This is a genomic window from Streptomyces sp. NPDC055140, assembly GCF_053607285.1.
The window spans coordinates 127,338-184,825 of sequence record NZ_JBSGTG010000015.1; the positions used below are offsets into that span (position 1 = coordinate 127,338).

Annotated in this window: 49 protein-coding genes, 1 tRNA gene and 1 riboswitch (1 of these 51 only partly in view); of the genes, 33 read left to right on the forward strand and 17 right to left on the reverse strand. The window is 71.1% G+C overall.

Annotated features, from left to right (window positions below; genetic code table 11):
- The first annotated feature begins 273 nt into the window (after positions 1-273).
- Positions 274-1,173, forward strand: a complete 900-nt coding sequence (locus ACWFR4_RS26785) for a cellulose-binding protein (RefSeq protein WP_453654927.1) — start codon at positions 274-276, stop codon at positions 1,171-1,173.
- A 296-nt stretch (positions 1,174-1,469) separates the two neighbouring features.
- Here ACWFR4_RS26785 and ACWFR4_RS26790 read toward each other — a convergent pair whose 3' ends face one another.
- The 3 genes from ACWFR4_RS26790 to ACWFR4_RS26800 form a co-directional block, all read right to left on the reverse strand.
- Complete coding sequence (locus tag ACWFR4_RS26790; RefSeq protein WP_453654929.1) at positions 1,470-3,095, reverse strand: sodium/solute symporter; 1,626 nt, start codon at positions 3,093-3,095, stop codon at positions 1,470-1,472.
- On the reverse strand, positions 3,092-3,655 hold the full coding sequence (locus ACWFR4_RS26795; RefSeq protein WP_453468355.1) for a DUF485 domain-containing protein: 564 nt from the start codon (positions 3,653-3,655) through the stop codon (positions 3,092-3,094). Before ACWFR4_RS26795 ends, ACWFR4_RS26790 begins: the two co-directional genes overlap by 4 nt.
- Positions 3,656-3,770: 115 nt before the next feature.
- Entirely contained in the window at positions 3,771-5,375 is a 1,605-nt protein-coding gene (locus ACWFR4_RS26800) for an MFS transporter (protein WP_453654930.1), read from the reverse strand.
- A gap of 343 nt (positions 5,376-5,718) precedes the next feature.
- Here ACWFR4_RS26800 and ACWFR4_RS26805 point away from each other — a divergent pair, with 343 nt between their 5' ends.
- From ACWFR4_RS26805 to ACWFR4_RS26820, 4 genes are all read left to right on the forward strand, one after another.
- On the forward strand, positions 5,719-6,507 hold the full coding sequence (locus ACWFR4_RS26805) for an ABC transporter ATP-binding protein (RefSeq protein ID WP_453468353.1): 789 nt from the start codon (positions 5,719-5,721) through the stop codon (positions 6,505-6,507).
- A complete protein-coding gene (locus tag ACWFR4_RS26810) occupies positions 6,504-9,083 on the forward strand; it encodes an ABC transporter permease (protein ID WP_453654931.1) in 2,580 nt (859 codons plus the stop codon). The genes ACWFR4_RS26805 and ACWFR4_RS26810 overlap by 4 nt, the downstream gene beginning before the upstream one ends.
- A 215-nt stretch (positions 9,084-9,298) precedes the next feature.
- Positions 9,299-12,829: a transcription-repair coupling factor gene (gene mfd / locus ACWFR4_RS26815; RefSeq protein WP_453654933.1), complete on the forward strand. Its 3,531-nt coding sequence runs from the start codon at positions 9,299-9,301 to the stop codon at positions 12,827-12,829.
- A 144-nt stretch (positions 12,830-12,973) separates the two neighbouring features.
- Positions 12,974-13,687 (forward strand): HNH endonuclease family protein, encoded by a 714-nt coding sequence (locus ACWFR4_RS26820; RefSeq protein ID WP_453654935.1) that lies wholly within the window; start codon positions 12,974-12,976, stop codon positions 13,685-13,687.
- Between the two features lie 18 nt (positions 13,688-13,705).
- Here the strand turns inward: ACWFR4_RS26820 and ACWFR4_RS26825 are convergent, their stop codons facing one another.
- Both ACWFR4_RS26825 and ACWFR4_RS26830 read right to left on the reverse strand, forming a co-directional pair.
- Positions 13,706-14,470, reverse strand: a complete 765-nt coding sequence (locus tag ACWFR4_RS26825) for a hypothetical protein (protein ID WP_453654936.1) — start codon at positions 14,468-14,470, stop codon at positions 13,706-13,708.
- Between the two features lie 57 nt (positions 14,471-14,527).
- Positions 14,528-15,022, reverse strand: a complete 495-nt coding sequence (locus ACWFR4_RS26830) for a hypothetical protein (RefSeq protein ID WP_453654938.1) — start codon at positions 15,020-15,022, stop codon at positions 14,528-14,530.
- A gap of 199 nt (positions 15,023-15,221) precedes the next feature.
- On the opposite strand from ACWFR4_RS26830, the gene ACWFR4_RS26835 reads away from it, so the two are divergent.
- The 14 genes from ACWFR4_RS26835 to ACWFR4_RS26900 all read left to right on the forward strand — a co-directional run bounded on the left by ACWFR4_RS26835 (position 15,222) and on the right by ACWFR4_RS26900 (position 32,149).
- Entirely contained in the window at positions 15,222-17,315 is a 2,094-nt protein-coding gene (locus tag ACWFR4_RS26835) for an N-6 DNA methylase (RefSeq protein ID WP_453458555.1), read from the forward strand.
- Between the two features lie 112 nt (positions 17,316-17,427).
- Positions 17,428-18,081 (forward strand): hypothetical protein, encoded by a 654-nt coding sequence (locus ACWFR4_RS26840; protein WP_453654940.1) that lies wholly within the window; start codon positions 17,428-17,430, stop codon positions 18,079-18,081.
- 50 nt (positions 18,082-18,131) lie between these two features.
- Positions 18,132-19,616 (forward strand): serine/threonine-protein kinase, encoded by a 1,485-nt coding sequence (locus ACWFR4_RS26845; RefSeq protein ID WP_276314692.1) that lies wholly within the window; start codon positions 18,132-18,134, stop codon positions 19,614-19,616.
- A gap of 147 nt (positions 19,617-19,763) precedes the next feature.
- Positions 19,764-20,444: a SurA N-terminal domain-containing protein gene (locus ACWFR4_RS26850; protein ID WP_453458550.1), complete on the forward strand. Its 681-nt coding sequence runs from the start codon at positions 19,764-19,766 to the stop codon at positions 20,442-20,444.
- A 48-nt stretch (positions 20,445-20,492) separates the two neighbouring features.
- Positions 20,493-21,485 (forward strand): nucleoside triphosphate pyrophosphohydrolase, encoded by a 993-nt coding sequence (locus tag ACWFR4_RS26855; protein ID WP_453458548.1) that lies wholly within the window; start codon positions 20,493-20,495, stop codon positions 21,483-21,485.
- A 71-nt stretch (positions 21,486-21,556) separates the two neighbouring features.
- Positions 21,557-22,834: a cytochrome P450 family protein gene (locus tag ACWFR4_RS26860; protein WP_453458545.1), complete on the forward strand. Its 1,278-nt coding sequence runs from the start codon at positions 21,557-21,559 to the stop codon at positions 22,832-22,834.
- Between the two features lie 139 nt (positions 22,835-22,973).
- A complete protein-coding gene (locus ACWFR4_RS26865; protein WP_453654942.1) occupies positions 22,974-23,960 on the forward strand; it encodes a transglycosylase family protein in 987 nt (328 codons plus the stop codon).
- 169 nt (positions 23,961-24,129) lie between these two features.
- Positions 24,130-24,301, forward strand: a riboswitch (cyclic di-AMP (ydaO/yuaA leader).
- 4 nt (positions 24,302-24,305) lie between these two features.
- On the forward strand, positions 24,306-24,986 hold the full coding sequence (locus ACWFR4_RS26870; protein ID WP_453654944.1) for a transglycosylase family protein: 681 nt from the start codon (positions 24,306-24,308) through the stop codon (positions 24,984-24,986).
- Between the two features lie 314 nt (positions 24,987-25,300).
- On the forward strand, positions 25,301-26,587 hold the full coding sequence (eno, locus tag ACWFR4_RS26875; RefSeq protein WP_453654946.1) for a phosphopyruvate hydratase: 1,287 nt from the start codon (positions 25,301-25,303) through the stop codon (positions 26,585-26,587).
- 103 nt (positions 26,588-26,690) lie between these two features.
- Complete coding sequence (locus tag ACWFR4_RS26880; RefSeq protein ID WP_453654948.1) at positions 26,691-27,179, forward strand: FtsB family cell division protein; 489 nt, start codon at positions 26,691-26,693, stop codon at positions 27,177-27,179.
- 82 nt (positions 27,180-27,261) lie between these two features.
- Positions 27,262-27,792 (forward strand): DUF501 domain-containing protein, encoded by a 531-nt coding sequence (locus ACWFR4_RS26885; RefSeq protein ID WP_266563371.1) that lies wholly within the window; start codon positions 27,262-27,264, stop codon positions 27,790-27,792.
- Positions 27,789-28,733 (forward strand): Ppx/GppA phosphatase family protein, encoded by a 945-nt coding sequence (locus ACWFR4_RS26890; RefSeq protein WP_453654950.1) that lies wholly within the window; start codon positions 27,789-27,791, stop codon positions 28,731-28,733. Before ACWFR4_RS26885 ends, ACWFR4_RS26890 begins: the two co-directional genes overlap by 4 nt.
- Positions 28,734-29,231: 498 nt before the next feature.
- Positions 29,232-30,623: an NAD(P)/FAD-dependent oxidoreductase gene (locus tag ACWFR4_RS26895; protein WP_453654952.1), complete on the forward strand. Its 1,392-nt coding sequence runs from the start codon at positions 29,232-29,234 to the stop codon at positions 30,621-30,623.
- Between the two features lie 227 nt (positions 30,624-30,850).
- A complete protein-coding gene (locus tag ACWFR4_RS26900) occupies positions 30,851-32,149 on the forward strand; it encodes a class I SAM-dependent methyltransferase (protein WP_453458530.1) in 1,299 nt (432 codons plus the stop codon).
- Between the two features lie 63 nt (positions 32,150-32,212).
- On the opposite strand, the gene ACWFR4_RS26905 is transcribed toward ACWFR4_RS26900, so the two are convergent.
- Together ACWFR4_RS26905 and ACWFR4_RS26910 are read right to left on the reverse strand one after the other, a co-directional pair.
- Complete coding sequence (locus ACWFR4_RS26905; RefSeq protein ID WP_453654954.1) at positions 32,213-34,744, reverse strand: ABC transporter permease; 2,532 nt, start codon at positions 34,742-34,744, stop codon at positions 32,213-32,215.
- A gap of 61 nt (positions 34,745-34,805) precedes the next feature.
- A complete protein-coding gene (locus ACWFR4_RS26910) occupies positions 34,806-35,576 on the reverse strand; it encodes an ABC transporter ATP-binding protein (protein WP_116512584.1) in 771 nt (256 codons plus the stop codon).
- A 391-nt stretch (positions 35,577-35,967) separates the two neighbouring features.
- Here ACWFR4_RS26910 and ACWFR4_RS26915 point away from each other — a divergent pair.
- The 4 genes from ACWFR4_RS26915 (at position 35,968) to ACWFR4_RS26930 (ending at position 39,888) form a co-directional block, all read left to right on the forward strand.
- Positions 35,968-36,051, forward strand: a tRNA-Leu gene (locus ACWFR4_RS26915).
- A gap of 232 nt (positions 36,052-36,283) precedes the next feature.
- Positions 36,284-37,510: a 4-hydroxybenzoate 3-monooxygenase gene (locus tag ACWFR4_RS26920; RefSeq protein WP_453458525.1), complete on the forward strand. Its 1,227-nt coding sequence runs from the start codon at positions 36,284-36,286 to the stop codon at positions 37,508-37,510.
- Between the two features lie 59 nt (positions 37,511-37,569).
- A complete protein-coding gene (locus ACWFR4_RS26925) occupies positions 37,570-38,934 on the forward strand; it encodes an MFS transporter (protein ID WP_453654956.1) in 1,365 nt (454 codons plus the stop codon).
- Between the two features lie 66 nt (positions 38,935-39,000).
- The gene (locus tag ACWFR4_RS26930) at positions 39,001-39,888 is read left to right on the forward strand and encodes a Bax inhibitor-1/YccA family protein (RefSeq protein ID WP_453654958.1); all 888 of its coding nucleotides are present in this window, start codon (positions 39,001-39,003) and stop codon (positions 39,886-39,888) included.
- 103 nt (positions 39,889-39,991) lie between these two features.
- On the opposite strand, the gene ACWFR4_RS26935 is transcribed toward ACWFR4_RS26930, so the two are convergent.
- The gene (locus ACWFR4_RS26935) at positions 39,992-40,222 is read right to left on the reverse strand and encodes a DUF4287 domain-containing protein (protein WP_199842040.1); all 231 of its coding nucleotides are present in this window, start codon (positions 40,220-40,222) and stop codon (positions 39,992-39,994) included.
- 102 nt (positions 40,223-40,324) lie between these two features.
- Here ACWFR4_RS26935 and ACWFR4_RS26940 point away from each other — a divergent pair, with 102 nt between their 5' ends.
- Entirely contained in the window at positions 40,325-40,636 is a 312-nt protein-coding gene (locus ACWFR4_RS26940; RefSeq protein WP_453458516.1) for a hypothetical protein, read from the forward strand.
- 52 nt (positions 40,637-40,688) lie between these two features.
- On the opposite strand, the gene ACWFR4_RS26945 is transcribed toward ACWFR4_RS26940, so the two are convergent.
- The 3 genes from ACWFR4_RS26945 to ACWFR4_RS26955 all read right to left on the reverse strand — a co-directional run bounded on the left by ACWFR4_RS26945 (position 40,689) and on the right by ACWFR4_RS26955 (position 44,237).
- The gene (locus tag ACWFR4_RS26945) at positions 40,689-41,507 is read right to left on the reverse strand and encodes a hypothetical protein (protein WP_383087125.1); all 819 of its coding nucleotides are present in this window, start codon (positions 41,505-41,507) and stop codon (positions 40,689-40,691) included.
- Between the two features lie 243 nt (positions 41,508-41,750).
- The gene (locus ACWFR4_RS26950; protein ID WP_453654960.1) at positions 41,751-42,971 is read right to left on the reverse strand and encodes an acetyl-CoA C-acetyltransferase; all 1,221 of its coding nucleotides are present in this window, start codon (positions 42,969-42,971) and stop codon (positions 41,751-41,753) included.
- Between the two features lie 237 nt (positions 42,972-43,208).
- On the reverse strand, positions 43,209-44,237 hold the full coding sequence (locus tag ACWFR4_RS26955; protein ID WP_453458511.1) for an SGNH/GDSL hydrolase family protein: 1,029 nt from the start codon (positions 44,235-44,237) through the stop codon (positions 43,209-43,211).
- A gap of 171 nt (positions 44,238-44,408) precedes the next feature.
- Between ACWFR4_RS26955 and ACWFR4_RS26960 the strand changes: the two genes are divergently transcribed.
- Complete coding sequence (locus ACWFR4_RS26960; RefSeq protein ID WP_453458508.1) at positions 44,409-45,800, forward strand: cystathionine beta-synthase; 1,392 nt, start codon at positions 44,409-44,411, stop codon at positions 45,798-45,800.
- Positions 45,801-46,093: 293 nt separating this feature from the next.
- Here ACWFR4_RS26960 and ACWFR4_RS26965 read toward each other — a convergent pair whose 3' ends face one another.
- Positions 46,094-46,927: a MurR/RpiR family transcriptional regulator gene (locus ACWFR4_RS26965; protein WP_453458505.1), complete on the reverse strand. Its 834-nt coding sequence runs from the start codon at positions 46,925-46,927 to the stop codon at positions 46,094-46,096.
- A complete protein-coding gene (locus ACWFR4_RS26970) occupies positions 46,924-48,507 on the reverse strand; it encodes an aromatic amino acid ammonia-lyase (RefSeq protein WP_453458502.1) in 1,584 nt (527 codons plus the stop codon). The genes ACWFR4_RS26965 and ACWFR4_RS26970 overlap by 4 nt, the downstream gene beginning before the upstream one ends.
- A gap of 154 nt (positions 48,508-48,661) precedes the next feature.
- On the opposite strand from ACWFR4_RS26970, the gene ACWFR4_RS26975 reads away from it, so the two are divergent.
- The 7 genes from ACWFR4_RS26975 (at position 48,662) to ACWFR4_RS27005 (ending at position 54,608) form a co-directional block, all read left to right on the forward strand.
- Positions 48,662-49,768, forward strand: a complete 1,107-nt coding sequence (locus ACWFR4_RS26975) for an ABC transporter ATP-binding protein (RefSeq protein ID WP_453654962.1) — start codon at positions 48,662-48,664, stop codon at positions 49,766-49,768.
- Entirely contained in the window at positions 49,765-50,412 is a 648-nt protein-coding gene (locus tag ACWFR4_RS26980) for an ABC transporter permease (RefSeq protein WP_453458496.1), read from the forward strand. The genes ACWFR4_RS26975 and ACWFR4_RS26980 overlap by 4 nt, the downstream gene beginning before the upstream one ends.
- A 1-nt stretch (position 50,413) precedes the next feature.
- Positions 50,414-51,085, forward strand: coding sequence for an ABC transporter permease (locus tag ACWFR4_RS26985; protein WP_453458493.1), 672 nt, complete (start codon positions 50,414-50,416; stop codon positions 51,083-51,085).
- Between the two features lie 11 nt (positions 51,086-51,096).
- On the forward strand, positions 51,097-52,032 hold the full coding sequence (locus ACWFR4_RS26990) for an ABC transporter substrate-binding protein (protein ID WP_453458491.1): 936 nt from the start codon (positions 51,097-51,099) through the stop codon (positions 52,030-52,032).
- A gap of 14 nt (positions 52,033-52,046) precedes the next feature.
- Positions 52,047-53,447 carry a purine-cytosine permease family protein gene (locus ACWFR4_RS26995; protein ID WP_453458489.1) on the forward strand — a complete coding sequence of 467 codons (1,401 nt, stop codon included), beginning with the start codon at positions 52,047-52,049 and terminating at the stop codon, positions 53,445-53,447.
- Between the two features lie 72 nt (positions 53,448-53,519).
- The gene (locus ACWFR4_RS27000) at positions 53,520-53,942 is read left to right on the forward strand and encodes a hypothetical protein (protein WP_453458486.1); all 423 of its coding nucleotides are present in this window, start codon (positions 53,520-53,522) and stop codon (positions 53,940-53,942) included.
- A 90-nt stretch (positions 53,943-54,032) separates the two neighbouring features.
- Positions 54,033-54,608 (forward strand): hypothetical protein, encoded by a 576-nt coding sequence (locus tag ACWFR4_RS27005; protein ID WP_453654964.1) that lies wholly within the window; start codon positions 54,033-54,035, stop codon positions 54,606-54,608.
- 22 nt (positions 54,609-54,630) lie between these two features.
- Here ACWFR4_RS27005 and ACWFR4_RS27010 read toward each other — a convergent pair whose 3' ends face one another.
- From ACWFR4_RS27010 to ACWFR4_RS27025, 4 genes are read right to left on the reverse strand one after another with little or no spacing between them, the layout of a single operon-like run.
- Entirely contained in the window at positions 54,631-55,005 is a 375-nt protein-coding gene (locus ACWFR4_RS27010) for a hypothetical protein (protein WP_453458481.1), read from the reverse strand.
- Between the two features lie 40 nt (positions 55,006-55,045).
- Positions 55,046-55,519, reverse strand: coding sequence for a roadblock/LC7 domain-containing protein (locus ACWFR4_RS27015; protein ID WP_453458478.1), 474 nt, complete (start codon positions 55,517-55,519; stop codon positions 55,046-55,048).
- Between the two features lie 38 nt (positions 55,520-55,557).
- The gene (locus ACWFR4_RS27020; protein WP_453655012.1) at positions 55,558-56,295 is read right to left on the reverse strand and encodes a transcriptional regulator; all 738 of its coding nucleotides are present in this window, start codon (positions 56,293-56,295) and stop codon (positions 55,558-55,560) included.
- A gap of 59 nt (positions 56,296-56,354) precedes the next feature.
- Positions 56,355-56,753, reverse strand: a complete 399-nt coding sequence (locus tag ACWFR4_RS27025; RefSeq protein WP_100597931.1) for a hypothetical protein — start codon at positions 56,751-56,753, stop codon at positions 56,355-56,357.
- 388 nt (positions 56,754-57,141) lie between these two features.
- Between ACWFR4_RS27025 and hutU the strand changes: the two genes are divergently transcribed.
- Positions 57,142-57,488 carry the beginning of a urocanate hydratase gene (gene hutU / locus ACWFR4_RS27030; RefSeq protein WP_453654966.1) on the forward strand. 1,318 nt of this gene lie beyond the right edge of the window, so only the first 347 of its 1,665 coding nucleotides appear in the window; the start codon lies at positions 57,142-57,144; its stop codon lies beyond the right edge, outside the window.

Sequence of the window (57,488 nt, forward strand, 5' to 3'; positions counted from 1 at the left end):
GGGGCGGGCCTCGGCCCCCTCGTCCCCCCGTGAGGCGCCGGGCCCGCCCCCCCCCCCCCCCCCCCCGCCTCTCCTCTTTCTGTGGGCGTCTTCTGTGGGCGTCTTCGGTGGGCGGGGTGTGACCTCCCTCGCCCTCAAGGCTCTCGATTCCGACTTTCAGCAGTATTTGGCGCATCCTTGTCGAGTGGGTTGGGTGGAGTGTCTTGTTTTGAGCGCTTCGGCTCGATCAGGTGCCGGGTAGGAGAGCCGAAGAGGCGAAGAGGGGAATCAAGGATGAGCAGCGGTGCGTCGGTGTCGCCCCATGGCTTCGTCACGGGACGGGGCCGCGGCTACCGTCCCGGGCAGGTGGACGCGCTGGCCGCCGAGCTGTCCCAGGGCCGCGACGACGCCCGCGAGCGTGTCGCCCGGCTGACCGCCCAGGTCGAGGAGCTGGAGGCCGAGGCACAGCGGCTGCGGCTGGCCGTGACGCAGCTCGCCCCGCAGACGTACGAGTCCCTCGGCGACCGCGCCCGCGAGATCCTCGCCCTCGCCGAGGAGGAGGCGGACGGGGTACGGGCGGCTGCCGCCGATGACGTCCGGCGGATCACGCGGGACGCGGAGGCCCGAGCGCGGGAGACGCGTGAGGCGGCCCGCGCCGCGGCCGACGCCGTACTGGCCGAGGCGGAGCAGTGGGCCGACGAGCGGCTGGGCGCCGGCCGGGCCACGGCCGACGGGGCCCGCGCCGCCGCGCGTGACGAGGCGAAGGAGCGGCGCGAGGAAGCGCTCGCCGCGCTGGACGACGTGCGGGAGCGGACCGCGGCGACCCTCGCCGGGCAGGAGAAGGACCACGCCGAGCGGCGGGACGGGGCCGAGCGGGAGATCGCCGGGCAGGAGGCCGCGGCGGACACGCGCGAGGCGGAGCGCCTGGCGCTGGCCGAGGGGCGGCTCTCCGAGGCGCGGCGGGCGTTCGCCGAGGCGGAGGAGTCGGCCCGGCACGGCGAGGAGGACGCCGAGGCCCGCGCCGCGGAGCTCCTCGCGGAGGCGACCCTGCACGAGGAGGGCGTGGGCCGCGAGACGGAGCGGGTGCTGCGCGCGCACGGCGAGAAGTGGGACGAGGTCCGCGCCCACATGGAACACGTCCGCACCACCCTGGCCACGCTCACGGGCCGCAACCCGGCAGGCGGGACGCCGTAGGCGCTGGTGGCCAGGGGCCGCGCCCACGCTGACGGCACGCCGTAAGCGGCCGCGCCCTCGCCGGCGGGGAGCCGTGGAGGGGCCGCAGCTTCGTCGGCGGGAGGTCGTAATGGGGCCGCAGCCTCGTCGGCGGGACGTCGCGAAGGCGCCGCAGCCCGTCGACGGCACGCCGTAAAGGCGCCGCAGCCCGTCGACGGCACGCCGTAAAGGCGCCGCAGCCCGTCGACGGCACGCCGTGATGGGGTCGCAAACCCGCCGGCAGGACGCCGTAGCCGGGCGCGTGGACCGCGTCGGGTCTACCCGTCCTCCCCCTTCGGGGCCTGCCGCGTCGCGCCCGCCAGGATCCACGCCTCCACCGCCTCGTACTGGCGGCGTTGGCCGTCAGCCGTTCGGCGGCCGGAGGCCATCGTGCCGAGCCAGCCGAAGAGGAAGCCGAGCGGGATGGAGACGATGCCCGTCGTGGTGAAGGGGAACCAGTTGAAGTCCTGGCCGGGGAACGCCGAGGCCGGCGAGCCCGACACCAGGTTGGTGCCCGTCATCAGGACGATGCAGGACGCCGTGCCGCCGAGCAGCGTCCACAGCAGCCCCGTACGCGTGTAGCGGCGCCAGAACAGGGTGTAGACGAGCGCCGGTGCGAGCGCCGAGGCGCCCAGGCAGAACGACAGCGTGACCAGGGGCTGGAGGTTGCGGTGCTGGACGAGCGTGGCCAGGAGGATCGCGGGCCCGCCGACGGACAGTGCCGAGATGCGGGCGAGTGCCATTTCCCTGCGGCTGGTGAGCGGTGTCCTGCGGTGCGCGAAGACGTCGTGCGCAAGGGAGTTGGCGCAGGCCAGGATCATTCCGGCGACCGAGGCGAGCAGCGTGAGGAAGAGCGCCGTGGTGACCGTGGTGAACACCAGCGTCTCCGCCGTGGAGGCGTCCGCGCCGAACGCGGCCCGCGCCCCGAGCAGATACGCCGTGTCGCCCTGCGGGTCGGCCGCCGCCACGGCTGCCCGGCCCAGGAACGCCGTCGCGCCGAACCCGACGACCGTGATGATCAGCACGAAGAGGCCGACCGCCGACACCGCCCAGGACATCGAGCGGCGCACCTCACGCGCGCTGCGCGCCGTGTACATGCGCATGGTGACGTGGGGCAGACAGGCGCCGCCCAGGACGACGGTCAGCTCCGAACTGATCATGTCCAGGCGGGGGTTGGCGGTGCCGGTGAACTGGAGGCCCGAGTGCAGGAAGGCGTCTCCCACGCCGCTGGCCTGCGCGGCCTGCGAGGCGAGGGCGCCCGGGTTCCAGTCGAAGCGGTAGAGGATCAGCAGAGCGACGGCCACGCCGGAGCCGAGCAGCATCACGGTCTTCATGATCTGGATGAGGGCGGTGCCCTTCATGCCGCCGATCGCCGCGTAGCTGATCATCAGGGCGCCGAGTGCGATGACGCAGCCCGTCTTGAAGCCCTCGCTGGTGAACCCGAGGACGAACGCCAGCAGGTCGCCCGCGCCCGCCAGTTGGACGAGCATCAGCGGGAGCAGCGCCGCGAGGGTGGTGGCGCACGCGGCGATGCGTACGGAGCGTCCCGGCAGGCGGCGGGCGATCACGTCGCCCATGGTGAACCGGCCCGCGTTGCGCAGGGGTTCGGCCAGCAGGAACATCAGGAGCATCAGGGACAGGGACGTGCTCAGGGCGAGGACGATCCCGTCGTAGCCGGTGAGCGCGATGACGCCGCCGGTGCCGAGGACGGTCCCCGCGGAGATGTAGTCGCCGGCGATGGCGAGGCCGTTGCGCATCGGGGTGAGGGAGCCGAAGCCGGTGTAGAACTCGTCGAGGTTGTCGCGGTCGGGGCCGGTCATCACGCACAGGAGCAGCGTGACGGTGGCGACCGCGGTGAAGGCGACCAGGGACATGCCCTGGGCCGAGCTGCTGAAGTCCGTCATCGGAAGTTCCCCCCGGCCGTTCCGGGAGCCGGACGCCGGTCCAACTCGGCTTGTCTGCGCAGCCGGTGGGCGAGCGGGTCGACGCGGCGGCGGGCGGTGTACTCGTAGAGCCAGAGCGCGAGCGCGGTCACCGGGAGCTGGCACAGGCCGAGGAAGAGGCCGGTGGAGAAGCCGCCGGGGAGCGTGCCCGTCATGAGGGAGGGCGCGAACGCCGACAGGACGAGGAAGAGGGTGAAGTAGCCGAGCGCGGTGAGCGTGGCGACGCGCCGCTGCCAGCGGTAGGCGCTGCGCAGCAGTCGCAGGTCGCTGTGGTGGCCGAGCGCGGGGTGGCGCGGGAGCCGGTGCGTGGGCGCCGGTGGTGGGGGAGGGGGTGCCCAGGGATAGGTGAGAGCGGGGTCGGGCTGCTGTTGCGGGTGCGGCGGTTGTTGCGGGTACGGCGGCTGTGGCTGCTGGTACCCGTGCCGGTTCTGGCTTCCGTACTGGCTCCGGCCCGTGGGGAAGGGGCCCTGCCATGGCTCGTTCTGGTGGTCGGAATAGGAGCGGTGCGGTGTGTCGGACATCCCGGTTCTCCTTGCGCGGCTTGGGTCCGCCGGGGATTGCGGACGCAGGGAGCGAGGGGGGAGCCGGAACGTTACTCGTAGGTAGGCGCTTTCCGCGACGGTTCTTGCGAACTGTTCAGTCGGTTCGTTGTGAGAAGGGTGAGTGATGCTGATGCGCATCTTGTGAGCCGGCTGAGTTGCCAGCGGCCCCTGATGTCGCCTCACCCGAACGCTCGCCGCCCCTCTCACCGTCCTGGTCGAGCACCGGGAAACGTCGCGGCGCGAGGCACAGCAGGGCGATCAGCGCGAGCGCGGCCGCGCACGCGGCACCCACGTAGACCGAGTCGACGGCCGCCGCCACGGCCCGCCGCAACCGGTCCGGGTCGGCCACGGAGGCGGGGTCCTCCAGGGCCTTGGCCACCGAGTCGAGGGACCCCGCGCCGCCCAGGCGCCCGGCGAGCACGGTGTTGGCGACGGCGCCGAACAGCGCGGCGCCGACCGTCTGGCCTATCTGCCGGCAGAACAGGACGGACGCGGTCGTGGTGCCGCGCTCGGCCCACCCGACGGTCGACTGGACCCCGATGATCAGGGGCAGTTGGAAGAGGCCGAGTGCCGCGCCGAGCAGCAGCATGACCAGCGCGGGCTGCCAGGCGGCCCCGGGGTAGGGCAGCAGCGGGAACGCGAGCAGGATGAGGAGCGCGGCCGCGATGCCGACGACGGCCGTGTTGCGGAAGCCGATCCTGCGGTACACGTGCTGGCTCAGGGCCGCGGAGACGGGCCAGCTCAGCGTCATCACGGAGAGCACGAACCCGGCGGCCATGGGCGCGAGTCCGAGGACAGCCTGCGCGTAGGTGGGCACGAACACGGTCGGCGCGACCATCAGGAGGCCCAGCGCGCCGAGCGCGAGATTCACGGCGGCGATGGTGCGGCGGCGCCAGACCCAGCCGGGGATGATCGGCTCGGCGGCCCGCCGCTCGATGGCGACGACGGCGCCGATCAGCGCGGCTCCCGTACCGAACATGGCGATCGACGGAGCCGAGATCCAGTCCCAGGCGACGCCGCCCTGCACGAGCGCCGTCAGGAGCACCCCGCCGCACGCGAACACCGCGAGCGCGCCGGCCCAGTCGATGCGGGCGCGCGGCCCCTTCTCCCGTACGGGTTCGTGGAGATGGCGCACGACGAGCCAGAGGGCGATCGCGCCGACCGGCACGTTGATCAGGAAGATCCAGCGCCAGCCCGCGTACGAGGCGAGCAGTCCGCCGAGCGCCGGGCCCGCGACGGCCGAGGTCGCCCACACCGTCGACAGCCTGGCCTGGATGCGGGGGCGTTCCTTGAGGGGGTAGAGGTCGGCGGCGAGGGTCTGGATGGTGCCCTGGATGGCGCCGCCGCCCAGGCCCTGGACGACGCGGAAGGCGATGAGCGCGCCCATGTTCCAGGAGCCCGCGCACAGGACCGATCCGACGAGGAAGAGGATGCTGCCGCCGATGAGGACGGGCTTGCGGCCGAAGGTGTCGGACAGTTTCCCGTAGACCGGCAGCGTGACGGTGACGGCGAGCAGGTAGCCCGAGAAGAGCCAGGAGAAGACGGAGAAGCCGCCGAGGTCGCCCACGATCTGCGGGACCGCCGTGGAGACGATGGTGGAGTCGAGTGCCGCCAGTGCCATGGAGAGCATCAGCGCGGCGACGACCGCGCCCCGGCGCCGGTCCTTGCCCGTGCCCGTCTGCGTTGTCGCGCCGCCCACCGGATTCCTTCCCCCTGCATCTATCTCGCCCCCGACACCTTCTCACTTGACCCTGCCGCGGCGGGAGGGTGGAGCGTGACTGCGCAGGAAGGTGGAGCGAACCCCTAGAGGAGCTCCACCGTTGGGTGGACTCCCCCTAGGGGGACCTCCGTACTACGGACAGGGGCCGGTTCGTACCCGCGGAGGACGAGAGGGGTGGGGGGTTCTTCCTACCTTCAAGGGGTGGGGTTTTCCCCCGGGAAAGAGGGTGACCTGCACCAGGGTGCCCGGGCCCCCCTCGCCAGCAGACTGAAGCGCGTCGCACACACCTGACTTTCCGCATGACCGACATAGGAGACTTACCGTGACAACGGCTGTGACCATTCCCAGGACCGGGGGCACTGGAGGGCAAACGGCCGTCGCCGCGCGGGCGCGGCAGGTCGTCAAGGCCTACGGCACGGGCGAGACCCGGGTCGTCGCGCTCGACCACGTCGATGTGGACATCGCCCGCGGCCGGTTCACCGCGATCATGGGCCCCTCGGGGTCCGGCAAGTCCACGCTCATGCACTGCCTCGCCGGGCTCGACAACGTCACGTCCGGGCAGATCTACCTGGACGAGACCGAGATCACCGGCCTCAAGGACAAGAAGCTCACGCAGCTGCGCCGGGACCGGATCGGCTTCATCTTCCAGGCGTTCAACCTGCTGCCGACGCTGAACGCGCTCGAGAACATCACGCTTCCCATGGACATCGCGGGCCGCAAGGCGGACAAGCAGTGGCTGGACCGCGTCGTGCAGACCGTGGGCCTGGCCGAGCGCCTGAAGCACCGGCCCACCGAGCTCTCCGGCGGCCAGCAGCAGCGCGTCGCCGTGGCCCGCGCGCTCGCCGCCCGGCCGGAGATCATCTTCGGTGACGAGCCGACCGGAAACCTGGACTCCCGCGCCGGCGCCGAAGTGCTCGGCTTCCTGCGGCAGTCCGTCGACGAGCTCGGCCAGACCATCGTGATGGTCACCCACGACCCGGTCGCCGCCTCGTACGCGGACCGGGTGCTGTACCTCGCGGACGGCCGCATCGTCGACGAGATGCTCCGCCCCACCGCGGACGCCGTCCTCGACCGCATGAAGGACTTCGACGCGCGGGGGCGCACGTCATGAGTGCGAACACCGTGATGAAGACGTCCCTGCGCAACTTCTTCGCGCACAAGGGACGCATGGCCCTCTCCGCCGTCGCGGTCCTGCTGTCGGTGGCGTTCGTGTGCGGCACGCTCGTCTTCACCGACACGATGGACACGACGTTCGACAAGCTGTTCGCGGCGACGTCGTCCGACGTGACCGTCAGCCCGAAGGCCGCCAGGAGCGAGGGCAGCGACACCGGGCGCCCCGAGTCGATGCCGGCCTCCGCCCTCACGCAGGTCGAGCGGGCCGACGGCGTCAAGTCGGCCGAGGGCGCGGTCAGTTCGATGAACGTGACCGTCGTGAACGCGGACAACAAGAACATGGGCTCCGAGAACGGCGCCCCCACGATCGCGGGCAACTGGACGCACAACGACCTGCGTTCCATGGACATCACCTCAGGCCACGCCCCGCGCGGGCCCACCGAGGTCATGGTCGACTCCGACACGGCGAAGAAGCACCGCCTGAAGATGGGTGACGAGCTGCGCACCATCGCCGCCACCGGTGACTTCAGGGCGAAGATCGTCGGCATCGCCTCCTTCAAGGTGACCAACCCCGGTGCCGCCGTCGTCTACTTCGACACGGCCACCGCCCAGCGCGAACTCATCGGCCGGAGCGGCCGGTTCACCCAGATCAACGTCGCCGCCGCCACCGGCGTCAGCGACAGCGTCCTCAAGAAGAACGTCGCGGCGTCCCTCGGCGGCCCGTACAAGTTCCAGACGCAGAAGGAAGCCGCGGACGCCAACCGCAAGGACGTCGGCGAGTTCATGGACGTCATCAAGTACGCCATGCTCGGCTTCGCCGGGATCGCCTTCCTCGTCGGCATCTTCCTGATCATCAACACCTTCTCCATGCTGGTCGCCCAGCGGACCCGCGAGATCGGCCTGATGCGCGCCATCGGGTCGAGCCGCAAGCAGGTCAACCGCTCGGTCCTCGTCGAGGCGCTGCTGCTCGGCGTCTTCGGGTCGGTCATCGGCGTCGGCGCGGGCGTCGGTCTCGCGGTCGGCCTGATGAAGATGATGTCCGCGGCGGGCATGGACCTGTCCACCGACGACCTGACCGTCCGGTGGACGACCCCCGTGGTCGGGCTGCTCCTCGGCATCGTCGTCACCGTCTTCGCCGCCTACGTTCCGGCCCGCCGCGCGGGCAAGGTCTCGCCGATGGCGGCCCTCAGGGACGCCGGCACCCCCGCCGACGTCAAGGCGGGAGTCGTCCGTGCCCTGATCGGGCTCGTCCTCACGGGCGGCGGCGGCTTCGCGCTCTACACCGCCACGCAGGCCGCCGAGGCGAGCGAGGGCTCCCTGTGGCTCGGCGTCGGTATCGTCGCCACGCTCATCGGGTTCGTCGTCATCGGACCGCTGCTCGCGGGCGGTGTGGTGCGCGTCATCAGCGCCCTGCTCCTGCGGATGTTCGGCTCCGTCGGCCGCATGGCCGAGCGCAACGCGCTGCGCAACCCGCGCCGCACCGGCGCCACCGGCGCGGCCCTGATGATCGGCCTCGCGCTCGTCGCCTGCCTGTCCGTCGTCGGCTCCTCGATGGTCGCCTCGGCCACCAGCGAGCTCGACAAGTCCGTCGGCGCCGACTTCATCATCGAGGGACAGAACGGGCTGAAGCCGCAGGCCGCCGAGGCCCTGAAGAAGGCGGGTGAGTCGGGGTATGTCTCCCACGTCACGGAGGTCAAGTTCGTCAAGACGAAGCTCACCACGCCGGGCGGTGTGAAGGAGGACGAGGAGCTCGTCGCCGCGACGCCCACGTACGCCCAGGACCTGCGGCGCGAGACGACCGCCGGTGAGCTGTCGGCGGCGTACGGGAAGAACGCGATGTCGGTCGGCTCGGAGTTCGCCGAGAAGAACCACCTCAAGGTCGGCGACATCATGAACGTCGCCTTCGAGCACGGCCGTACCGCCGACCTGAAGATCGCGGCGATCACGTCGGACGACACCACGTTCGACAAGGGCGCGATGTACATCAACCTCACGACCGCGAAGCAGTACCTGCCCGCCGACCGGCTGCCGCTCAACGGGATGATGTTCGCCAAGGCGGACGCCGGCAAGGCCGGCCAGGCCTACAAGGCGCTGAAGTCGTCGGTCGCGTCCGACCCGACGGTCCACGTCAAGGACCAGACCGACTACAAGCAGACCCTGAAGGACCAGATCGGCCAGCTCCTCAACATGATCTACGGCCTCCTGGCCCTCGCGATCATCGTGGCGGTCCTGGGCGTCGTGAACACCCTGGCCCTCTCTGTGGTGGAGCGCACCCGTGAGATCGGCCTGATGCGGGCCATCGGCCTCTCGCGCCGGCAGCTGCGCCGCATGATCCGCCTGGAGTCGGTGGTCATCGCCCTCTTCGGCGCCCTCCTCGGCCTCGGCCTGGGCATGGGCTGGGGCGCGACCGCCCAGAAGCTCCTCGCCCTGGAGGGCCTGGACGTCCTGGAGATCCCCTGGCCGACGATCATCGGCGTCTTCATCGGCTCGGCCTTCGTGGGCCTGTTCGCCGCCCTGATCCCGGCGTTCCGGGCGGGCCGGATGAACGTACTGAACGCGATCGCCACGGAGTAACTCCGCGGGGCGATGCGAACGGGGGAACGGGCACGGCGGCCCCGGAGTGTCCTTCCCGGACACTCCGGGGCCGCCGTGGGTCCTGGGGACCATGCATGTGATCCGCGAATGATCCGCACGCGGGTGTCGGCGGCGCGTCGTAGTCTGGAAGACCCCCGGCCCGTACGACGTGTCGGGCGGTTCGCGTTGCCCACTCCCCGGGATGGAAGCCCTTCATGAGCCTGCACGGTCTGCTGGACGCCGTAGTACGAGACCCGGCGCTCGCCGAAGCGGTGAAGGCCGCCACCGACGGACACCGCCCCCACGTCGACCTCGTCGGCCCGCCCGCCGCGCGGCCCTTCGCGGTGGCTGCTCTCGCGCGGCGGACCGGGCGGACCGTGCTCGCCGTGACCGCCACCGGGCGGGAGGCCGAGGATCTGGCCGCGGCGCTGCGGTCGCTGCTGCCGCCGGACGGCATCGTCGAGTACCCCTCGTGGGAGACGCTCCCGCACGAGCGGCTCTCCCCGCGCTCCGACACCGTGGGCCGCCGCCTCGCCGTCCTGCGCCGCCTCGCGCACCCCCGCGCCGACGACCCGGAGACCGGCCCGGTCTCCGTCGTCGTCGCCCCCGTCAGGTCCGTGCTCCAGCCGCAGGTCAAGGGGCTCGGCGACCTGGAGCCCGTGGCGCTGAGCACCGGACAGAGCGCCGATCTGAACGAGATCGTCGAGGCGCTGGCCGCGGCCGCCTACTCCCGGGTCGAACTCGTCGAGAAGCGCGGCGAGTTCGCCGTGCGCGGCGGCATCCTCGACGTCTTCCCGCCGACCGAGGAACACCCCCTGCGCGTCGAGTTCTGGGGCGACGACGTCGAGGAGATCCGCTACTTCAAGGTCGCCGACCAGCGCTCCCTGGAGGTCGCCGAGCACGGCCTGTGGGCGGCGCCCTGCCGTGAGCTGCTGCTCACCGACCAGGTGCGCGAGCGCGCCGCCGCCCTCGCCCAGGAACACCCCGAGCTGGGCGAACTCCTGGGCAAGATCGCCGAGGGCATCGCGGTCGAGGGCATGGAGTCCCTCGCCCCGGTCCTCGTCGACGACATGGAGCTGCTGCTCGACGTGCTGCCCGGGGGCTCCATGGCCGTGGTGTGCGACCCGGAGCGGGTGCGCACGCGCGCGGCCGACCTGGTGGCCACGTCGCAGGAGTTCCTCCAGGCGTCGTGGGCGGCCACGGCCGGCGGCGGCGAGGCCCCCATCGACGTGAACGCGGCGTCCCTGCGGTCCATCGCCGACGTCCGCGACCGGGCGCGCGAGCTGGACATGATGTGGTGGTCCGTCTCCCCGTTCGCCGCCGACGAGGAGCTGGGCTCCGACACCCTCAAGCTCGGCATGCACGCCCCCGAGTCGTACCGCGGCGACACCGCGCGGGCGCTCGCCGACACCAAGGGCTGGCTGTCCGACGGCTGGCGCACCGTCTACGTCACCGAGGCGCACGGCCCCGCAGCCCGCACCGTCGAGGTGCTCGGCGGCGAAGGAGTCCCGGCTCGCCTCGACCAGGACCTCACCGAGCTCGCCCCGGCGGTCGTGCAGGTCTCCTGCGGCTCCATCGACTACGGCTTCGTGGATCCGGCCCTGAAGCTGGCGGTCCTCACCGAGACGGACCTGACCGGCCAGAAGGCGGCGGGCAAGGACGGCCAGCGCATGCCGGCCCGCCGCCGCAAGACGATCGACCCGCTCACCCTCGAGTCCGGCGACTACATCGTCCACGAGCAGCACGGCGTGGGCCGCTACATCGAGATGGTGCAGCGCACGGTCCAGGGCGCGACCCGCGAGTACCTCGTCGTCGAATACGCACCCGCCAAGCGCGGCCAGCCCGGCGACCGCCTCTACATCCCCACCGACCAGCTGGAGCAGATCACCAAGTACGTCGGCGGCGAGGCCCCGACGCTGCACCGGCTCGGCGGCGCGGACTGGACGAAGACGAAGGCCCGCGCGAAGAAGGCGGTCAAGGAGATCGCCGCGGACCTGATCAAGCTGTACTCGGCGCGCATGGCGGCGCCCGGCCACTCCTTCGGCCCGGACACGCCCTGGCAGCGCGAGCTGGAGGACGCCTTCCCGTACGTGGAGACGCCCGACCAGCTCACGACCATCGCCGAGGTCAAGGAGGACATGGAGAAGACGGTCCCGATGGACCGCCTGATCTGCGGCGACGTCGGCTACGGCAAAACAGAAATCGCTGTTCGCGCAGCCTTCAAGGCCGTCCAGGACGGCAAGCAGGTCGCGGTCCTCGTGCCCACGACCCTCCTCGTCCAGCAGCACTTCGGCACGTTCTCCGAGCGTTACTCCCAATTCCCCGTGAACGTACGGGCGCTGTCGCGCTTCCAGACGGAGACCGAGTCGAAGGCCACCCTGGAGGGCCTGCGCGACGGGGCGGTCGACCTCGTCATCGGCACGCACCGCCTGTTCTCCTCCGAGACGAAGTTCAAGGACCTCGGACTGGTCATCGTCGACGAGGAGCAGCGCTTCGGCGTCGAGCACAAGGAGCAGCTGAAGAAGCTCCGCGCGAACGTCGACGTCCTCACGATGTCCGCGACCCCCATCCCCCGTACGCTCGAAATGGCCGTCACCGGCATCCGCGAGATGTCGACGATCACCACGCCGCCGGAGGAGCGCCACCCGGTGCTCACCTTCGTGGGCCCGTACGAGGAGAAGCAGATCGGCGCCGCCGTCCGCCGTGAACTGCTGCGCGAGGGCCAGGTCTTCTACATCCACAACCGCGTCGAGTCCATCGACCGCGCGGCGGCCCGCCTGCGCGACATCATCCCCGAGGCGCGTATCGCGACGGCCCACGGCCAGATGTCCGAACAGGCCCTGGAGCAGGTGGTCGTGGACTTCTGGGAGAAGAAGTTCGACGTCCTCGTCTCGACGACGATCGTCGAGTCGGGCATCGACATCTCCAATGCGAATACGTTGATCGTCGAGCGCGGCGACAACTTCGGTCTCAGCCAGCTCCACCAGCTGCGCGGCCGCGTCGGCCGAGGCCGCGAGCGCGGTTACGCGTACTTCCTGTACCCGCCGGAGAAGCCGCTCACCGAGACCGCGCACGAGCGTCTCGCCACCATCGCCCAGCACACGGAGATGGGCGCGGGCATGTACGTGGCGATGAAGGACCTGGAGATCCGCGGAGCGGGCAACCTGCTCGGCGGCGAGCAGTCGGGCCACATCGCGGGCGTCGGCTTCGACCTCTACATCCGCATGGTCGGCGAGGCGGTGGCCGACTACCGGGCCGCCGTCGAGGGCGGCGTCGAGGAGGAGCCGCCCCTGGACGTCAAGATCGAGCTCCCGGTCGACGCCCACGTCCCGCACGACTACGCGCCGGGTGAGCGGCTCAGGCTGCAGGCCTACCGCGCCATCGCCTCCGTGAACACGGAAGCGGACGTCAGGGCGGTCCGCGAGGAGCTCACCGACCGCTACGGCAAGCTGCCCGAGCCGGTCGAGAACCTGCTGCTCGTCGCAGGCCTGCGCATGTTCGCGCGGGCGTGCGGCGTCGGCGAGATCGTCCTCCAGGGCAACAACATCCGCTTCGCCCCCGTGGAGCTGAGGGAGTCGCAGGAGCTGCGTCTCAAGCGCCTCTACCCGGGCACGGTCATCAAGGCGGCGGCGCACCAGGTGCTCGTCCCGCGCCCGAAGACCGCGAAGGTGGGCGGCAAGCCGCTGGTCGGACGCGAACTCCTGGGCTGGGTCGGCGAGTTCTTGACGTCGATCCTCGGTTCGTAGCGAGGGCGCGTTCAGCCGGCCGTGCCTGCCGGGTCTTCGGAGGCATGGCCGGTCTGCTTCCGCGCGCCCCGGTGCGCCCGGGTGACGGGTGCGTTCACCCGATACGGTGACACCGAAACCGGACTAGCAGGGGGGAGCGTCGTGATGCGAGGCGCTGGGCGGGCCGTCGCCGCCGTACTGGTGACCGTGGCCGCCGCCACCGGCTGCACCGTGGAGCAGCAGGGCGGGTCGGGGTCGGGGCCCGAGTACAAGGCGGGCAGTGCCCTCGACGCCGTGAACTCGCTGACCGTCAAGGGGCGGGCACCCAAGACCGGTTACGACCGGGGCCGCTTCGGCAGCGCCTGGGCCGACACCGATTCGAACGGCTGCGACACCCGGGACGACATACTCAAGCGGGACCTGACGGGGGTGAAGTTCCGCGACGGGCGCTGCATGGTCGTGTCGGGGACGCTCGCGTCCGACCCGTACACCGGCAAGGAGATCGCGTTCGCGCGCGGCCGCAGCCAGGTCGACATCGACCATCTGGTGGCCCTCTCCGACGCCTGGCAGAAGGGCGCCCAGAAGTGGGACCCGAGCAAGCGCATCGCCCTGGCCAACGACCCGCTCAACCTCCTCGCGGTCGACGCGGGCCCCAACCGCAGCAAGGGTGAGGGCGATACGGCGACCTGGCTGCCGCCCCGCAAGGGGTACCGGTGCACCTATGTCGCCGGGCAGGTCGCCGTGAAGAAGAAGTACGGGCTGTGGGTGACGGCCGGTGAGCGGGACGCCATGAAGCGGGTGCTGTCGACCTGCCCCGACCAGGCGCTGCCCACGGGCGGCAACCCGACGTCGGCGCCGGAGCGCTTCCACGCCAAGTGACCGCGTGCGCAGGACGGTTCAGCCGTCCAGCTTGTCGAGGTCGACGATGTCCTTGTCGGCCGGCGGCGCGGCCTTGACCGGCTTGTCGTAGTCCGAGAACGTGAGCGAGGCCGGCTCCTTGGCGGACTTGGTGACGAGCTTGAGCACGTACGGCTTGCCCTCGGTCGCGACGTAGAGCGTGAACTCGTCCTTGCCGTCGGTCTCGGTGACCGTGAACGCGGGCGCGCCGTCGACCGTCGTCGCCCTTCCCTTGCGGGCGAGGGTGTCATTGCTCTTGAACTCGGCGAGCATCGAGTCGAGGTCGCAGAAGTCCGCCATGTCCTTGGCGTCGGGGCTGTCCGCCTTCGACTTCATCCAGCGGCCCGCGAGCATCTTCACGACGGCGTCGGTGTCCGCCTTGGACTCGCCCTCGCTCTGGGCGCGCAGGAACGCCTCGTCGGACTTGAGGTACACGGTCGGGCCCGTCTTGATCAGGTCGACCTTGCCCTGCCCCTGCATGCCCATCGAGCCGGTGCACTCGCCCTTCTTGTCGAGGGCGACGTCGAGGGCGATCTGCCCGCCGTCCCCGTCGGCCGTGTTGCCCTTGATGGTGAGGGACCTGGCGCCGCGGGTGGCCTTCATCGCCTTGTTGGCGATCTGCGGTCCCGACAGGTCGGCGAAGGGGGCCTTGGGCTTGTCGCCCGGGCCCGCGGCGTCACCGGGGCCGCCGGGCCCGCAGGCGGTGAGCGAGAGGGTGGCCGTGACGGCGGTGAGGCAGAGGGCGGCAAGTGTGTTGCGGCGCATGGGAGTTCCCCGGGTGAGTGGTTGAGGTGGTGGAGGCGGAGCGGTGGTGTACGGCCGTCAGAAGTTGCCGTTGGTGATGATTTCGCCGTCGGCGTCGTACACCGTGACGAGGCCGTTCTTGCTGTCCTTCCAGTCCGCGAACGCGGAGGCGATCAGCTTGGAGGGGCCGGAGCCCTCGCCCATCAGTCCGCCGGTGAAGTCGGTGTAGACGTCGGCGCTGTCGAGGATGTCGTTCTGCCGGTCGGCGCCCTGGACCTTGAGGACGTGGGCGACGGCTTCCTTCTCCTTGGGCGTGCCGTTCTTCGTCACGAAGGCCTTGAACTGCTCGGCCTGCGAGGCCTTCGACGTGGCCTTGTCGCCGGAGTCGGACTTGGTGTCGGCGGCTTTGCCGGCCTTGTCGCCGGAGCCGCCCGCGTTCTTGTCCGCGGCGGCCGAAGTGCCGCCGTTGTTTCCCCTGTCGCCGTTGCCGCCGTCACCCGAGTTCGCCGATACGACACCGATCACGACGATCCCGACGACCGCACCCAGCGCGACCTTGGTCTTCATGCCCATGGCTGATCCCCCCCACAGAAGGCGGCCCTCCGATTCCGGCGACCGCTCGTTTCGATGAGTCAATAAGAGCAGAGCTTGTGAACCGAGTCAACACGGTTCACAAGGTCGAGTATGTACACGCTCGTGAATGGGGCGCTTATGCGTTCACGGGTATGCTCGGCGCCACAGTCATGTGGGGGAGCCGAGGGGAGCACGCCGGGTGCAGGACAACGCCACAGAAGTGACCGCGGCCGGGATCGCCCGGCTCGCGGGGGTCGGCCGCGCCGCCGTCAGCAACTGGCGCCGCCGCCACCCCGACTTCCCCAAGCCTGTCGGCGGGACCGAGACCAGCCCCTCGTTCGCCCTCACCGACGTCGAGAACTGGCTGCGCGAGCAGGGCAAGCTCGCCGAGGTCCCGCTGCGTGAACGCGTCTGGCAGCAGCTCGCCGGGCACCCCGCGGGTCCCGGCGTCGCGCTCCTGCACGCCGGCTGCGCCCTGCTCCTCGTGCACGACCGGCCCACCGACTGGCTCGAACTCGCCGCGGCCTCCGACGAGCACCTCGCCCAGCGCCTCCCGGCCGCCCTCGACGACGTCCTGACCCCGCGCTTCGGCCCCCGCGACGAGCGCGCGGTGCGCCTGCCCGACAACGGGCTCCTGCCCTCCGTCCCGCTGCTGCGCGGCGCCGCCGAACTCGCCGCGGAACTGGGCGCCCGCCAGACGTACGAGTTCCTGCTCGGCCGTCATCTCGACGCCAACCCGCGCCAGTACACGCTCACGCCCGCGGGCCCCGCCCAGCTCATGGCCGCCCTCGCCGGACCCGCCCGCACCGTTCTCGACCCGGCCTGCGGCACCGGCGCCCTGCTGCGCGCCGTGCGCGACCTCTCACCCGAGCCGGACCAGCGCCTCTACGGCCAGGACAGCGCCGCCGACCTCGCCGCCCTCACCGCGCTCCGTCTCGCGCTCGGCACCCCGGCCGCCGACGGCGCCACCGTGCGCACCGCGGCCGGCGACACCCTGCGTGCCGACGCGTTCCCCGACATCCGCGCCGACGCCGTGCTCGCCCACCCGCCGTTCAACGAACGCAACTGGGGTCACGACGAACTCGCCTACGACGCCCGCTGGGAGTACGGCTTCCCGGCCCGCACCGAGTCCGAACTCGCCTGGATCCAGCACGCGTTGGCCCGCCTGCGCGACGGCGGCACCGCCGTCCTGCTGATGCCGCCCGCCGCCGCCTCCCGCCGCTCGGGCCGCCGCATCCGTGCCGACCTGTTGCGCCGCGGCGCCCTGCGTGCCGTGATCGCCCTGCCCGCGGGCTCCGTCCCGCCCAACAACATCCCGCTGCACCTGTGGGTCCTGCGCAGGCCCGGCGCCGGCACACCGCCCGCGCCGGAACTCCTCCTCGTCGAGACGACCGGGGGCGGCCCGGCGGGCTCCGGCGACGGACGCGACAAGCTGCCGTGGGAGCAGGTCCAGCAAGCCGTCCTCGACGCCTGGCGGCCCTTCGACCGCGACGGCACGATCGAGGAACTGCCCGGCATCGCCCGCTCCGTGCCCGTGATCGAGCTGCTCGACGACGAGGTCGACCTAGCGCCCGCGCGCCGGCTGCCGCCCCCGGCCGCGGGCGGCGGCGCCGAGGAGCTCGCCGCGGTCCGCACCCGCCTCGGCGACACCCTGCGCCTCACCGCCGACCGCGCCCCCGACACCCCGCCCGCCGCGCAGAGCCCGGCCCGCTGGCCGCAGACGACGGTGGGTGAACTCGCCCGCGCGGGCGCACTGTTGCTGCGGACCGCCACGGCGATCGCGGCGGCATCGGGGCCCGCCACCGGCGGTTCCGCGCGCGTGCCCGTCCTCACCGACCACGACGTCCTCGCCGGAACCGCACCCTCCGGCTCGCCCCAGGGCGGCGACGAGGAGCCCGTACTCGTCGAAGCGGGTGACGTCGTCGTGCCGCTGGCGGGCGGCGGGGCGGTCGTCCGCGTCGTCGACGAGGCCACCGCGGGCGCCGCGCTCGGCCGCGGCCTGACGCTGCTGCGCCCCGACCGGGACGCGCTCGACCCCTGGTTCCTCGCCGGGTTCCTGCGCGGCACCGCCAACAACCGGCAGGCCAGCAGCTTCGCGTCCACGGCTACGCGCCTGGACGTGCGCCGCCTCCAACTCCCGCGCCTGCCGCTCGCCGACCAGCGCCGCTACGGCGAACGCTTCCGCGCCCTGGCCGGGTTCGAGGACGCCCTGCGCCAGGCCGCGCGCCTCGGCGAACAGCTCGTGCGGGGCCTGCACGACGGACTGACGGACGGCACACTCGGCCCCGAGTGACGCGTTCGACATCCGTACGGCAACGGTTCCGTACAACCCGGCGCGGGTTGTCGGAGTCGGCCTATACGCTCGACACACAAAGGACCCGTCAGCAGGAGCAGCAGGAGAAACCATGCACGGCCAGGGCTACATGCCACCGCCACAGCGCCCGTCGCATGGCGTGCAGATCGGTTTGCGCGTCCTGTTCGTGGCGCTCGCCGTGCTGAGCATCGGCTTCCTCGCGTGGGCGGCGCTGCTGCGCCTCGCGCTGACGACGCGCAGCAGGACGGACTGGATCATCTTCGCGTCCGTCGCCGCGCTCCAGACCGGCACGGTCTCGCTGCTCGCCACGGACCCGGGCGTCGACGAGTTCACGACGTGGCGGGGCGACGCGGGCATGACGATCCTCCTGATCACGCTCGCCGGAGTCGTCTCGTACTACCTCGTGGCCGACATCCGCCACGGCCGCAAGGGGCGCCTCGGGTTCTACGGCGGCTACGCAAGCGGGTACCAGCCGCTGCAGCAGCCGCACCAGCAACCCCCGCACCAGCAACCCGCGTACGGGTATCCGCAAGCGCAGCACTACGCGCAGCCCGCGCCGCAGCCCGCGCCGCCGTCGACGCCGCCCGTGCACGACCAGCTCACCCAGACCGCGGGCCCGGCCCCCACGCCCGTGCCCACCCCCGCCCCGCAGCCCCAGGCGCCGCCGCCCCACCGCATCGACCAGGTCCGCGCGGAGCTCGACGAACTCAGCGACTACCTGCGAAAGCAGGAAGGCGGACGGTGACCCACCCCCTGAACGCGTCCGGCGGACAACTCGTCGCCGGGCGCTACGAGCTGTCCACCCTCATCGGCCAGGGCGGCATGGGCCAGGTCTGGACGGCGTACGACCAGCGGCTCGACCGGCGCGTCGCCGTGAAGCTGCTGCGCCCCGACCGCGTCGCCGGCCAGGAGGCCGACGAGCTGCGCCGCCGCTTCGTGCGCGAGTGCCGCGTCACGGCCCAGGTCGACCACCCCGGCCTGGTCACCGTCCACGACGCGGGCACCCAGGGCGAGGACCTCTACCTCGTCATGCAGTACGTGGACGGGGCCGACCTCTCCGACCACCTCGCCGAGCACGACCCCTACCCGTGGCAGTGGGCGGTCTCCGTCGCGGCCCAGCTGTGCGCCGTCCTGTGCGCGGTGCACGCCGTGCCGATCGTGCACCGCGACCTCAAGCCGCGGAACGTGATGGTCAAGCAGGACGGCACCGTCACCGTCCTCGACCTCGGCGTCGCCTCTGTGCTCGACACCGACACCACCCGCCTCACCCACACCGGCTCCCCCATCGGCAGCCCCGCCTACATGGCGCCCGAACAGGCCATGGGCGGCGCGGTGGGCCCCTACACGGACCTGTACGCGCTCGGGGTGCTGCTGCACGAACTCCTCAGCGGAGACGTCCCGTTCGCGGGCTCCACCGCCCTCGGCGTCCTGCACCGCCACCTCTACGAGCCGCCCCTGCCGGTCCGTCGCCTGCGCCCCGAGGTCCCCGAACCCCTGGAAGCGCTCGTCCTGCGCCTGCTCGCCAAGGACCCGCAGCACCGGCCCGCCTCCGCGCAGGAGACGTACGAGGCCCTGCTCCCGCTGCTGCCCGCGCGCGGCGTACCGAGCGGCGGCCCCCTCGACCCGACCCGCCCCTTCCTGCGCCCGCACGCCCCCTGGCCGGACCGCGCCCGCACCCCCGCCCCGCAGCCCGCCGCGCCCACGCCCCACACCGACAAGCCGGACGTCGCGGGCGCCGTCGACGAGGTCAAGCGCCTCCTCGGCGAGGGCCGCATCACGCAGGCCGTCGACATCCTCGGCGCGATCCTGCCCGCCGCCGCGGCCCAGCACGGCGAGCACTCACCGGTCGTCCGGACCCTGCGCAAGCAGTACGCCGCGACGCTCATGGACGACGGTCAGTACCGCCGCGCCCTGCCCGAGCTGCGCCGCCTCGCCGACGAGCGCTCCGCCGAGGCGGGCCAGGCCGACCCGCAGTCCCTCCAGTTCCGCTACGAGGCCGCGCAGTGCCTGGAACAGCTCGGCGAACCGGCCGCCGCCCTCGCCGAATACCGGGCACTGCTCCCGTACTACGAGAACCAGTACGCGACGACGGACATCACGCTGCCCCTCGAAGTCCGGCGCCGCATCGGCCACTTGCTCCTCGCGCTCGGCGACCGGGCCGCCGCGCACGACACCCTCGTACGTCTGCTGCACGACGCGGAGCGCCTCCACGGGCCGGGACACCCGTTCCCGGCCGAAATCCGCCGCACCTTGCAGTGGCTGGGGCAGGTCCGGGGCTGAGCCGGGGCGGGCCGGGCGCGGCGGAGTGCCTCAACTCCCGACGAATCGTTGGGTCGAATAGGTGGCCGAGAGCACGGCCACTGCCTAACATCGATCACCGCCGGACTTTGTGCACCGACGCACAAACTCTTCGCAGGGAGGCCCACCTTGCATCGCCGCAACAGCCGCTGCACCGCGCTCGTCCTCTCCATCGCCGCCGTAGCCGCGGTCCCCCTCCTCACCGCCTGCGGCGACGACGCGCATCCCGGCGCCGCGGCCGTCGTGGGCAGCGACCGCATCACCGTCTCCCAGCTGGAGAACCGGGTCAACGAGGTGCGCGATGCCCAGCAGGCCGCCACCAAGGACGACCAGCAGTACGAGCAGGCCATCGCCAAGTCCGGCAGCCTCACCCGGAACACGCTGCACTCCATGGTCTTCGACCGGGTCCTGCACCGCGCGGCCGCCGACGCGGGCGTCAAGGTGAGCCGCAAGCAGGTCCAGGAGCGGGAAGCCGCGATGGCGCAGCAGGCCGGCGGCGTCCGGCAGATGCGGCTCGCCCTGCTCGAGCAGTACAACATCGCGCCCGAGCGCATCACGGACAGCGCCCGCACCGATCTTGAGGTCATGGGCCTCGCCCAGAAGGTCGGCGCGAACATGCAGTCCCAGTCCGAGAGCGACCAGGCCCCCTTCTGGAAGGCGCTCGACCAGGCCTCCAAGGAGCTGAACGTCGACCTGAACCCGCGCTACGGCACCTGGGACATCGCCAAGAGCCACGGCCGCGCCGACGCGAAGACGCCGTGGGTACGCGAGGTCACGTCCCCGAAGACGGGGGACGAGCAGACGGCGTAGGGCCTCTCGCCCTGGGGCGCGGCGGGCGGCCTGGGTTACGTTCGAGGCGTGAACGCCGAGAACGCACCCGCCGCCGCCCCGACCGGCCGCATCATCCTGCTCACCACCAGCCACCGCGTCGCACCCGGCCTGCTGTCCTGGTCGGCCTGGCAGCTCCTGCACGCCGCCGACGAGGTGCTGTGCGCCGACGCCGCGCACCCGCAGCTGCCATATCTGCGGGAGGCCGGCATCGAGGTGCGGGAGGCGGCGCCGACGGCCCACGAGCTCGTCGACGCCTGTGCCGGGGGCCGCACCGTCGTGATCGTCGCCACCGCCGAGGGCGACCGCCGCCTGACCGACGGCCTGGCCGCGCTCGCCGGCTCGGGCCGCGTCGCGATGCCCGACCTGGAACTGCTCCCGGCCTCCTACGACCTGCCGGGCGCCCGCCTCCTCGACCTGGTCCAGGTCATGGACCGCATCCGCCGCGAGTGCCCGTGGTCCTCGCAGCAGACCCACAAGGGCCTGGCGAAGTACGCGATCGAGGAGGCGTACGAACTCGTCGAGGCGATCGAGGACGGCGACCGGGACGAGCTGCGCGAGGAGCTCGGGGACGTGCTCCTCCAGGTCGTCTTCCACGCCCGGATCGCCGAGGAGGCCTCCGGTGAGGAAGGGGACGAGGCGTTCTCCGTGGACGACGTCGCCGGCGGCATCGTCGAGAAGCTCATCCACCGCCACCCGCACGTCTTCGGCGACGACACGGCGCTCACGCCGGAGGACGTGAAGGAGCACTGGCTGCGCACGAAGGCCGTGGAGAAGCAGCGCGAGTCCGTCACGGACGGGGTGCCGGTGGGACAGCCCGGCCTCGCGCTCGCGGCCAAGCTGGGGTCGAGGGTCCGCACGGCCGGCCTCGACGTATCCCTCCCGTCCGGCGAGGGCGTCGGCTACGAACTGCTCGCGCTGGCCCTGCGCGCCGAGGCCGACGGCGTCGACCCGGAAGCGGCGCTGCGGGCGGCGGCGCGGGCGTACCGGGACGCGATCCGCGCCGCGGAGGGACCGGCCTAGGGCCTTTCGTCCGAACCTGTCGGCGGTGGGGTCCGGCCGGAGGGGCGCCCCGCGCCGGATACCGTCGACGCGTGACCGACAAGCCCGCGCAGCGCACCGCTCCCGAACTCTTCACTTGGGAGTTCGCCACCGATCCGTACCCGGCCTACGCCTGGCTGCGCGAGCACTCGCCCGTTCACCGCACGACGCTCCCCAGCGGTGTCGAGGCCTGGCTGGTCACGCGGTACGCGGACGCGAAGCAGGCGCTGGCCGACCAGCGCCTGTCCAAGAACCCCGCACACCACGACGAGCCCGCCCACGCCAAGGGCAAGACCGGCATCCCGGGCGAGCGCAAGGCCGAGCTGATGACTCATCTGCTCAACATCGACCCGCCGGACCACACGCGCCTGCGCCGCCTCGTCTCGAAGGCGTTCACCCCGCGCCGGGTGGCCGAATTCGCCCCCCGCGTACAGGAGTTGACCGACCGGCTCATCGACGAGTTCGCCGCCAAGGGCGAGGCGGACCTCATCCACGACTTCGCCTTCCCGCTCCCCATCTACGCGATCTGCGACCTGCTGGGCGTCCCGCGCGAGGACCAGGACGACCTGCGGGACTGGGCGGGCATGATGATCCGCCACGGCAAGGGCCCGCGCGGCGGAGTCGCCCGCGCCGTGAAGAAGATCCGGAACTACCTCGTCGAGCTCATCCACCGCAAGCGGGACGAGCCCGGCGACGACCTGATCTCCGGCCTCATCCGCGCCTCCGACCACGGTGAGCACCTCACCGAGAACGAGGCTGCGGCGATGGCTTTCATCCTTCTGTTCGCCGGTTTCGAGACCACCATCAACCTCATCGGCAACGGCACATACGCCCTGCTCACCCACCCCGAGCAGCGCGAGCGGCTCCAGCGGTCGCTGGTCCCCGGCGCCGCCGAACCCGGGCTTCTGGAGACCGGCGTCGAGGAACTCCTGCGCTACGACGGCCCGGTGGAGCTCGCCACCTGGCGCTTCGCGACCGAGCCGCTGACCGTCGGCGGGCAGGACATCGCAGCCGGCGACCCCGTCCTCGTGGTGCTCGCCGCCGCCGACCGTGACCCGGCGCGCTTCGACGAGCCCGACACCCTCGACCTCTCCCGGCGTGACAATCAGCACCTCGGATACGGGCACGGCATCCACTACTGCCTCGGCGCCCCTCTCGCGCGCCTGGAAGGACAGACCGCCCTCGCCACGCTTCTGACGCGCCTTCCGGACCTGCGACTCGCGGGGGAACCTGCCGATTTGCGCTGGCGTGGCGGGCTCATCATGCGGGGATTGCGCACGCTTCCGGTCGAGTTCACGCCGCATCAGGAAGGCCCGGACAAAGCCCCGTAACTGACAGCCCGTCAAGACTGTGACTTTCACGTGATCTCGGCTGCATCGACTTGTGACAAGCGTTCGACTCCCGCTACGTTCACCAGTCATCGCGGCACCACCCGCCGCAGCATTCCCCGAGCCCCCGAAAGGCGCCTCCATGCTCACCGGGAACGGTCGTCACCGTCGCCCCCGCCAGGCTCCCGCGCTCATCGTCGCCGCGGGCGTGGCCGGCTCCGCCATCGCGATCCCCCTGCTCGGCGCGACCAGCGCGAGCGCCGCGTCGACGGCCACGTGGGACAAGCTCGCCGAGTGCGAGAGCGGCGGCTCCTGGAGCGCCGATCCGGGCAACGGCTATTACGGCGGGCTCCAGTTCTCACAGGAGACCTGGGAGGGCTACGGCGGCCTCGACTTCGCGCCGCGCGCCGACCAGGCCAGCCGCTCGCAGCAGATAGCCGTCGCCGAGAAGGTCCTCGCCGACCAGGGCCCGCGGGCATGGCCGGTCTGCTCGGTCACCTCGGGCCTCACGACGGACGACGCGGCGGCCGAGGTCGATCCCGGGGCGGCCCTGCCGACCCCGTCCGCGTCCGCCGGCGACTCCGGCAGTGACGACGCGGCGAACGGCGGCACCGCGAAGGGCGACGCGAGCGACGAGCCGGCGGACTCCGCGTCCTCGGGCGCGAAGGGTGACTCCCGAGAGAAGAATCACGACGACTCGGGTGATACCGCAGGTAACACCGCAAAAGACTCCAAGGGCGGCAAGTCCGGCCAGGACGGCTCGACTTCGACCTCCGGCACGCCCTCGTCGGAGGCCTCCGACGGCTCGGACTCCGCCACTTCGCCCGCCTCCGGCCGGCACCGCGGTGACGCCGCCGAGGACGACGCCGCGGGCTCCTCGCGCGCCGACGACGGCTCGGGCCGCCACGCCTCGCGCGGTGGCGAAAGCGGACGCAAGGGAGCGAATGCGGACGAAGGCTCCTATACCGTGCGTGCCGGCGACAATCTCTGGGACATCGCCGACACCCATGACGTGGACGGCGGATGGGCCGCTCTGTACGCCGAGAACAAGAAGACGGTCGGCACCGATCCCGACCTCATCCTTCCTGGTCAGAGTCTGGATCTTGGGCTCGAATCGGGCGAAAAGTAGCGGCAGTTCGGGGTTAATGTCCGCTTTGGTGAGAGTGAGAGATGGGTCTCAAAGGCCCTGATCGTCTTTGAAATTCCGGCGATCCACTGCTTACGGTCATCACCGCTCGCCACAGCGGGCCCCGTCGGATGTCACGCCGAATCCTGCCAATGTCCGTACGGGAACAGTCGTCGCGTAAGCGCCGTAGGCAGGAGCGGGGGACCCAAGGTAAGTGCCGGCCCCGGCCGTCGAGAGACGGCCGAACGACCGGCTTGGGGTTAAGTCGCACGCAGGACGTGCGACCGGGCACTCATCCGGCCCGAACCCGACAGCTCACCTCGTAGGCGTCGGTGAGGGGATCTCTCGATGCTGTTTTCCAGCAAGGGCAAGCACCGCCGCCCGTCCAAGGCCGTTCGCGTCGCCACGCTCGCCGGTGTCGCCGGTGCCGCTGTCGCCGTCCCGCTGATGGGTGCCACCGGCGCCTCCGCCGCCACCGCCTCCGAGTGGGACGCGGTCGCGCAGTGCGAGGCCGGCGGCAACTGGTCGATCAACACGGGCAACGGCTACTACGGCGGCCTCCAGTTCTCCTCGTCCACGTGGGCCGCGTACGGCGGCACCGCGTACGCCTCCACCGCCGACAAGGCCTCCAAGGCGCAGCAGATAGCCGTCGCCGAGAAGGTCCTGGCCAGCCAGGGCAAGGGTGCCTGGCCGAGCTGCGGCGTGGGCCTGTCCGCCGCCTCGACCGGCTCCGCCCCGGCCGCCACCCCGCAGCCGGAGCGCAAGGCCGAGCAGCCGACCACCCGCAGTCAGGAGCGCACGGCGCCTGCCGCCCCGAAGCAGGAGTCGAAGAAGACCGTCGAGACCTCGACCGGCAAGAAGGTCAAGAAGGGCGACGGCGAGTACAAGGTGAAGGCCGGCGACACCCTCAGCACCATCGCCGAGGCGCACCACACCAAGGGCGGCTGGGTGAAGCTCTTCAAGCTGAACAAGGACATCGTCGAGGACGCCGACCTGATCTACCCGGGCCAGCAGCTCCACCTCAAGTAGGTAATAGAGGAGAGCGGCAGCCCCCAGGCCGCTCGGGTACCGGCTTTCGGCGGACGGCCGGTACCAGCCCCCCCCCAAGGACTCCCCGCCCCGGGTGCGCATTCCCCCGTCGCGCCCGGGGCGGGGCTTTGGTGTGTGAGGGGTCCTGGGCTTTCGTCCGTTGTCGGCCGGGACTTTTTGTTCCGTTCGGAAACAATTCGCTCTCGGTTTTGTCCACGGGCCGGTCGGTCGGCTGGCCGGTGCCCGGAGCCGGATAGGCTCAGGTGTTGCCGGACCATGCGGCCCGGCGTAGTTGCGTCACATCCCAGAAGGAGATGCTCGTGCCGTCCATCGACGTCGTCGTAGCCCGGGAAATCCTGGACTCCCGAGGCAACCCCACGGTCGAGGTCGAGGTCGGCCTCGACGACGGCAGCACCGGTCGTGCCGCTGTCCCGTCCGGTGCGTCCACCGGCGCGTTCGAGGCCATCGAACTCCGCGACGGTGACCCGAACCGCTACCAGGGCAAGGGTGTCGAGAAGGCCGTCCTCGCCGTCATCGAGCAGATCGGCCCGGAGCTCGTCGGCTACGACGCCACCGAGCAGCGCCTGATCGACCAGGCGATGTTCGACCTGGACGCCACCGACAACAAGGGCTCGCTCGGCGCCAACGCCATCCTCGGCGTCTCCCTCGCCGTCGCGCACGCCGCCTCCGAGGCCAGCGACCTGCCGCTGTTCCGCTACCTCGGCGGTCCGAACGCGCACCTGCTGCCCGTCCCGATGATGAACATCCTCAACGGTGGGTCGCACGCCGACTCCAACGTCGACATCCAGGAGTTCATGATCGCGCCGATCGGCGCGGAGTCCTTCTCCGAGGCCCTTCGCTGGGGCGCCGAGGTCTACCACACCCTCAAGAAGGTGCTGAAGACCAAGGGTCTGTCCACCGGCCTGGGCGACGAGGGCGGCTTCGCCCCGAACCTCGGCTCGAACCGCGCGGCCCTCGACCTCATCGTCGAGGCCATCAAGCAGGCCGGTTACGTCCCTGGCGAGCAGATCGCGCTCGCCCTCGACGTCGCCGCGTCCGAGTTCTACAAGGACGGCAAGTACGAGTTCGAGGGCAAGTCCCGCTCGGCCGCCGAGATGACCGAGTACTACGAGGAGCTCGTCTCCGCGTACCCGCTGGTCTCCATCGAGGACCCGCTGTACGAGGACGACTGGGCCGGCTGGAACGTCATCACCGAGAAGCTGGGCGACAAGGTCCAGATCGTCGGCGACGACCTCTTCGTCACCAACCCCGAGCGCCTCGCCCGCGGCATCGAGGAGGGCTCCGCCAACGCCCTGCTCGTCAAGGTCAACCAGATCGGTTCGCTGACCGAGACCCTGGACGCCGTCGAGATGGCCCAGCGCAACGGCTTCAAGTGCATGATGTCCCACCGCTCCGGCGAGACCGAGGACGTCACCATCGCCGACCTCGCCGTCGCGGTGAACTGCGGTCAGATCAAGACCGGCGCCCCGGCCCGCTCGGACCGCGTCGCCAAGTACAACCAGCTCCTGCGCATCGAGGAGATCCTCGACGACGCCGCGGTCTACGCCGGCCGCAGCGCATTTCCCCGCTTCAAGGGCTGAGCACACCCCTAAGGCACTGCCTTAGGAAGCGTCGTACGTACGTCCCCGCACCCGGTCCCGTACCGTGTGCGGGGACGTACGCACGTAAAGGGGAGGCGCGAACATGGCCGGGAGAGTCCGGGACAGGGACCGTGACCGGTTCTCCACCGCGACCCGGCTGCGTCTGCTCGGCGAGCAGACCGCCGAGCGCGTCTACCGCTCCCAGACCAGACGTCAGGCCCGCCGCTCCCGCCTCACCGGCCGCGCGGCACTCCTGGCCCTCGTCCTGTGCACCCTGGTCGTCGCGCTCGCCTACCCCATAAGGCAGTACGTGTCCCAGCGCGGGGAGATCGCCGACCTCCGGCGCCGGCAGCAGGAGGCCCAGAGCAGGGTCGACAGGCTGCGCGACGAGAAGGCACGCTGGCAGGACGACTCGTACGCCGAGCAGCGGATCCGCGACCGGCTCCACCTGGTGATTCCGGGCGAGACCGGCTACGTCGCGCGCGACCCCGCCGCGGCGAAGCGCACCCGCTCCGAGGGGAGCGCGGAGGGCCGGCCCTGGTACTCGAACGTCTGGGACGGCGTCGACAAGGCCGACCGCCCAGACAACTGACCCGCCCTCACCGAAGCCCGAAGCCTCGAAGCCCGAATCCGCAGTACCCCCACCGAAGTTCACTGAAGGAAAGCCCCCAGGCATGGACACGCCCCCGCCCCAGACCGAGCCGACCGCGCCCACGGACGCCGACATCCAGGCGTTCAAGGAGCAGCTCGGCCGCCCGCCGCGCGGCCTGCGGGCCATCGCGCACCGCTGCCCGTGCGGCAACCCGGACGTGGTCGAGACGGCGCCGCGCCTCGAGGACGGCACGCCCTTCCCGACGACGTACTACCTCACGTGCCCGCGCGCCGCGTCCGCGATCGGCACGCTGGAGGCGAACGGCGTCATGAAGGAGATGACGGAGCGCCTTCAGACGGATCCCGAGCTCGCGGATGCGTACCGCAAGGCGCACGAGGACTACATCGCGCGCCGCGACGCCATCGAGGTCCTCGAGGGCTTCCCGAGCGCGGGCGGCATGCCGGACCGGGTGAAATGCCTGCACGTCCTGGTCGGCCACTCCCTGGCCGCGGGCCCGGGCGTGAACCCGCTCGGCGACGAGGCCATCGCGATGCTGCCCGAGTGGTGGGCGAAGGGCCCCTGCGTGTCGGCCGCGCCCGAGGAGAGCGAGTGACCAGGGTCGCCGCCGTCGACTGCGGCACGAACTCGATCCGGCTGCTCGTCGCCGACGCCGACCCCGCCACGGGTGAACTCGTCGAACTGGACCGCCGCATGACGATCGTGCGGCTCGGGCAGGGCGTGGACCGCACGGGACGCCTCGCGCCCGAGGCGCTGGAGCGCACCTTCGCGGCCTGCCGCGACTACGCCGAGGTCATCAAGGCGCACGACGCCGAGAAGATCCGGTTCGTGGCCACGTCCGCGTCCCGCGACGCCGAGAACCGGGACGACTTCGTGCGCGGGGTCATGGACATCCTGGGCGTCGAGCCCGAGGTCATCACCGGTGACCAGGAGGCCGAGTTCTCCTTCACCGGCGCGACGAAGGAGCTGACGGGCCGGGCCGACCTCGACAAGCCCTACCTGGTCGTGGACATCGGCGGCGGCTCGACGGAGTTCGTCGTCGGCGAGGACACGGTCGTGGCCGCGCGGTCCGTCGACATCGGCTGCGTCCGCATGACGGAGCGCCACCTCGTGGGGGAGGACGGCCAGGTCACCGACCCGCCGACGCCCGCGCAGATCGAGGCCGTCCGCGAGGACATCGTCGAGGCCCTCGACCTCGTGACGCAGACCGTCCCGCTGACCGCGGCCCGCACGCTCGTGGGTCTCGCCGGTTCCGTGACGACGGTCGCCGCGCTCGCGCTCGGCCTGACCGAGTACGACTCGGTGGCCATCCACCACTCCCGTATCTCCTACGAGCGCGTCGCCGAGCTCACGGACTGGCTGGTGACGTCCACGCACGACCAGCGCTCCCTGAACCCGGTCATCCACCCGGGGCGCGTCGACGTCATCGCCTCCGGGGCGCTGGTGCTGCGTCTGATCATGGAATGGATCGGCGCCAAGGAGGTCGTGGTGAGCGAGCACGACATCCTCGACGGCATCGCCTGGTCGATCGCCTAGCCCGTTCCCGCCCCGTTCCCGGCCCCATCCAGGCCCTCTCCCGACCCCTTCCCCGCCCCCCTTCTGACCTGCCGGTACCGCCCGCGGCCGACTCCCCTGAGCGCTCAGGACGTCGTCTGAGCGCGGTCAAGGAGGGGGGCGACACGCCCCGGCGACACCCCGTCGGGAAAGTTCGTGAAGTTCTTCACAAGGAATTCGGCCTCATGGGGCGAGGTTCCGGGCCAGATGGCCCGCGGGGGAGGGTCTTCGTGCTCCGGCGGCTGCCGCGCGGGGCGTTCCAGGCTTGTTGCGGGCGGATGAACCGGATGAGTGGTCCACCCCCGCCGAATGCCCGGAGCGGCAGCTCAAGAGGGGTGCGGAACGACCGGTGTTATACCGTGGTTCCCCGCCAGGGCCATGGCCTCGGTCACGTGGGCGGCGCAGTGTAGCAGAGGCCCCACCCAAGCTTGTGAAGGGGCGCACGAGCGACCCCCTCCGGACGGGTGGATACTCGATGGCATGAGCACCACGGAGCGTCCCAGGATCCTCGTAGTAGGCGGTGGGTACGTAGGCCTGTACGCAGCACGACGCATTCTCAAGAAGATGCGTTATGCGGAAGCGACCGTCACGGTCGTGGACCCGCGCTCGTACATGACTTACCAGCCCTTCCTCCCCGAAACCGCCGCCGGCAGCATCTCGCCGCGCAACGTCGTCGTCCCGCTGCGACGCGCTGTGCCCGGAGCCGAGATTCTCACCGGCCGGGTCACCACCATCGACCAGGACCGCAAGGTCGCCACGGTCGCCCCGCTCGTCGGCGAGGCGTACGAGGTTCCCTTCGACTACCTGGTGATCGCGCTCGGCGCGGTCTCCCGCACCTTCCCGACGCCGGGCCTCGCCGAGGTCGGCATCGGTATGAAGGGCGTCGAGGAGGCCATCGGCCTGCGCAACCACGTGCTCGAGCAGCTCGACAAGGCCGAGTCCACGACGGACGAGGAGATCCGCCGCAAGGCGCTCACCTTCGTCTTCGTCGGCGGTGGCTTCGCGGGCGCCGAGACGATCGGTGAGGTCGAGGACCTGGCGCGCGACGCGGCCAAGTTCTACAAGAACGTGAAGCGCGAGGACATGCGCTTCGTGCTCGTCGACGCCGCCGACAAGGTGCTGCCCGAGGTCGGCCCCGAGCTCGGCCAGTACGGCAGGAAGCACCTGGAGTCCCGCGGTATCGAGGTCTACCTCAGCACCACGATGCCGTCCTGCGTCGACGGTCACGTCGTGCTCAGCAACGGCCTCGAGGTCGACTCCAACACCGTCGTGTGGACCGCCGGCGTCAAGCCGAACCCGGCCCTCGCGCGCTTCGGTCTCCCGCTCGGCCCCCGCGGCCACGTGGACACCCAGACCACCCTCCAGGTGCAGGGCAGCGACTACATCTGGGCCGCGGGCGACAACGCCCAGGTCCCGGACCTCGTCGGCCGCGACGCGGGCAACCCGAACGCCTGGTGCCCGCCGAACGCCCAGCACGCCATGCGTCAGGCCAAGGTCCTCGGCGACAACGTGGTCTCCGGCATGCGGGGCTTCCCGCAGAAGGACTACAAGCACGCCAACAAGGGTGCTGTGGCGGGTCTCGGCCTGCACAAGGGCGTCGCGATGATCGTCATGGGCAAGGTGAAGATCAAGCTCAAGGGCCGTCTCGCCTGGTACATGCACCGTGGTTACCACGGGCTCGCCATGCCGACCTGGAACCGCAAGATCCGTGTGATCGCCGAGTGGACGATCAACATGTTCCAGAAGCGCGACATCACCGCGCTCGGCGCCCTCGAGTCTCCCCGCGAGGAGTTCTACGAGGCCGCCAAGCCGGCGCCGGCTCCGGCCGCCGCCGAGGCTCCGAAGGTCGAGGAGAAGGCCAAGGCCTCCTGACCCCGGTCCAGTAACACCCCTGAAGGGGCGCTCGCCATCCGTGGTGTGAGCGCCCCTTCGGCGTTCCCGGATCCGCCCCGGCCGGCGCTCCGGCCTGCCGGTATACATGGCCGCTACATGTATTTTGCCGATCCGTAACGCAGTAACGGGACTGCGAGAGCGCTCCGTTGGTGTTTACGTGGTGTTGGACGATTCCGGGATCGTCTCCCATTACGGAGGTGTGCGCCATGCAGGACGCCGCACAGCGGCTGAAGAACCTCGCCGAACAGCTACTCGGAGTACCGCTTCCCGTAAGGCTTCGCGCCTGGGACGGTTCGGAGGCCGGGCCGCCCGCCGGACCCACTCTCGTCGTACGCAACCGCCGCGCCCTGCGCCGCCTGTTGTGGAAGCCGGGAGAACTCGGCCTGGCCCGCGCCTGGGTGGCCGGTGACCTGGACGTGGAGGGCGATCTGTACGACGCCCTCGGCCGGATGGCCGGACTCATCTGGGAGCGCCCCGAGGAGGACAGCAGGAGCCTCGTCGAGGCCCTGAAGGAGCCCAGGGTCAGGGCCGCCGTCGCCGAGCTGGTCAAGCTCGCCGGGCCCTTCCTGCCGCCCGCCCCGCCCGGTGAGGAGATGCGCAGGCACGGCCGCCTGCATCTGCACACCAAGCGCAGCGACCGACGGGCCATCAGCCACCACTACGACGTCGGCAACGACTTCTACGAGCTGGTCCTCGGCCCCTCGATGGTCTACTCGTGCGCGTACTGGGACTCGCCGGACGGCACCCTCGAGGACGCCCAGCGCGACAAGCTGGAACTCGTCTCCCGCAAGCTCGGCCTGGCGCCCGGTCAGCGCCTGCTCGACGTCGGTTGCGGCTGGGGCTCCATGGCCATCCACGCCGCCCGCGAGTACGGCGTCGGCGTCGTCGGCGTGACGCTCTCGCAGGAGCAGGCCGCGTACGCCCGTAAGCGGGTCGCCGAGGAGGGGCTCACCGACCGGGTGGAGATCCGGGTCCAGGACTACCGCGACGTGCGCGACGGCCCCTTCGACGCGATCTCGTCCATCGGCATGGCCGAACACGTCGGCTCCGAGCGGTACCTGGAGTACGCCGAGGCGCTCTACGCCCTCCTCAAGCCGGGCGGCAGGCTCCTCAACCACCAGATCGGCCGACGCCCCCAGAAGGACGAGTCGACGTACGAGGTCGACGAGTTCATCGACGCGTACGTCTTCCCGGACGGGGAGCTCGCGCCGGTCGGCACGACCACCGGGCTCCTGGAGCGGGCCGGCTTCGAGGTCAGGGACCTGGAGGCGATCCGGGAGCACTACGCGCTCACGCTGCGCCGCTGGGTGGCCAACCTGGAGGCCGGCTGGCCCGCGGCCGTGAAGTTCACGAGCCCCGGCCGGGCCCGCATCTGGCGCCTGTACATGGCCGCGTGCGCGCTGAGCTTCGAGCGCAACAAGATCGGGGTGAATCAGATCCTCGCCGTGAAGACGCCCCTGTCGGGCGACCCGGGTATGCCCCTGCGGGCGCGTACCTGGAACTGACGGCCCGGACAAACACGATGGGGCGCACCGGCACTCGGCCGGTGCGCCCCATCCGCCGTATCGCTACTCCGACTTGATGGCCGCGAGCATGTTCAGCCGGGCCGCGCGGCGGGCAGGCCACAGGGCCGCCAGGATGCCGACGAGGGCGGCCAAGGCGAGGAAGATCCCGATCCGGCCCCAGGGCAGGACCAGCTCGTACGTCGTCAGGGTCGTCGCCATCAGCTTGCCCGCCGCCCAGCCGAAGAACACGCCGAGGCCGACGCCGAGGACGCCGCCGAACAGCGAGATCACCAGGGATTCCAGGCGCACCATGCGCTTGATGCCCTTGCGGTCGAGGCCGATCGCGCGCAGCATGCCGATCTCCTGCGAGCGCTCGAAGACCGACATGGCCAGCGTGTTGATGACGCCGAGGACGGCGACGATGACCGCCATGGCGAGCAGGCCGTAGAGCATGTTCAGCATCAGCGTGAACATCTTCGAGATCGCGTTGGAGATGTCCTGCTTGTCCTGGACGAGGATCGCCGGGTTGTCGCCGAGCGCCTTCTCGATGCGGTCCTTGGCGGCGGCGGACGTGCCGCCGTCGGTCTTCACCATGACCTGCATGTCGGACGGGTCTGTGACGTGCGGGGTCAGGACGGCGGAGTCCAGCATGATGCCGCGCATCATGTCGTTGCCCTCGTAGACCCCGGCGACGGTCAGCTGCTGCTTCTTGCCGTCCTCGAAGTTCGTGGTGAACGTCGAGCCGGTGCGCCAGCCGTGGTCCTTCGCGGTCTTGTCGTCCACGACGACGTCACGGCCGCCGATCCGGAAGGTGCCGCTGTCGACCTTGAGATCGGTCAGCGAGCCGATGGTCGCGCCGTTGACGCCGGTCAGGAACTCGGTCTGCCCGTCGATGCGCGAGGGCGAGTTGCTCAGGCCGCTGGTGGCGGTGACGCCGTCGACCTCGGCGAGCTTGCCGGCGACCTCGGGGGACAGGGAGTTCCTGTTCGCCATGGAGACGACGTAGTCGGCCTTGAGGGCGGACGACGCCATCTTGTCGATGGCCTGCTGGGCGCTGCCCGCGATGACCGTCATGCCGGTGATCAGCGTGAGTCCGATCATCAGGGCGGAGGCGGTCGCGGCGGTGCGGCGCGGGTTGCGGACGGCGTTCTGGCGGGCCAGCTTGCCGGAGATCCCGAAGACGCGCAGGACCGGTCCCGCGGCCGCGATCAGCGGGCGGGACAGCAGCGGGGTGAGGATGAAGACGCCGATCACGAGGAGGCCCGCGCCGAGGCCCAGGGGGGCCTGCGCCGAGGTGCCGTCGCTCATCGTCGTCGCGTACAGGGAGGAGGCGATGCCGGCCGCCGCGAACAGCGCGCCGATCGTGTTCCGTACGACGAGGGAGCGGGTGGTCGCCGTGGCGTGCACGCTGCTCATCGCCGCGACCGGCGGGATCTTCGCGGCGCGGCGGCCGGGCAGCCACGCGGCCAGCATCGTGATGACGACGCCGACGACGAGCGACGTGACGACCGTGCCGGGCGAGACCACGAGCGGCCCGTCGGGGATCTGCGCGTCGGTCGCGCCCATCAGGGAGCGCATCCCGGCGCCGATGCCGATGCCCGCCGCCAGACCCGTGACAGCCGCGACCGCGCCGACCACGAACGCCTCCGCGAGGACGGACCGCGTGACCTGCCTGCGCGAGGCACCGACGGCCCGCATGAGCGCGAGTTCCTTGGTGCGCTGGGCGACGAGCATCGTGAACGTGTTGGCGATGATGAAGACGCCGACGAAGAGCGCGATACCGGCGAACACCAGCAGGCTCGACTTCATCGAACTCATACTTGAGGAGATCTGCTCGGCCTGGTCGTCGGCGAGCTGCTTGCCGGTCGTGGTCTCGGCCTGACCCTTCGGCAGGGCCTTGTCGAGCGCGCTCTGCAGGGCGGCCTGGCCGGTGCCGGCCGCGGCCTTGACGTCGATCTCGTCGTACGAGCCCTGCTTGTGCAGGAGCTGCTGCGCGGTCGCCGTGTCGAACAGGGCGAGGCTGCCGCCGGCCGCGACGTTGCCGTCCTCGGTGGTGAAGATGCCGGTGACGGTGGGCGTCAGGACGGGCCCGTCGATGGACATCCGTACGGTGTCGCCGACCTGGTAGCCCGCGCGCTTAGCGGTCTGCGAGTCGAGCGCGACCTCGCCCTTGCCGCTGGGCGCCTTGCCGCTCTGGAGCGGGTAGCGCGGGTCGTGGTCGCCCCAGTAGTTGGCGCCCTGGGTGGAGAAGCCGTTGCCGACGAGCTTGCCGTCCTTGTCGGCGACGGCCGCGAAGCCGCTGACGACGCCGATGGCGGAGGCGGCGCCGGGTGTCTTCGCGGCCCGGTCGAGGGTGGCCTGCGTGAGCTTCGGGTCCTTGGCGACCCGGTCGCCCTTCGACTCGGCGGTCTTGGGCGTGACGGCGACGTCGACCTGGTCGAAGCCCTTGGCGGAGCTCTTCTGGAAGGCGTCGGAGATGGTGTTGGTGAAGACCAGGGTGCCGGAGACGAAGGCGACGCCGAGCATGACGGCGAGCACGGTCATCAGGAGCCTGGCCTTGTGCGCGAACACATTGCGCAAGGCGGTACGGAACATTGGGTTTCTCAGTCCAGGAGTACGGCGACGAGGCGGCGGGGTGGCGCTGTGCGGGCGGACGTCAGCTGGTGCGGCCCTTTGCGTCGAATTGCTTCATGCGGTCCAGGACCGAGTCGGCGGTCGGGGCGTACACCTCGTCGACGACGCGGCCGTCGGCGAGGAAGATCACGCGGTCCGCGTAGGCGGCGGCGACCGGGTCGTGGGTGACCATGACGACGGTCTGGCCCAGCTCGCGCACGGAGTTGCGCAGGAAGCCGAGGACCTCGGCGCCGGAGCGCGAGTCCAGGTTTCCGGTCGGCTCGTCACCGAAGATGATCTCGGGCCGGGAGGCGAGGGCGCGGGCGACGGCCACACGCTGCTGCTGGCCGCCGGAGAGCTCCGAGGGCCGGTGGCCGAGCCGGTCGGACAGGCCCACCATCGCGATCACGTTCTCCAGCCACTGCTTGTCCGCCTTGCGGCCCGCGATGTCCATGGGGAGCGTGATGTTCTCCAGGGCCGTCAGGGTGGGCAGCAGGTTGAACGCCTGGAAGATGAAGCCGATCTTGTCCCGGCGGAGCTTGGTGAGCTGCTTGTCCTTGAGGGACCCGAGCTCGGTGTCGCCGATGCGCACGGAGCCCGACGAGAAGGTGTCGAGGCCGGCGACGCAGTGCATCAGGGTCGACTTACCGGACCCGGACGGGCCCATGATCGCGGTGAACTCGGCCTGCCGGAAGTCGACGGAGACCCGGTCGAGCGCGACCACCTGGGTCTCGCCCTGTCCGTAGACCTTGGACAGATCCGTGGCGCGCGCGGCCACTGCGGTGGCCTTGCCGGCGATGGGGGTGGTGGTCACGGAAGGGGGCTCCTGTCGGACGACGGATGAGGACGGGGTCCCGTTGGAGGGACCTCTCCATCGTCGTGGCCGTCCCGGGCCGTGAAGTCAGCCGCTGTTCCGGTTCCTGGGGGCGACTTCGGGGGGACCGGGGCCGCCCGGGTCATACCTGGGGATGACCCGCGACCCTGAGAGCGAAGATCACCGCGGGAGGTGAAATCCCGTCAATCCACGGTGACGGGGGCGAGGGCGCCGACGGGCGCGGAAGGGCCTGCGGCATGTGCTGATGGCGGCTACCGTGGTCTGATGCACCCTCAGACGTCAATAAAATAAGACAACATCGAGCGGGCGTTCCGCTGTTCGGGGGATCTGTCCCGATAGGCTCAGAACCTCGTTGCGGAGCCCACGGCCTGCCCGGATGGTGGAATGCAGACACGGCGAGCTTAAACCTCGCTGCCCCTTCGCGGGCGTACCGGTTCAAGTCCGGTTCCGGGCACCTCCCGCTTTTCCTCCCCGCTCCCGACCGAGTCGCTTCCGAGCCGCTTTCTGTCGCCGCGTGCCGATCGCATCCGATCGCCGCGGCGCTTTTTCGTGCCCTCCGAAGTCCCGGGACCGTTTTCTCCGCCCGGGACCGTTGACAGCGGTTCGAGCCGGGCGGAGACTCCGCTGAGCACATTATGAACGAAAGTTCACCACGCGAACAAGGCTGAGCGAAAAAGAAGGTACCCATGCGCACCACCGTCGGCATCATCGGAGCGGGCCCCGCCGGACTGCTCCTCGCCCGGCTCCTGCACAACGCCGGAATCGACTCCGTCGTCCTGGAGAGCCGGGACCGGGCCTACGTCGAGCAGCGCCAGCGCGCCGGAATCCTGGAGCAGGGCACCGTCGACGTACTGCGCGAGGCGGGCGCGGCTGAGCGCATGGACCGCGAGGGCCTCCCGCACGACGGCATCGAGCTGCGCTTCGACAAGCGCCGCCACCGCGTCGACTTCCCCGCCCTGACCGGCGGGAGGTCCGTGACGGTCTACGCCCAGACCGAGGTGTGCAAGGACCTCATCGCCCTCCAGCTCGCCGAGGGAGGCCCGCTGCTCTTCGAGGCGGAGGCGCTGGCCGTCGAGGGCGCCGAGACCGAGAGCCCGAGCGTCCGCTTCCGCCACGAGGGCCGCGAGGACGTCCTCGACTGCGACTACGTCGTCGCCTGCGACGGCTCGTGGGGCGTGGGCCGCAAGGCCGTACCCGCCGACGTCTCCCAGGTCTTCGAGCGCACGTACCCCTTCGGCTGGCTCGGCATCCTCGCCGATGTCGCCCCGTCCCACGACGAGTTGGTCTACGCCCGCCACGACCGCGGCTTCGCCCTCCTGTCCATGCGCCCGCCCGTCTCCCGCCGCCGCCCTTCCGAGGAAGTCGCTTCGCTCCCCATCTCTTCCTACATGACCCGCGCCTACCTCCAGGTCCCCGAGGGCACGAACGCCGACGACTGGAGCGACGAGGAGATCTGGGACGAACTCGACCTGCGCCTGGAGACCGCCGACGGCTGGAAGCTGGAGCGCGGCCCCATCACCTCCAAGTCCGTCACCTCGATGAGGAGTTACGTCCACGAGCCGATGCGCCACGGACGGCTCTTCCTCGCCGGGGATGCCGCCCACATCGTCCCGCCGACCGGCGCCAAGGGTCTCAACCTCGCCGTCGGCGACGTCGTCACCTTCGCCCGCGCCCTGACCCACCGTCACGAGACCGGCTCCACCGAGCTCCTCGACGCCTATTCGGAGACCTGCCTGCGCCGCGTCTGGCAGGCAGAGCGGTTCTCGTACGCGATGACGACGATGCTGCACCGCGCCCCCGACGCGACGCCCTTCGACGACCGCATCCAGCGCGCCCGCCTCGACCGGATCACGGCCTCGCGCGCCGCCGAGACCGACCTGGCCGAGGGCTACACGGGCTTCCCCCTCGACTGAGCCCCGTCCACGAACCGCCGCACACCCGTCCCCGCGTACCCACGACGAAGTGAGTGCTCATGTCCCCCGACACCTCGCACGGCACCGCCATACCCTCCCCGCCCCGCACCTTCAGGGCCGTCGCCCCCGTCATCGCCCTGTGCTGGCTCGTCGTCTTCTTCGACGGCATGGACGTCAACATCTACGGCGCCGTCATGCCGCACCTCCTCGACGACAAGGGCTTCGGCTTCACCGCGTCCACCGCCGGCACGATCGGCTCCTGGACCACGTTCGGCATGCTGATCGGCGCACTCGGCTGCGGCACCCTCACCGACTGGCTCGGCCGCAAGCCCATGGTCACCGGCTCCGTCGCCCTCTTCTCCGCCGGCTCCGCCGTGTGCGCGCTCGCCCCGAGCGCCGCCGCCTTCGGCGGGGGCCGCTTCCTCGCCGGGCTCGGCCTCGGCGGCCTGATGCCGATCGGCCTCGCGCTCGTCGCCGAGTTCGCCCCGCCCCGCAGGGCCGCCCTCACCACCGGCCTGATGATGACCTCGTACCACGCGGGCGGTATGGCCGCGACGGGCCTCGGCCTCGCGCTCGGCCCCGACCACGGCTGGCGCGTCGTCTTCTGGACCGGCGTCATCCCGGCCGTCATCGCCGTCCCCCTCGTCCTGAAGTGGCTGCCCGAATCCCCGGCCGTCCTGTTCGCCAAGGGGCGTACCGCCGACGCGAGCGCCGTCGCCGCCCGCTACGGGCTGCCTGAGCCGACCCGCGCCGAGGCCCCCGCCGCCGGCGCCAAGGGCCGCTTCGCCGCCGTCGCCTCGCTCTTCGCACCCGGCACCCGCGCCGCGACCCCGCTCCTGTGGGTCGCCTCCTTCGCCGGCCTGCTCCTCGTCTACGGCGTCTCCACCTGGCTGCCCGAGCTGATGCGCGCCTCCGGCTACTCGCTCTCCTCGTCCGTCACCTTCCTGATGGTGATCAACGCGGGCGGCATCGTCGGCATGCTCGTCGCGGGCCGCGCCGCCGACCGGTTCGGCGCGGTCAAGGTGTCCGCGCTCTGGTTCGTCCTGACCGCCTGCGGCGCCTTCCTGCTCCGCGCGCACCTGCCGCTCGGCGTCGCGTACGCCCTGGTCTTCGTCACCGGCGTCTGGCTCTTCTCCGCCCAGGTCATGGTCTACGCGGCCGCCCCGTCCGTGTACACGCCCGGCCAGCGCGCCACCGGCCTCGGCTGGATCACCGGCGTGGGCCGCACCGGAGCCGTCGTCGGCCCCTGGCTGGGCGGCGCGGTCGTCGCCGGAGGCAACGCGAGCCTCGGCTTCACCACCTTCGCCGCGGCCGCGGTCCTCGGCGCCGTCGCCATCTCCCTGGTGCCACTCGTTCGGCGGAACACCGGGCATGCCCCGGACGTTGCGGGTAACAGGATGGGAAAGATCCTCCCTGAGCACTAGGCTGGGGTCTTTGCCTGCCTATTACCCTTGAGCCAAGGCCGCGCAGGGTGGCTATGGAGGAGTGAGATGAGGAGCAGTAACCCGGTCTTCTCGCGACGGGGGTTCAGCCGCGACAACGGCTACGCGGGCTTCAACGCCCAGCCGCAGGCCGGGGGACCCGCAGTCGGCACACAGGGCAACCCCTACGCCGGCAACAACCCGTACGCGCAGAACCCCTACGCCCAGCAGGACCTGCAGTACGGCGCTCCGCCGCAGGCCCCGGCCACCACCGGCCGCATGACGATGGACGACGTCGTCATGCGCACCGCCACCACCCTCGGCGTCCTCGTCCTGACGGCCGCGCTCGCCTGGGCGCTGCTGCCGGTCGACACCGCGAACATCAACAAGTCGTACGGCATCGCGATCGGCGCAGGCCTCATCGCGATGGTGCTGGGCTTCGTCCAGTCGTTCAAGCGCAAGGCGTCGCCGCCGCTCATCCTGGCGTACGCGGCGCTCGAGGGCGTCTTCCTCGGCGTCCTGTCGAGCATCGTCGACAACTACATCGCGAGCGGTGCGGCCATGCAGGCCGTGCTCGGCACGATGGCGGTCTTCGTCGCGGTCCTCGTCGCGTACAAGGCCGGCTGGATCCGCGTCAACCGCCGCTTCTACGGCTTCGTGATGGCCGCGGCCATGGGCTTCATCCTGCTCATGGCGGTGAACCTGCTGTTCGCCGTCTTCGGTGGCGGTGACGGCCTAGGCTTCCGCAGCGGCGGCCTCGGCATCGTCTTCGGCATCATCGGCGTGCTGCTCGGCGCGTGCTTCCTGGCCCTCGACTTCAAGCAGGTCGAGGACGGCATCGCGTACGGCGCCCCCCGCGAGGAGGCCTGGCTCGCCGCGTTCGGCCTGACGATGACCCTCGTGTGGATCTACCTCGAGTTCCTGCGCCTCATCGCGATCCTGCAGGGCAACGACTGATCACCCGGCAGTCAGACCTGAAAGGGCCCGCGCACCATCGGTGTGCGGGTCCTTTTTCATGGGTGCGGCTGTTGTGGGGACGGGTGGGTCGTGGGTGGAAGGCTCAGCCCAGGCGGCGGGCGGCCCGCCGCAGGTCGTACTCGTGGATGATCGCCTTGGCGTGGCCGTACGCGAGGTCGTGTTCCCCCCGCAGCCAGCTGACCTTGTCTTCGAAGCGGAGGAAGCAGGGGCCTTCCTCGACGGTGCGCAGCCAGTCGGAGATCTCACGACCGGTGCAGTGGGGGATGCGAGCCAGCAGATTCTGGTGGGTCTCCTGCGAGAACACTTGGGACATCGGCGCCTCCGGACGCGTTGCGATGTAGCCGGTCCTTCAGGCCACCGTGCCTGAGCGTTCGGTTGTTGGCAACAGTCGAGGGAAGGCGCATAGGGTCGCGGCATGCTCGATACGACGCCGTTGACGGACGCAGTGGACCGATTCGCCGACCGGCTGCGCGCCGCGCCGCAGAGCAGGCTCCAGCGGGGGGCCGCCGCCGAGGCGCTCGCCCTCGCCAGGGAACTGTCCGCCTGGGCGCAGCGCCTGGAGGACCCCGAGGGACCCGTACGGGAGATGCCGGACGCCGGGATGTTCGCCGGCTCCGACCAGATCACCGTCGCCGCGCGCGACCTGTCCGTCGTCCTTCAGAACCCCGCCCAATTGGGCGAGGCGCTCACGCTCGTCGAGGAGGCACAAAAACGCGCCGGGGTGTGAGCCGACCCGGCGCGTTCTTCGATGTGTGGGGACGGAAGCCGAGCGGATTCGCTCAGACGGAGGCTATGACCCGGTCGGCCAGGATGTAGACGTTCTCGCGGCCGCAGGCGAACGTGAGCGCGTACGCGCCCGAGACACCCGAGCCGCCCAGCAGCACGGGGGACTCGCCCTCGCGCAGCGCCGCGGCCAGCTGCTCCGCGGTCTCGCGGTGGCCGGGGGTCATGCAGAGCGTCGTGCCGTCCACGAAGACGTACACGTCGAGCGTGCCCAGCGGGCCAGGGCGCACATCGGCCAGGGCGGTGCGGGCGTCGGCCAGCTCCTCCAGACACGCCACCGTCCGCTCGTGGTCGCTGCTTCCGCCCGAGACGGGCGACTGCACCGGCACGAAGTCGGGGTGCGAGGGGTGCCGGCGACGGGCGGCCGCGAGCTCCGCGGACTCCCCGGCAAACTCGTCGGCGCCCGCGTCGGCCGGCTCCACCACGGGCTCGAGGCCCGCCGCGAGACCCGGCTCCAGGCCCGCGAAATCGGCCTGGCGCGGCATGAACAGATCGTCACCGAGACCCAGCGCGCCACCGAGCATGGACGGCGCGTCGGAGGCGTCCCGCGCCTCCTGCGCGGCCCAGAAGGCACGCGCCTCGGCGAGCTCGCGCTCCCGCTCCTCCGCGAGTGCGTCGGCGACGGCCGCGCGTATCTCCTCCGTGTCGGGCGTGGTGCGCGCGGCGGGCACGCCACGACCGGCGCCGATGGCGCGGTCATGGGCGAGCTCGTCCCGCAGTTCGGTGATCTGCCTGCGCAGTCCGTGGACGGTGTGCAGGGCAGCGGCGCCCACGGCCGTGGCGGCGGCCGTGGCGATGAGCAAAGCAAGAGGCATGGCGCTCACTGACGTACTCCCGGTTTCAAGTCGACCCCCGACTTCCTACATCAGCTTGAAGCCTGGACCATCCCGCTGTCAGTGCATTACGTCACGAAATGGACAGTTCTTTTGGTCGGGTGTTTAGGGGTGTTATGCCCCGGGAGCCCTGCTGACCTGCAAAAACCGTTTCCCCCAGGAGATACGTCACATCCTGGGGGAGATTGGATCACGATTCAGCAGAGGTGCAAGTCGACCCCTGGGTCAGCTGAGGCGCTCGATGACCATCGCCATGCCCTGGCCACCACCGACGCACATGGTCTCCAGACCGAACTGCTTGTCGTGGAACTGGAGGCTGTTGATCAGGGTGCCGGTGATGCGGGCGCCCGTCATGCCGAAGGGGTGACCCACGGCGATCGCGCCACCGTTGATGTTCAGCTTGTCCTCGTCGATGCCGAGGTCACGCGCGGAGGGGATGACCTGCGCGGCGAACGCCTCGTTGATCTCGACCAGGTCGATGTCGCCGATGCCGAGCCCGGCGCGCTTCAGCGCCTGCTTCGACGCCTCGACCGGGCCGAGGCCCATGATCTCGGGGGACAGGCCCGAGACGCCGGTGGAGACGATGCGGGCGAGCGGCGTCAGGCCGAGCTCGCGGGCCTTCGTGGCGGACATGATCACGAGGGCCGCGGCGCCGTCGTTGAGCGGGCAGCAGTTCGCGGCCGTGACCAGGCCGTCGGGGCGGAAGACCGGCTTCAGGCCCGAGACGCCCTCCAGGGTGACACCCGCGCGCGGGCCGTCGTCCTGCGAGACGACCGTGCCGTCGGGGGTGGTGACCGGGGTGATCTCCCGCTCCCAGAAGCCGTTCTTGACGGCCTGCTCGGCCAGGTTCTGCGAACGCACACCGAACGCGTCCATGTCCGCGCGCGTGACACCCTTCGTCCGCGCCAGGTTCTCGGCGGTCTGGCCCATCGCGATGTACGCGTCCGGGACAAGGCCGTCCTCGCGCGGGTCGTGCCAGGATGCGCCCTCGGTCTCGGCGACGGCGGCCGTACGGGCCTCCGCGTCGGCGAACAGCGGGTTGTGCGTGTCCGGCAGCGAGTCCGAGTTGCCCTTCACGAAGCGCGACACCATCTCGACACCGGCCGAGATGAAGACGTCACCCTCACCGGCCTTGATGGCGTGCAGCGCCATGCGGCTGGTCTGCAGCGACGACGAGCAGTAGCGGGTGACCGTACATCCCGGCAGGTGGTCCATGCCCATCTGCACGGCCACGATGCGGCCCAGGTTGTTGCCCTGCTCGCCGCCGGGCAGACCGCAGCCGAGCATCAGGTCGTCGATGTCCCGGGGGTCGAGCTCGGGGACCTTGGCCAGCGCGGCCTGGACGATCGTGGCGGTCAGATCGTCCGGGCGCAGGTCCTTCAGGGACCCCTTGAAGGCGCGGCCGATGGGAGAGCGGGCGGTCGAGACGATCACGGCTTCGGGCATCACGGCTCCAAGAGGTCTACGCGTACGAGCTATTCGCCTACCAGCTGGGAAGTTACCTGTACGTACTGTCTGGGTCACCGGTGTGCGCGTGTGACTCCCACCGCATTTTTCTAAGCGCTTGCTCAGGGCGATTTCGGGGTAGCGGGCTTCCGGCTCGGGTGCGTGGTCCAGGACACAGGGCTCCGCCCCGGACCCCGCTCCTCAATCGCCGAAGTACCCGCTGGGTGTTCGTACCCGCTAGATGTTCAGCGGCGTCGGGTCCTGCGTCGCCACCCGCCTGCGCCTGCGGCGCTTCAGCAGGGCCCAGGGCCCCCTCGGACCCGTCGGCATAGCCGCCGTCACCTCCGTGCCGCCCTCCGCCGCTGCCTGGGCCGCCGCCCTGGCCACCGGCAGGAAGCCCTCGCGCCGCGACACGTCCGGACGCTCCTCCTCCGGCCACAGGCCCAGCGACGCGCACAGCGTCGGCAGCACCGCCATCGCCGCCGTCGCATAGCCCTCGGCCGACGGGTGGTAGTTGTCGGGACCGAACAGCTCCCGCGGATTGGCCAGGAACTCCGGGCCGAGCAGATCGCCCAGCGACACCGTGCGCCCGCCCTGCTCCACCGTGCCGATCGTCTGCGCCGCCGCCAGTTGCCGCGAGGCTCGCCGGGCCAGAAACCGCAGTGGCTGGTTCACCAGCTCGATCGTGCCCAGATCAGGGCACGTCCCCACCACCACCTCCGCGCCCGCCGTACGCAGCCTGCGCACCGCCGCCGACAGATGACGCACCGACCGGGTCGCCGGCATCCGGTGCGTCACGTCGTTCGCGCCGATCATCACGACGCACACGTCCGGCACCCAGTCCGGATCCGAGAGGATCACCGCGACCTGCCGGTCCAGATCGTCCGACCTGGCGCCCGGCAGTGCCACGTTACGCAGCTCCACCGGACGCTCGGCCACCGCCGAGAGACCCGAGGCGAGCAGTGCGCCCGGCGTCTGCCGGGCCCGGTGCACGCCCTGCCCCGCCGCCGTCGAGTCACCCAGCATCGCGAACCGCAATGGCTCCGTCTCCGCCACCTCGGTGGCCGGACGCTCGGCGAAGACCCTCCCGTACAGACCGTCCGCGGACGGGACCTGCACCCCCCTGCCGTGGTTGCCCACCTGCCGCTTCGCCAGCTGGACCTCCGCGATCACCAGACCGACCGCGGCGGCGCCGACCAGACCGATACCGCCGCCGCCGTACGCCGCGCCCGCGGCGATCCGCCGTGCCACCCTCGCCCTCGACATGCGTCGCAGCCACCTGCCTCTGCGTAGTCCTTTTCAGCCGTACATCCAGTCATTGCCCCGTAAGCACGGTCGGCCAATCGCAACAGGCGATGATGGGGCGGCACTCGGCTTACGCTGACCGCACATCACATCGCGGATCCCTCACAGATCCATCGCAGCCCGGAGACAACGGTGCAATTCCACGACTCGATGATCAGCCTCGTCGGCAACACCCCGCTCGTGAGGCTCAACAGCGTGACCGAAGGCATTCAGGCAACCGTCCTGGCCAAGGTCGAGTACTTCAACCCCGGCGGTTCGGTGAAGGACCGCATCGCCGTGCGCATGATCGAGGCCGCGGAGGAGAGCGGCGCCCTCAAGCCCGGCGGCACGATCGTGGAGCCGACCAGCGGCAACACGGGCGTCGGCCTGGCCATCGTGGCGCAGCAGAAGGGGTACAAGTGCATCTTCGTGTGCCCCGACAAGGTCTCCACGGACAAGATCAACGTGCTGCGGGCGTACGGCGCGGAGGTCGTCGTCTGCCCGACGGCCGTGGACCCGGAGCACCCGGACTCGTACTACAACGTCTCCGACCGGCTGGTGCGTGAGACGCCCGGCGCCTGGAAGCCGGACCAGTACTCCAACCCCAACAACCCCCTCTCGCACTATCACTCCACCGGCCCCGAGCTGTGGGAGCAGACCGAGGGCAGGATCACGCACTTCGTGGCGGGCGTCGGCACGGGCGGCACGATCTCCGGGACCGGCCGCTATCTGAAGGACGCGAGCGAGGGCCGTGTACAGGTCATCGGCGCCGACCCGGAGGGCTCGGTGTACTCCGGCGGCTCGGGGCGCCCGTACCTCGTGGAGGGCGTGGGCGAGGACTTCTGGCCGACGGCGTACGACCGCACGGTCGCGGACGAGATCGTCGCGGTCTCCGACAAGGACTCCTTCCAGATGACCCGCCGCCTCGCCAAGGAGGAGGGCCTCCTCGTGGGCGGCTCCTGCGGCATGGCAGTGGTGGCGGCCCTCCGCGTCGCCGAACGCCTCGGCCCGGACGACGTGGTGGTGGTCCTCCTCCCGGACAGCGGCCGCGGCTACCTCAGCAAGATCTTCAACGACGAGTGGATGGCCGACTACGGCTTCCTCGCCGACACGGGCACGAGCGCGCGCGTGGGCGACGTGCTCGAGCACAAGGAGGGCGGCGCGCTGCCGTCGCTCGTCCACATGCACCCGGAGGAGACCGTCGGCGAGGCCATCGAGGTGCTGCGCGAGTACGGCGTCTCGCAGATGCCCATCGTGAAGCCGGGAGCCGGCCACCCGGACGTGATGGCTGCCGAGGTCATCGGCTCCGTCGTCGAACGGGAGCTGCTCGACGCCCTGTTCACGCGGCGCGCCTCGCTCGGCGACCCGCTGGAGAAGCACATGTCGGCGCCGCTGCCGCAGGTCGGCTCGGGTGAGCCGGTGGAGGACCTGATGTCCGTGCTCGGCTCCGCGGACGCGACGATCGTCCTGGTGGAGGGCAAGCCCAAGGGTGTGGTGAGCCGCCAGGACCTGTTGTCCTTCCTCGCGAAGAGCGGCGGGAAGTAAGGCGGAGCGGGTTCGTGCAATCGGTACGAGCGCGACACGTGCGCGCAGCACCCGCTTAACACGCGTCCGGCACATTGGTGGGTGTCGGCAGGGGTGGGAGCGGCTCCCCGCTCAGGCCGGCACCGTAGCGGCGTCAAGGACCTCCGGAGCGGCTCCCGGACCTCCATGGACGCCTGCGGACGCGGTGACCCGGTCCTGACCCGGTTCCGTGTCCTTCGCGGGGACCGCCGTCGTCCCGCCCCCCGTTCACGGGGGTGCGGCGGTCCCCGCGCAACACCCTTCCGAGCGCTCTTCTATTCGACGAACAGGCCCCGCTCCGCGGCGCGTACGTCGAATTCCTCCAGGCGGGCCTGCGCCTCGGGCAGGTTGTCGCACATCGCTTCCAGGAGTACGCGCCCGAGCAGCATCGGTGAGCACGCCGTGTCGAAGGCGAGGCCCTCGCCGACCGCGGCGGGCAGGAGCAGGTCCGAGTGCTTGGCGACGGGGGCGAAGGCCGAGTCGGCGACGGTGACCACGGTGAGGCCGGCCGACTTGGCGTAGGCGAGCGCGTCGACGACTTCCTTGGGGTGGCGGGGCAGCGCGAAGCAGAGGAGGGCGGTGGCTCCGGCGTGGACGGCGGCGTCGACGCGGTCGGCGAGCATCGTGCCGCCCTCGTCGAGGAGCCGTACGTCGGGGTGGACCTTCGCCGCGAAGTACGAGAAGCCGTAGGCCTGGGAGGCGGCGGCGCGCAGGCCGAGGACGAGGAGCGGGCGGGAGGCGGCGAGGAGGCGGCCCGCGCGTTCGACGGGGGCGGGGTCGGCGAGGAGCTGCGCGAGGTGGCGGAGGTTCTCGATCTCGGCCTCGACGGCCTGCTGGTACTCGTTGGCCGAGGCGGGCGTTGCGGGTTCGGCGGGCGCGACCTCGCGCAGGTGTTTGCGCAGGGCGGGGTAGCCGTCGAAGCCGAGTGCCACGGCGAAGCGGGTGACGGAGGGCTGGCTGACTCCGGCGAGTTCGGCGAGTTCCACGGAGGAGAGGAACGGGACGTCGGCGGCGCGGCGCACCATGCAGTGCGCGATGCGCCGCTGAGTGGGTGTCAGGCGGTGTACCTCGAAGAGCTGTTGCAGTCGTGCGGCTGGGCTGTCGTTCATTCCGTCCCCCCAGGGCGGTCTGATCCGGCTGCTGCGGTGGCTGCGGCCGGTCCGTCTGTTCCGTCGGCGATGCGGGTGAAGCTGTCCAGGAGTCCCGCCGCGGCCCGGGTGACATCTTCCGTCAGGGGACGGTCGGTGGCGTCGGGGTCGAGGACCGAATCCGCGAGGGCGAAGGCGCGGCCGACCGGGAGTTCGGGGTCGGGGCGCATGTCGCGCTGGCGCAATGCCCGTACGGCGGCGACGAGTTCGCAGCCCACGACGAGGCGGTAGGCCTCGCAGACACGCAGGGTCTGGCGGGCGGCGAGGGACGCGAAGCTGGCCTGTTCCTCGACGCCTCGGGAGAGGACCGCGTGGCCGAGCGACGCGGGGGCGGCGAAGGCGCGCAGGTCGCCGAGGGCCGCTCCGGCCGCGTATTCGAGGATCATCACGCCAGACGAGGCGGGTTCGCCGTCGGCGAGGAAGGGGCGCAGGCGGGTGTAGGAGGGTTCGTTGAGGGTGGACAGGCGTGAGGTGGAGAGCCGGGCGACCTGGGCGATGGCGAGTCTGAAGTGGTCGAGCGCCAGGGCGAGTTGGGCCATGTAGAAACCGCCGTGGTGGTAGGCGGCCATGTCCTGGGGGGAGATGAGGGGGTTCTCGGCGGCTGCGTTGATCTCGACGGTGAGTACGTCTTCCAGGGCGTCGGCGGCGTCCTGGGCCGGGCCGTGGATCTGGGGGACGCAGCGGAAGCCGTACGGGTCCTGGATGCGGCCGAGGGGCGGGGTGGGGCGTTCGGGGGCGCCGAGGATGGTGCGCATCCGGGCGGCGACGGCGTATGAGCCGCGGTGGTGGCGGGCCTCGTGGACGGGCAGGGCGTACGCCTCGTAGGAGCCGTCGACGGCCAGCAGGGAGAGTGCGGCGACGAGTTGGGTGGCGGAGATCAGGTCGCGCAGTTCGTGCAGGGCGAGGGCGGACTGGCCGAGGGTGAGGGCGTTGCTGCTGATCAGGGCGAGGGCGTCGTTGTTGTCGAGGGGCTGGGCCTCGGGGGCGCCGTCGCCGCGCCAGGGGTGTTCGCCGGCGAGGGCGAGGCCCATCTGGGCGAGGGCGGCGATGTCGCCGGTGCCGACGGAGCCGAATTCGTTGACGACCGGGTAGGCGCCGGTCTCCAGGGCTTCGCACAGGGCCGTGACGACGGTGGGGCGTAGTCCTGCACCGCCGGCGAGGAGCTGGTTGGCGCGGACGGCGAGCATGGCGCGGACCTGGCGTGCGGGGAGCTCTTCGCCGATGGCGCCGGCGTGGCTGCGCAGCAGGCGCAGGCCGTGGTCGGCGGCGGCCTCGGTGGGCACGTCCTCGTTCCGGTTCGCGCCGACGCCGGTGGAGCGGCCGTAGACGCGGCCCCAGGCGGCGATCTCGCGGGCGGCGTTCCAGGACTCCTCGACGCGTTTCATGGCGTCGGTGCCGGGGACCGGCCTGGCGGCGGAATCGGCCAGGCGGACGACGTCGGGCACGGGGAGCCCGTGTCCGTCGAGCACGACGACGGGCGTGGGACGCTGGGGGGCCATCATTCGGGGCTTACCCGCGGTGTCCGCGATGTGAGACGACATGGTGCGTCAAACCCTCCTCAACCGGACGTTCTGTCTCGTTCCCCGATGGCATTAACCAGCGATTTACCTGGCGATGTGCGCCGGGGCATTGACAATCTATTCAGATACCGAGAACTCTGCATGACGATATGCAGCCCGGGCAAGGGGACTCCACATGATCCAGTTCGATACGGTCCACAAACGCTTCCCGAACGGCACGACGGCAGTGCACGACCTGACGCTCGACATGCCGGAAGGGGGCGTGACCGTCTTCGTCGGGTCTTCCGGTTGCGGCAAGACGACCAGTCTGCGGATGATCAACCGGATGGTCGACCCGACTTCCGGCACCATCCGCGTCGGCGGCCGCGACGTCCTTGAGCAGGACGCGGCCGAGCTGCGCCGCTCCATCGGGTACGTCATCCAGCAGTCGGGCCTCTTCCCGCACCGCACCGTCCTCGACAACATCGCGACGGTGCCGCTCCTGCTCGGCTGGGGCCGGCGCAAGGCGCGGGCACGGGCGGCCGAGCTCCTGGAGACGGTCGGCCTTACCGCCGAGGCCGGCAAGCGCTACCCGCACCAGCTCTCCGGCGGCCAGCAGCAGCGCGTCGGCGTGGCCCGCGCGCTCGCCGCCGACCCGCCGGTGCTGCTCATGGACGAGCCGTTCGGCGCGGTCGACCCCGTCGTGCGTACTCAGCTCCAGGACGAACTCCTGCGTCTCCAGCAGGAGTTGAACAAGACCATCGTCTTCGTCACGCACGACATCGACGAGGCCGTGCGGCTCGGCGACCGGATAGCCGTCTTCCGCACGGGCGGTCACCTCGTCCAGTGCGCGCCGCCCGCCGAGCTGCTCGCCCGCCCCGCGGACGACTTCGTCGCCGACTTCCTCGGCGCCGAGCGCGGCCTGAAGCTGCTGTCCCTGACCACGCTCGCGGACGTCGGCCAGGGGCCGGCCCCCGAGGGCACCGGCTGGGAACTGGTCCTCGACGCGGCCCGCAAGCCGCTGCTGTGGCGCGACGAGGGCACCTCCGCCGAGGTACCGGTGCGCCCGCTGCGGGACTCGGACTCGCTCCTGTCGGCGCTGAACGAGTCGATCGCGGCGCCCGGCGGCCTCGTGGCCCGGGTCGACGCGGACGGCGTCCTGACGGGCGTCACGTCCCGAGGCGAGATCCACGACCGCGCGGGCCTCGCCCACATAGCCGCCGGCACCCGCGTGGACGCCCCCAAGGACGCCGGCGGCACCAGTGACACCGCCGTCCGCAAGGACACGGACGTGGCCTCATGACCATCGACTGGTCCTGGATATCGGAGCACACCTCCGACCTCACCACGCTCACGCTCTCGCACCTCCAGGCAGCGCTCTCCGCCGTCGTGCTGGGCCTGGTCATCTCGTTGCCGCTCGCCGTCGTGGCCCATCGCGTCAAGCCGCTGCGCGGCTTCCTGCTCGGGTTCTCGAACGTCCTGTTCACGATCCCGTCGATCGCGGTGTTCGTCCTGCTGCTCCCGGTCTCCGGGCTCACCCGCACCACCACGGTCATCGGCCTGACGATCTACACGCTCGTGGTGCTCCTGCGGAACACCGTCGAGGGCCTCGACTCGGTGCCGGCGAAGACCAAGGAGGCCGCGAAGGCCATGGGGACGCGTCCGCTGCGCACCCTGCTCACCGTCGAACTGCCGCTCGCCCTGCCGGTGATCATGGCCGGGGTGCGCATCGCGACCGTCATGGCGATCTCCCTGGTCTCCGTGGCGACGTACATCGGCGACGGCGGGCTCGGCCAGCTGTTCACCGACGGGTTCCAGCGCAACTTCCCGACCCCGGTCATCGCCGGCGTCGTGCTGACCCTGCTCCTCGCGCTCGCCGCGGACGCGGTCCTCGTCGCCGTGCAGTACGCGCTGACCCCCTGGACCCGCCGCCGGAGGAGTGCCTGAGATGTACGAGCTCTTCAAGAACCTCGGCGCGTGGCTGGTCGACGGCGACCAGTGGGCGGGCCCCGACGGCATCGGGCACCGCCTCGCCGAGCACCTCCAGTACTCGCTGCTCGCCACGCTCATCGCGGCCGTCATCGCACTGCCGCTCGGCCTGCTCATCGGCCACACCGGGCGCGGCGCGTTCCTCGCGATCAACCTGTCCAGCTTCGGCCGCGCGCTGCCGACCGTCGGCCTGGTCGTGCTCGTCTTCCTGGCGAGCGGCCTGTCCATGTGGCCCGTCTACATCGCGCTCGTGGCCCTCGCGGTCCCGTCGATCGTCACCAACACGTACGCGGGCATGAGCGCCGTCGACCCGGAGGTCAAGGACGCGGCCCGCGGCCAGGGCATGCGCGGCCACCAGGTCCTGTTCCAGGTCGAGCTGCCGCTCGCGATGCCCCTGATCATGACCGGCCTGCGGCTCGCCCTGATCCAGGTCGTCGCCACGGCGACCATCGCCGCGTACGTCTCCTTCGGCGGCCTCGGCCGCTACGTCTTCGACGGGCTCGCCCAGCGCGACCTCGTGCAGGTGCTCGGCGGTGCCGTCCTCGTGGCGGTCGTCGCCGTCGTACTCGACCTCGGGCTCTCCGCACTGCAGCGCGCCCTCTTCCGCCACCGCCCCGCCAAGTCGGCCTAGGAGCACGCAAGATGAACCGCAGGACTGTCATCGGCGGCCTGTTCGCCGCAGCCTCCGTCCCCGCGCTCGCCGCGTGCAGCGGCGGCATCACCTCTCTCGACGGCCAGGGCTCGGGCGGCGGGGGCGGCGGCTCCAGCAAGAACGGCGTCACCATCGGCACCGCCAACTTCACCGAGAACCAGGTGCTCGGCTACCTGTACGCGGCCGCCCTCGAAGCGGCCGGCGTGAAGACGAAGGTCCGCCCCAACCTCGGCACCCGCGAGATCCTCATCCCCGCCCTCGAGGGCGGGGACATCGACCTGCTCCCCGAGTACCAGGGAGCCCTCCTGCACTACCTCGACCCGAAGTCGACGGCCACCGAGGAGGGCGAGATGCAGAACGCCCTCGCCGTCGCCCTGCCCAAGGGCCTGCAGATCTTGCCCTACGGCCTGGCGGAGGACTCCGACGCGTTCGTCGTCACCCGCGAGACGGCCAGGAAGTACAAGCTGACCTCGCTCGCCGACCTGGCGAAGCACAACGGCAAGCTCGTCATCGGCGCCGCGCCCGAGGTGAAGAAGCGCCAGGTCGGCGCGGTCGGCCTGAAGGACGTGTACGGCGTCGAGTTCAAGGAGTTCAAGTCCCTCGACTCGTCGGGGCCGCTGGTCAAGGGCGCCCTGAAGAAGGGCGACGTCGACGTGGCGAACCTCTTCACCACCGACACGGACATCGTCGACAACCACTGGGTCGTCCTCACCGACCCCAAGAACCTCGTCCCCGGCCAGCACGTCGTCCCGCTCGTCGCCGACCGCAAGGCCGACTCGACGGTCCGCAAGGCGCTCGCGCGCCTGGGCAACGTACTGACGACGGAGCAGCTCACCGAGCTCAACCGGCAGGTGGACAAGGACAAGAAGGACCCCCAGGACGTTGCCGACGCGTACGCGCGTCAGCACGGGATCAGCAAGGGCTGAAGGAGAGTCGGATCATGGCCGAAGCACTCGTGGAGCGGCGCTCCATCGACGTAGTTCCCGACGCGGAACGCCACGGCACGGCGTTCTCGCAGTTCACGCTCTGGCTCGGCGCGAACCTCCAGATCACCGCCGTCGTGACGGGCGCGCTCGCCGTCGTCTTCGGCGGCGATGTGGTCTGGTCGCTCGTCGGTCTCGTCGTCGGCAACCTGCTGGGCGGCGCCGTCATGGCGCTGCACTCGGCGCAGGGCCCCAGGCTCGGCCTGCCGCAGATGATCCAGTCCCGCGCCCAGTTCGGTGTGCGCGGCGCGGTCGTCCCGCTGCTCCTGGTGATCCTGATGTACGTCGGGTTCTTCGCCAGCGGCAGCGTGCTCGCCGGGCAGGCCGTCGGCGAGCTCACACACACCGGCGACACCACGGGCATCGTCGTGTTCGCCCTGGTCACCGGGGCGACGGCGACCGTCGGCTACCGCGTCATCCACGCGCTCGGCCGGGTCGCCAGCATCGTGTGCGCCATCGCCTTCGTCTACCTCGGCATCCGGCTCCTGGACCGGGTCGACCTCTCGGCGCTGCTGCACGACGCGCACTTCGACGCCCCGATGTTCCTGCTCGCCATCTCGCTCTCCGCGTCCTGGCAGCTCGCCTTCGGCCCGTACGTCGCGGACTACTCGCGCTATCTGCCCCGCACGACGTCGGCGAAGTCCACGTTCTGGTGGACGCTGTCGGGGTCGGCGATCGGCTCGCAGTGGTCGATGACGTTCGGCGTCCTCGTCGCGGCGACGGCGGGGGCGAAGTTCCTCGACAACCAGGTCAGTTACGTGGTCGGCCTCGGCGGCGCCGGGATCATCGCCTCGTTCCTGTACTTCGTGATCGCGCTCGGCAAGCTGACCATCAACGTGCTCAACACGTACGGCGGCTTCATGTCGATGGTGACGAGCGTCAGCGGATTCCGCGGTCAGAAGGTCCTCTCGCAGCGCGCCAGGGCCGCGTACATCGCGCTGATCATGATCGCGGGCACGGCGGTCGCGCTGGTCGGCAAGGACAGCTTCCTGTCGTCCTTCAAGGACTTCCTGCTGTTCCTGCTGACGTTCTTCACGCCCTGGTCGGCGATCAACCTGGTCGACTACTACCTGATCTCCAAGGAGCGGTACGACATCCCGGCCCTCTCCGACCCGCACGGGCGCTACGGGGCCTGGCGCTGGGACGCGCTCACCGTGTACGCGATCGGGCTCCTCGCGCAGCTCCCGTTCCTCGCCACGCACTTCTACACGGGCCCGCTCGTCGAGCCGCTCGGCGGCGCCGACATCTCCTGGATCGTGGGGCTCGTGGTGCCGGCCGTCCTGTACTGGGCCGTGGCCCGGCGCAACACGGCGCACATCCCCGAGCGGACGCTGCGTGAGCCGGTGGCGGCCGAGTAGGGCCCGGCCCAGGGACAAGAGGGGGGTTAGCCCCACTGCGACGGCGGCCTCCGGTCCGTAACGTGGCCCGGTATGGAAGCCCGTGACGCCGAACTCAAGAAGGAACTCGACGCCACCCTGCACGCACGCAGGGAACTCGGCGAAGAGTACGAGTCCGCGCTCGTCGACTCGTTCCTGGACAAGGTCGAGCAGCGCCTCGACGGTGCCGTGGACCGCCGTGTGCGGAGGCAGTTGGCGGAGCAGCAGATGGTCGTCGCCCGGGGCGCGCGCTCCCCGCGCGGCGACGGCGACAGCTGGGGCGAGCGCTTCGGCTTCGGCATCGTCTCCCTGGTGCTCGCCATCCCGCTGTCCGCGATCGCCGTCGTCAACGCCGATCTGCCCGGCCTGCTGATCGCCTGGACGGGCATCGTCGGGGTGAACGCGCTGCACGCGGTGCGGTGGATGCCGCGCTTCGGGTCGCGCAAGGAGCGCGACACCTCGGACTGGGAGGACTGAGCCCCCTTACGTCAGCTCTCAGGGAGCCCTCAGATTCCCTCGTTAGTCTCCGCCCGGTCGAGGTGACACCGGAGTGCGGAGGTGGCGGACGTGGCGACGCGCGGTGGGCAGGGTCTGGCCCGGGTGGCGGTGGTCGTGAGGGCCGGGGCCGCGCCCCTGTGGTGGCTCGGGGTGTGCGCCGCGGGCATCGGAGTGCTCCCGCCGGGACTCACCGGCCGCCGTATCGGCGTGCTCGCGGGAGCGGCCCTCTTCCTGCTCTCGGCGGCCACGGTCGCGGGCGTGGGGCGAAAGCGCTACGCGGGCCTGGCGCGCTCGGCGTCGCGCGCGGGCAAGCACGACGTGCTCCAGGACCGCGCGGTGACGGTGCGCAACTGGCGCCGCGGCCACCGCTGGTGGCTGCTCCTCGCCTTCCTCGCCGCCCTCGGCTCCGCCTTCGCGCTGCCCGCCGCGGGCGGCCTCCTCGTCGCCGGCACGGGCGCCGGCCTGTGGCTGCGGGCGACCCGCCTCGGCCGCCTGGAACGCCGCGACGACCAGCTCCTGTGGGTACGGGTCGACTGGCTCGACGGGCGCGCGGGCGCTCCCGCGGGCGCCCGCGTCAAGGGCTACCGGTCGACGGGCACAGGCGCGGGCGACGCCGCACCGGGCGGGGCGCGGCGCCGCCCCTGAGCGGGCGTGCGGGCCGGAAGGCTCAGACCTCGAGCTCGGCCTCGATCTTCCTCAGCTGGTGGCGTGCCATCGCCAGGTTCGCGCGGCTCGAATCGAGGACCAGGTACAGGAAGAGACCGTTGCCGGAGCGCCCCGACAGCAGGCGGATCAGGTGGTACTGGGTGCCGAGCGTGATCAGGATGTCCTCGATCTCGTCCTTGAGGCCGAGGTGCTCCATGGTGCGGAGTTTCGCCCGTACGACGTCGGTGTTGCCGGCGGCGGCCACTTCGAGGTCGAAGTCCTTGGTGCCGCCGATGGTGCCGAGCGCCATGCCGCTCGTGTAGTCGACGAGCGCGGCGGCGGTGGCGCCTTCGATCGAGGTGACGGCGTCCTTGAGGGCGGCTTCGGTGTTGGCCATGGTCGGTCCTTTCGAGGAATCGCGTGTGCGGTGTATTCGTTCAGGAAGCGGACTGGGGCGGTACGGGGCGGGTGGGCAGCCGCTGTTGCCGGGTTGACGGCCGGGGCTGGCGCCGGTCGGGCGCGGGCGGTTCGACGGGTGTCAGGACGTCCGCCACGAGTTCGCCGATACGCGCCCCGCAGCGGCGGCCCTCCAGGTGCAGGCGGCCGACGCTGACCTGGTCGTCCGCGAGCAGCGTCAGGACCGCGGACGGGCCGGCCGCGTAGGTGGCCACATAGCCGTGCGTGCCGCGCACGAGGAGTTCGCGCAGGTCGCCGCGCCCCGTCGCGTCGGCCATGCGCAGGGCCACACCGAGCGAGGCGGCGGTGAGCGCGGCGATGCCCTCGGCCTCCACGCCCGGGGTGTCATGGGCGAGGACCAGCCCGTCGACACCTGCCGCGAGCGCACCCGTGAGGCGGGGCACGCGGGCTCTCAACCGGTGCAGTTCTTCGAGGACTTCGGCCTCGGCCGTCATCAGCTGTCTCCTCTCGGCACGCTGGCGGAGCGCGCGTCTCACAGGGCCTCCAGCGCGTCTCTGAGGCGGCGTAACAGTGCGACATCGGGGTCGGCCGACGCCGCGCCCGCCCAAGCGGGCGTGGCCGGGGCGGGCGGCAGCGGAGGCGGTGCCGCAGCCCGTACGAGGCCGGCGGCGGCGAGCCTGCGCAGATCCACCAGGGTGTGGAAGGCGGGCCTGCCGAGGACGTGGGAGATATCGGCCGCGGTGCGCGCTCCGTCGACCAGGGCGAGCACGGCGCGCTGGCGCGGCGGGACCGCGAGGCGGTGGCCGCCGCCCTGCTCGAGGGGTGCCGTGTCGGCGGCGGCGTCGGGCCAGATGCCGTGCAGCAGCTCGCGCCGGCGCAGCGTCTCGGCCTCCACGGACGCGACGGAGACGGGGTGGACGGTGCCGAACCAGTGGGCGGCGCCGTAGCGGAAGCGGGCCGGGGCGCCGCTGGGCGCGAGTGCGAAGAACGCGGCGTCGTAGAGGGCGCCCAGGTGGCACAGTTCGAGCGCGCCGTCGGTGAGCCGGCCGCTCTCCACGAGGTACCGGCCGACCCGCTGCCGTGTCCCGGCCGCGTCGACGGCCTCCCACCAGCCGTCGGGGTGCAGGGCGCCGCCGGTGGTGAGCAGGACGTCGATGCCGGGCGTCGCGGGGCTCTCGGCGTGCACGACCTGCCCGTCGGCGAGGTAGAGCGTGCCGCGGTCGCGCAGCAGGGCGCCGGTGGCCCGCTCCTCGGCGAGGCGGCGCAGCATGGGGGAGACCCCGGCCGGTGTCGTCGTGCGGCCCTCGGCCCTGGCCGCCGCCGTCGTGGTCACCCGAGCACCAGCCGGTCCGCCATCTCGCCGAGCCGGATGCGGGACAGCGCCAGGTTGCCCTGTTCCCGGTCGAGCCAGAGATGGAGGAAGACGCTGCTGTCGAACGTGGTCCGCACGAAGCGCAGCACGTGATAGCCGTCCCGGCTGGTGACGATGACGTCCTCGACCGGCGGCTCGCCTGCGGACCAGTCGGCGCCGCCGGCGGGCGCGAAGGCGCGGTGCTCGGCCGTCATCCGGGCCAGCTCGGCGGCCTCCGCGGCGGTCGCCTCGTGGTCCCCGTTCGGCGAGTCCCCGACGGTGCCGAGGGCGAGTCCGCTGGTCCAGTCGACCACGGAGGCACCCCGCGCACCGGGCAGCCGCATGGCTTCCAGCAGGCACTCGTCGATTCCGGGCACACCGGACTCCTCCCGTACGTGACGTTCGGCCGTGTGCACGACGCTACGCAACGTACGGATGCCAGGTGAGGGTTCTGGCATTTTCCAGTGGAACATGCGTGGAGCGACTAAAATCCGCCAACCGGCCTGATATCCGCGGGAGTCGGGGCGCCGCCCTGCTCGGAGGAAGCCCCTCCGTGTGGCCCCCGAGGCGCCTCCGTAGCACCCCCTCGGGGCCCTGGCAGCGCCTCCGGCGCGTCGCCGCCCGACTCCCTGATGATCCCTGTGACCAGGCGATCACCCATGTCCGGCGCGGCGGCGCGGCAACCGGCCGGGGAGATGTATTGACTAGTTCTATTCAGAACGCCAGGATGTGAATATCCACGGCAACAGTTTCTAGGAGGCAGCCATGTCAGGACCCCGCCCCGTACGAGCCCCGCGCGGTACGGAACTGAACACCCTGGGATGGCAGCAGGAGGGCGCCCTGCGGATGCTCATGAACAACCTCGACGCGGAGGTTGCCGAGCATCCCGACAAGCTGGTCGTCTACGGGGGCACCGGCAAGGCGGCCCGCTCCTGGGAGGCGTACGACGCGATCGTGCGCACGCTCAAGACATTGAAGTCGGACGAGACGCTCCTCGTGCAGTCCGGCAAGCCGGTCGGTGTCATGCGCACCAGCGAGTGGGCGCCGCGCGTGCTGCTCGCCAACTCCAACCTGGTGGGCGACTGGGCGAACTGGGAGGAGTTCCGCAAGCT

Coding starts and splice junctions, on each gene's coding strand:
- eno (WP_453654946.1), top strand. CDS start 25,301: ATGCTCGTGCCGTCCATCGACGTCGTCGTAGCCCGGGAAATCCTGGAC.
- ACWFR4_RS26930 (WP_453654958.1), top strand. CDS start 39,001: ATGAGGAGCAGTAACCCGGTCTTCTCGCGACGGGGGTTCAGCCGCGAC.
- ACWFR4_RS26945 (WP_383087125.1), bottom strand. CDS start 41,507: ATGCCTCTTGCTTTGCTCATCGCCACGGCCGCCGCCACGGCCGTGGGC.
- ACWFR4_RS27015 (WP_453458478.1), bottom strand. CDS start 55,519: ATGACGGCCGAGGCCGAAGTCCTCGAAGAACTGCACCGGTTGAGAGCC.
- ACWFR4_RS26980 (WP_453458496.1), top strand. CDS start 49,765: ATGACCATCGACTGGTCCTGGATATCGGAGCACACCTCCGACCTCACC.
- mfd (WP_453654933.1), top strand. CDS start 9,299: ATGAGCCTGCACGGTCTGCTGGACGCCGTAGTACGAGACCCGGCGCTC.
- ACWFR4_RS26955 (WP_453458511.1), bottom strand. CDS start 44,237: ATGTCGAGGGCGAGGGTGGCACGGCGGATCGCCGCGGGCGCGGCGTAC.
- ACWFR4_RS26825 (WP_453654936.1), bottom strand. CDS start 14,470: ATGCGCCGCAACACACTTGCCGCCCTCTGCCTCACCGCCGTCACGGCC.
- ACWFR4_RS26935 (WP_199842040.1), bottom strand. CDS start 40,222: ATGTCCCAAGTGTTCTCGCAGGAGACCCACCAGAATCTGCTGGCTCGC.
- ACWFR4_RS27000 (WP_453458486.1), top strand. CDS start 53,520: ATGGAAGCCCGTGACGCCGAACTCAAGAAGGAACTCGACGCCACCCTG.
- ACWFR4_RS26940 (WP_453458516.1), top strand. CDS start 40,325: ATGCTCGATACGACGCCGTTGACGGACGCAGTGGACCGATTCGCCGAC.
- ACWFR4_RS26865 (WP_453654942.1), top strand. CDS start 22,974: ATGCTCACCGGGAACGGTCGTCACCGTCGCCCCCGCCAGGCTCCCGCG.
- ACWFR4_RS26905 (WP_453654954.1), bottom strand. CDS start 34,744: ATGTTCCGTACCGCCTTGCGCAATGTGTTCGCGCACAAGGCCAGGCTC.
- ACWFR4_RS26785 (WP_453654927.1), top strand. CDS start 274: ATGAGCAGCGGTGCGTCGGTGTCGCCCCATGGCTTCGTCACGGGACGG.
- ACWFR4_RS26925 (WP_453654956.1), top strand. CDS start 37,570: ATGTCCCCCGACACCTCGCACGGCACCGCCATACCCTCCCCGCCCCGC.
- ACWFR4_RS26790 (WP_453654929.1), bottom strand. CDS start 3,095: ATGACGGACTTCAGCAGCTCGGCCCAGGGCATGTCCCTGGTCGCCTTC.
- ACWFR4_RS26900 (WP_453458530.1), top strand. CDS start 30,851: ATGCAGGACGCCGCACAGCGGCTGAAGAACCTCGCCGAACAGCTACTC.
- ACWFR4_RS27010 (WP_453458481.1), bottom strand. CDS start 55,005: ATGGCCAACACCGAAGCCGCCCTCAAGGACGCCGTCACCTCGATCGAA.
- ACWFR4_RS26990 (WP_453458491.1), top strand. CDS start 51,097: ATGAACCGCAGGACTGTCATCGGCGGCCTGTTCGCCGCAGCCTCCGTC.
- ACWFR4_RS26970 (WP_453458502.1), bottom strand. CDS start 48,507: ATGTCGTCTCACATCGCGGACACCGCGGGTAAGCCCCGAATGATGGCC.
- ACWFR4_RS26885 (WP_266563371.1), top strand. CDS start 27,262: ATGGACACGCCCCCGCCCCAGACCGAGCCGACCGCGCCCACGGACGCC.
- ACWFR4_RS26830 (WP_453654938.1), bottom strand. CDS start 15,022: ATGGGCATGAAGACCAAGGTCGCGCTGGGTGCGGTCGTCGGGATCGTC.
- ACWFR4_RS26810 (WP_453654931.1), top strand. CDS start 6,504: ATGAGTGCGAACACCGTGATGAAGACGTCCCTGCGCAACTTCTTCGCG.
- ACWFR4_RS26965 (WP_453458505.1), bottom strand. CDS start 46,927: ATGAACGACAGCCCAGCCGCACGACTGCAACAGCTCTTCGAGGTACAC.
- ACWFR4_RS26870 (WP_453654944.1), top strand. CDS start 24,306: ATGCTGTTTTCCAGCAAGGGCAAGCACCGCCGCCCGTCCAAGGCCGTT.
- ACWFR4_RS26795 (WP_453468355.1), bottom strand. CDS start 3,655: ATGTCCGACACACCGCACCGCTCCTATTCCGACCACCAGAACGAGCCA.
- ACWFR4_RS26880 (WP_453654948.1), top strand. CDS start 26,691: ATGGCCGGGAGAGTCCGGGACAGGGACCGTGACCGGTTCTCCACCGCG.
- ACWFR4_RS26840 (WP_453654940.1), top strand. CDS start 17,428: ATGCACGGCCAGGGCTACATGCCACCGCCACAGCGCCCGTCGCATGGC.
- ACWFR4_RS26895 (WP_453654952.1), top strand. CDS start 29,232: ATGAGCACCACGGAGCGTCCCAGGATCCTCGTAGTAGGCGGTGGGTAC.
- ACWFR4_RS26820 (WP_453654935.1), top strand. CDS start 12,974: ATGCGAGGCGCTGGGCGGGCCGTCGCCGCCGTACTGGTGACCGTGGCC.
- ACWFR4_RS26950 (WP_453654960.1), bottom strand. CDS start 42,971: ATGCCCGAAGCCGTGATCGTCTCGACCGCCCGCTCTCCCATCGGCCGC.
- ACWFR4_RS26995 (WP_453458489.1), top strand. CDS start 52,047: ATGGCCGAAGCACTCGTGGAGCGGCGCTCCATCGACGTAGTTCCCGAC.
- ACWFR4_RS27020 (WP_453655012.1), bottom strand. CDS start 56,295: ATGCTGCGCCGCCTCGCCGAGGAGCGGGCCACCGGCGCCCTGCTGCGC.
- ACWFR4_RS26920 (WP_453458525.1), top strand. CDS start 36,284: ATGCGCACCACCGTCGGCATCATCGGAGCGGGCCCCGCCGGACTGCTC.
- ACWFR4_RS26985 (WP_453458493.1), top strand. CDS start 50,414: ATGTACGAGCTCTTCAAGAACCTCGGCGCGTGGCTGGTCGACGGCGAC.
- ACWFR4_RS26975 (WP_453654962.1), top strand. CDS start 48,662: ATGATCCAGTTCGATACGGTCCACAAACGCTTCCCGAACGGCACGACG.